This window comes from Pantoea sp. nfd-35 (genome assembly GCF_056892255.1).
In genome coordinates, this window is the sequence record NZ_CP122403.1 from 173,015 (window position 1) to 230,685 (window position 57,671).

The following is a 57,671-nucleotide window of genomic DNA, read 5'->3' on the forward strand; positions in this document are numbered from 1 at the left end:
TGCGGTTGATAAATACTCCACGCCGCTGCTTTATCTGAAAGGCTTTCATGCGCTTCAGGCGCATCGTATCGGGCACTGGCTGTGGAATGAAGGCCGACGCGCTCTGGCCGTTTATCTGCAAAACGAAGTCTCAGTCTCCTTTGCGGTTGATATTCATCCGGCTGCCAAAATTGGTCATGGGATCATGCTGGATCATGCTACCGGGATTGTGATCGGTGAAACCGCCGTTGTGGAAAATGATGTATCAATCCTGCAGTCAGTAACGCTTGGCGGCACCGGAAAAACCAGCGGCGACCGCCATCCGAAAATTCGTGAAGGGGTGATGATTGGCGCGGGTGCGAAAATCCTCGGTAATATCGAGGTAGGCCGTGGTGCCAAGATTGGTGCCGGCTCCGTGGTGTTGCAATCTATCCCTCCACATACCACCGCCGCCGGGGTTCCTGCGCGCATCGTCGGCAAGCCCGGCAGTGAAAAGCCGTCAATGGATATGGATCAACACTTTAACGGTAACGGTGCAGGCTTCCAGTTTGGCGATGGTATTTAAGATTTAATCAGTGCGCCAGCATAGTCGAGTTGGCGCCACGCTTCGTAAACCACTACCGATACCGCGTTGGACAGGTTCATGCTACGGCTTTCCGCCATCATCGGAATGCGGATTTTTTGCGCTGCGGGCAGAGCCTGTAATATCTCTGCGGGTAACCCGCGGCTTTCCGGTCCAAACAGCAAATAATCCCCAGACTGATAGTTGACCGCACTGTGTGCGGGCGTGCCTTTGGTGGTCAGCGCAAACAGGCGCTCAGGCTGCTCGGTAGCGATGAAAGCCTGATAGTCAGCATGAAATTTGATCGCGGTAAATTCGTGATAGTCCAACCCGGCGCGACGCAGGCGCTTATCGTCCCAGGCAAAGCCCAGTGGCTCAATCAGGTGGAGCTGAAAACCGGTATTGGCGCACAGGCGAATAATATTGCCGGTGTTAGGTGGGATTTCTGGTTCAAATAATACGATGTTAAGCATAAGGCCCCCGATAACGAGGGCCGAAGCATAGCAAATTATTGCCTTGCAGAGGAGTAAAGTGGCAGCCAGATAGTGAGGCGCAGTCCACCCAGCGGGCTGTCATCCGCTTTGACCCACCCGCGATGTTGCTGTATTGCCGTTTCCACAATCGCCAGCCCCAGGCCGGTACCGCCGGATTCCCTGTCCCGCGCTTCATCAGTGCGGTAGAAAGGACGAAATATCTGCTCGCGATCCTCCGGGCTGACGCCAGGACCGTCATCATCAACGTGCACGGTAATACCCGAGATATCCACGGAAAAACTGACGCTGATATGCGTGTGCGAGTAGCGCAACGCATTACGGACGATGTTCTCCAGCGCGCTTTCCAGCGCATGTGGATTGCCGTATAGCGGCCAGGGGCCTGGAGGATAAGGAATCTCCAGCGTCTTGCCCATTTGTTCCGCTTCAAACCTGGCGTCTTCCAGCACGTCATTCCAGAGCTGGTTTGCCTTCATGGCTTCGCTGACCAGCGCGTTCTTATGCTGGGTTCTCGACAGCACCAACAGGTCATTAATCATGCCGTCAAGCCGCTGAGCTTCCATCTCAATGCGCTCCAGCTCTTTGCCTTCACCCTGACGGCGACGCAGCAGGGCGGTAGCCAGCTGAAGTCTCGTCAGCGGCGTACGCAATTCGTGGCTGATATCGGAAAGCAGACGTTGCTGACCGTTCATCATGCGCTCCAGCGCACTCACCATTTGATTGAAGCTGGAACCGGCGGCCAGAAACTCCTGCGGGCCCGATTCCAGTTCAGGATGTTGACGCAGGTTGCCGCTGGCCACTTCATCCGCAGCGTATTTGAGTTTACGTGCAGGACGCGCCAGGCTCCACGCCAGCCAGAGCAGAAGCGGTGAGCTAATCAGCATGGTAACGATAAGCAGTAGCAAAGGCCGGTCAAACAGCAGGTTGATAAAGTCCAGTTGAGAACTGCTGGCAGGCCGAATCAGGTAAAGCTGATAGTTATCCTCCCCATCCCGAACGGCGAAAGGGCCCACCATTTCGACGCGACCATACTTTTTCTTCTGTGGATGATCGGCATTGTCTGACTGACCGATGAAGTTACGGATAACCTGCATTTCATTATGCTGCGCGCCAATAACCCGGCCTTCGCTGGTGACTAACAGCAAGCGCTGACCGGGCGGTGCCCATTTCTCAATCGCGCGAAATAAGCGCCGCCACCACATCAAATCGTTAGGGGGATCGCGCATTAACTCCGCTTCAACGTGCTGCTCTATCATCGTCCCCTGACGCTGCTCACTCTCCATCAGCGACGTCATCTGACGTGAATCAAGCTTGGGTACCATGAGCACCAGCATCAATACCAGTGCCAGCGTCAGCCAGAAAATAGCAAAGATGCGGGTAGTCAAACTTCCTATCATGATGCAGAAACCATCAGATATCCGCGGCCACGTAATGTCTTAAACCACGGATGTCCGTCACGGCGGTCAGGGAGCTTACGGCGCAGGTTAGAGATGTGCATGTCAATGGCGCGGTCAAAAGGCGTAAGGCGTTTGCCCAGCACTTCCTGGCTAAGGTGCTCGCGAGAGACAACCTGCCCAAGATGCTGTGCCAGAAGATAAAGCAGGGTGAATTCCGTTCCGGTGAGATCCAGCGTCTCGCTGTCGAAACTGGCTTCCTGACGGCCCGGATTCAGGCGCAGGCAGTCAACTTCCAGCGTGGGTGAACTGTTATCGTGCTGTTGCTGCTGTTCACTCCAGTTTGAACGGCGCAGGATAGCGCGAATACGCGCGACCAGCTCACGATCGTTAAAGGGTTTAGGCAGATAGTCATCGGCACCCAGTTCAAGGCCCAGCACGCGATCCAGTTCGCTTCCGCGTGCGGTAAGCATAATGACGGGCGTCTGATATTGCTGGCGTAATTCTTTCAGGGTGTCGATACCGTTTTTCTTCGGCATCATGACATCCAGTAAAAGCAGATCAATTGAGTTATCAAGCAGGTTCAACGCTTGTTCACCATCGCTGGCGACCACGACTTCAAACCCTTCCATTTCCAACAGCTCTTTCAAAAGCGAAGTTAATTCGCGGTCATCATCTACCAACAGGATTTTATTCATTTTTGTAGCCCTCCGCAGGCAAAATAGCGTGTTCCCATGATACCAATCCATCGATTTACGTACTTTTACACCCCCTGACGGATGTTTGCAGCTATCGCCGTACACTGGCTATCGTTGAATCGCAAAACAGAACGAACTGGAGTAAACGATGCGCAAATTAACCGCCGTCGTTATTGCCTCAGCGATGGTTCTCTGTAACGCCAGCGCAAGAGCAGCAGAGCCGATGGCGCCTGATGATGTGCATCACGGCGAATTTACGACAGGCAGTATGACGCAAAATTCGCAAAGTCACATGTTCGACGGCATTGAGTTGACGGAACATCAACGGCAGCAGATGCGTGACCTTATGCAGCAAGCCCGACACGATCGTCCGGCAACGAATATTGATGATATCGCAGCCATGCATGATTTAGTGACTGCAGATAATTTTAACGAAGCGGCCATCCGCAGTAAGGCAGAAGCCATTGCCAGAGTTCAGGTAGAGCAGCAGGTTGAGATGGCGCGCGTTCGTAATCAGATGTACCACCTGTTAACGCCGGAGCAGCAGGCCGCGTTACAAAAGAATTATGAGCGGCGTATAAATTCATTACGCAAGCTTTCGAATCTGCAGCCAGCATCATCGCTGCAACCCGTGAGTCGTACCAGTAGTAACCAGTAGTAAATAGTATCCCTGTTTTCCTTGCCATAGACACATCCCTGTCTTCCCCCTCATGATGAGGGGGTTTTTTTTATCAGGTACTTATCCAAAAATCCTTTAAAATCAGTGCGTGACTAAAAACACGCTAAGCATTTGCAGACAGGTATAAGCGCCGCTGGTGTAGACAATATGTAGACAACGTTAGCTACACATTGAGGCCACCTTCAAGCGGATTACGCGTAATCGCATCCCTCAAATCGTTAGGTGCAAGATGGGCATAAGCTGCCGTTTGCTCAATCCTCGCATGGCCTAAAATCGCCTGTACCGATATGAGATTTCTGCCGTCTATCATGACCAACGACTGAACGTATGCCGCAAGATATGCATAGCTTGATGCCTGGGTATGTCTGGCTTCGCCAGTTTCATTAATTTGCAGAATTGTTCCTGGCTCACTTTGAACCAAAGATCCCTTTTCATCTCATGATGTTTTTTATCTGCGATTTATCATTTACGATGAATTTACAATTTATCGGATAGTTAAAAAAATAGAAAACACCGTTGGTTTTATTCCTGTTTTTCAGGGTGCTGTTTTTCTTGCGCGTTTTACCATCGAAGATATTTCACTTTTCTTTCATCTTTTAAATACATGATAAGTAAAACTTATTTAACTTCCTGCTTTGTTTTTATTTATATTTCAATCAGCTGCAAATATCCCGCTCCGCTTGCACGCTAATTGCGCAGTTCTACACTTAAGTTGTCTCAGCATGGAAGCCGATGTACTTACGAAATTAACGGAGAGCAGCAACCACATCATGTAGTCCGAATTAACCTATTAACGGAGTAAATTATGGCAGAGCATCGTGGTGGTTCAGGTAATTTCGCAGACAACCCGCAAAAAGCGTCTGAAGCCGGTAAAAAAGGCGGTAAGAGCAGCGGCACTGGCGGCGGCGGTAATTTTAAAAATAACCCCGAAAAAGCCTCCGAAGCGGGCAAGAAAGGCGGCAAAAAGTAACGGCTGCTAAGCACTGAACCAAATCTGCACGTTGATTTGGCGCTTACCCAAGGTAGGCAATTCGCCCCGTCTCTCTATGAGGACGGGGCGAAGTACTTTTTTTCCCTTCAGAAATGCCGTTTCATCCTGTTTCTTCGCCGTTCAGACAGTCAGGCGCGACGCCTTCTGTAGTGTTAAACTTAGCCTTTCTCTCATACTTCGTTACGTTTCAGTAATATGTCTATGGAGTTTGGCATGCAGGCTTCGTACGGAAAGTTAATCCAGTCTGCGGCAGTCGCGGCGACGCTGCTGGCTTCCGTCTTGTTGGTTGTGAAGATTTTTGCCTGGTGGTACACCGGATCGGTTAGCCTGCTGGCCGCGCTGGTCGATTCCCTGGTGGATATTGCCGCCTCGCTGACCAACCTGCTGGTGGTGCGTTATTCCTTACAGCCCGCCGATGACGATCATACATTTGGGCATGGTAAAGCGGAGTCGCTGGCCGCGCTGGCCCAAAGCATGTTCATTTCGGGTTCAGCCCTTTTCCTCTTTCTTACGGGTATTCAACATCTCGCTTCCCCTAACGAACTGCGCTCGCCGGGCATCGGAATTGTTGTCACCGTCGTAGCGCTGGTTTCGACATTAGTACTGGTCACCTTCCAGCGCTGGGTCGTGCGTAAAACCCGGAGTCAGGCCATTCGTGCAGATATGCTGCACTATCAGTCAGATGTGTTTATGAACGGAGCTATCCTGGTGGCGCTGATATTAAGCAGCTACGGTTTCACGCGCGCTGATGCACTGTTTGCGTTAGGGATTGGCGTCTATATTCTTTTTAGTGCGCTGCGGATGGGCCATGAAGCCGTTCAGTCTTTACTGGACAGAGCATTACCCGATGAAGAGCGGCAACAAATTATTGCGATTTCCCTCAACTGGCCGGGTGTACAGGGCGTACACGATGTGCGTACGCGTCAGTCCGGCCCGACAAAGTTTATCCAGCTTCACGTTGAGCTCGAAGATCAGTTACCACTCGTCCAGGCTCATCGTATTGCCGATCAGGTAGAGAAAGCGCTGCGAAAAGCGTTTCCCGGTTCTGACGTCATTATTCATCAGGATCCCTGTTCTGTGGTACCGTTTGAAAAGCAGGATTCTTTTAACTTTTAACTTACATGAATTAAGTTAATAAAATGGAAACGGCACGTTTTTAACATTGCTGCAAAAAATTAGTGAAAAGTTGTCTGACCTGAATCAATTCAGCCGCAGGCCTTTGATATACTATCTGCCATTATATGTTGCGCTCATCACAATCGTGTTTATCAGCGTTGAACAGGCCGGATTAACCCTTAGCTTCGAACAATCCAGAGGTTGTCATGATCAAAAAAATTGGTGTACTGACCAGCGGCGGTGACGCCCCAGGCATGAACGCAGCCATTCGCGGCGTGGTTCGCTCCGCGTTAAGTGAAGGGCTGGAAGTTTTTGGTATCTATGACGGCTATCAGGGTTTGTACGAAGACCGGATGATCAATCTCGATCGTTACAGCGTATCTGACATGATCAATCGCGGCGGCACTTTTTTGGGTTCAGCGCGTTTTCCTGAGTTTCGTAACGATGATGTCCGTCAGGTGGCCATTGAAAACCTGAAAAAGCGCGGTATTGATGCGTTAGTCGTGATCGGCGGGGACGGTTCCTATATGGGCGCCAAGCGACTGACCGAGATGGGGTTCCCCTGTATCGGCCTGCCAGGCACGATCGATAACGATGTTGCCGGCACCGATTACACCATTGGCTACTTTACTGCACTGGAAACGGTGGTGGAGGCGATTGACCGCCTGCGTGATACCTCTTCATCACACCAGCGCATCTCCATCGTTGAAGTGATGGGCCGTTACTGTGGCGATTTGACCCTGGCTGCCGCTATCGCTGGTGGATGCGAGTTTATCGTGTTGCCAGAAATTCCCTATACCCGTGAAGAGCTGGTGGCAGAAATTAAGGCCGGCATCGCGAAAGGTAAAAAGCATGCGATTGTTGCTATCACTGAACATATCTGTGATATCGACGATCTGGCGCGGTTTATCGAGACCGAAACGAAGCGCGAAACGCGCGCGACGGTACTTGGCCACATTCAGCGTGGCGGTGCGCCGTGCGCATATGATCGTATTCTTGCCTCCCGCATGGGTGCGTATTCCATTGAACTGCTCATGCAGGGCTACGGTGGCCGCTGTGTGGGTATCCAGAACGACAAAATGGTGCACCATGACATCATTGATGCGATTGAGAACATGAAGCGTCCATTCAAGCGTGACTGGATGGATACCGCGAAGCAGCTTTACTGATTTCACCGCATTAACGGGCATGCTCTTCCGGCATGCCCTTATACCTTCCGTATATTCCCCAAAGTTATAACCGCTTATTTTTAATTCTTTTAGCTCTGAAAAAGTTTATGTCACGCTTGTCCCATAATGAACTGGGAGAGTGCGCAATGAATAAATGGGCCATCGGTATTAGCTTGTTACTGGCATCAGGCAGTGTTCTGGCGAAGGATATTCAGCTGTTAAACGTTTCTTACGATCCCACCCGTGAGCTGTATGAGCAGTACAACAAGGCCTTCAGTGCGCACTATAAACAGGAAACGGGCGATAATGTGGTGATCCGTCAGTCGCATGGCGGCTCAGGCAAGCAGGCCACATCAGTGATAAACGGCATTCGTGCTGACGTCGTGACGCTGGCGCTGCAGTCTGATATTGATGCGATTGCTGAACGTGGCCGCATTGATAAGAACTGGATTAAGCGTCTGCCGGATAACTCAGCACCTTATACTTCCACGATTGTGTTCCTGGTCCGCAAGGGTAATCCAAAAGGGATCCATGACTGGAACGATCTGATCAAACCTGGCGTTTCCGTCATCACGCCCAATCCAAAAACCTCAGGTGGTGCACGCTGGAATTACCTGGCAGCCTGGGGCTGGGCGTTGGATCACAACAATGGCGATCAGGCAAAAGCGCTAAGCTATGTCAAAGCCCTGTTTAAAAATGTTGAAGTGCAGGATTCCGGTGCGCGCGGTGCGACCAACACCTTCGTTGAGCGCGGCATTGGTGATGTTCTGATCGCCTGGGAAAATGAGGCGTACCTGGCCGTGAATAAGCTGGGCAAAGACAAGTTTGAGATCGTTACCCCAAGCGAGTCTATTCTGGCAGAGCCGACGGTTTCCGTTGTGGATAAAGTGGTTGATGAGAAGGGAACGCGCCCAGTGGCTGAGGCCTATCTGAAGTATCTCTATTCGACCGAGGGACAGACGATTGCAGCCGAGAATTACTATCGTCCGCGCAATGCTGAGGTTGCGAAGAAGTTTGCCAGCACCTTTGCCCCTGTAAAATTGTTTACTGTGGACGAGAAATTCGGCGGTTGGGCTAAGGCACAAAAAACCCACTTCGCGGATGGCGGCACCTATGACCAGGTCATGAAGCCGTAACGATCGCCTGACATAATCTAAACCAGCGGAAACGCTGGTTTTTTTATGCGTGACATTCCGGCGCTGTCAGGCGAGGATGCTGATTGATTCAGTATGGAGAGGGTAACTATGCAGGCAAATCGTCGGGCCTTCATCATCATTGCGTTTCTGCTGGTGCTTGTCGTGGCAGGAATGGGGATAGCTTCCCTTCATGTTAAAGGCAATGCCGATGCGCTTTGGCAGATCGTCAGCGAAAAGTGCGTACCCAATCAGCAGAATAACGGGCAACCTGCGCCTTGCCTGCGAGTTGATCTGCAGCAGCGTTATACACTGCTCAAAGACCGTAACGGTCCCTTGCAATACCTGTTAATTCCCGTTGATAAGATAACCGGCATCGAAAGCCCGCGGTTGCTCAGCACAGCCACACCCAATTTTTTCAGCTTTGCCTGGCATGACAGAGGCGTAGTGGCGCAGAAATTCGGCTCGCCCATTAAAGACACCGTGCTGTCGCTGGCGATCAACTCCGAGTACGGCCGAACTCAGAATCAGCTCCATATTCATATTTCCTGCTTACGGCCCGATGTCCGCCAGCAACTGGATGGACTGGCACCGACTCTCAATGCGCAGTGGAAGGATGTTACCTTTCTGAACCATCACTATATTGTGCGGGTGCTCAGTCAGGCGGAACTGGATCAACAGAGTGTCTTTATCCGGTTAGCGTCTGAAGTCCCTGATGCTAAGAATGCGATGGGGAAATACGGTATGGCACTGGCAAGCTTACCCGATGGCCGTCTGGTGCTGATGGCGGTAGCGCGCAACTGGCTTTTGCTGAATAAGGGATCGGCAGAGGAGGTGCAGGATCACGACTGCGCCCTGCTGCAACCCATAAAAAAAGCGGCCTGATGAGGCCGCTTATGCTGTGCTCAATCGCCGGTTAGCGTTGTTTAGCCGCCGCAGCAGCTTTAACGATCACGGCAAACGCATCGGCTTTCAGCGACGCGCCGCCAACCAGGGCACCGTCGATGTCCGGCTGAGTAAACAGCTCGGCAGCGTTTTTATCGTTAACTGAGCCGCCGTACTGAATAATCACTTGCTCAGCGATAGCCGCATCTTTTTTGGCAATGTGGTCACGAATAAATTTGTGAACTGCCTGCGCCTGAGCAGGTGTGGCTGACTTCCCGGTACCGATCGCCCATACCGGCTCGTAAGCGATGATCGCATCTTTGAACGCTTCTGCACCCTGAGTGGTCAGCACCGCATCAAGCTGGCGTGCACACACTTCTTCGGTTTTGCCCGCTTCGTTTTCCGCTTCAGTTTCACCGATGCACAGAACCGGCACCAGGCCAGCGGTTTTCAACACGGCATATTTTTTCGCAATGAACTCGTCACTCTCTTTGTGATAAGTGCGACGTTCTGAGTGACCAATGATGATGTATTTCGCGCCGATATCTTTCAGCATTTCAGCGGACACTTCGCCGGTAAATGCGCCAGAGAGGTTTACATCAACGTTTTGAGCACCCAGAGCGATGTGGCTACCGGAGATGGCGTGTTTAGCCTGATCAAGATAGAGCGCGGGCGGTGCAATAGCGACGCCACAACCCTCAACGCCCGACAGTTCTTTGCGCAGACCGTCGATCAGTTCGGCTGTCATATGCTTGCTGCCATTCAACTTCCAGTTACCCATAACCAGTGGATGTCGCATTCTATCCTCCGCATAACGCGATACATGAAATGGCGCTGCCCCGGGGCAACGTTGTCTGCCAGACAGTATAGAGATCAAATAACGTCGTGGCTTTGCTTTTCGTCATTTTTGCCCCGTCCATCAGGGCGCAGCCAGCGCAAGTTTTACCGGCTCAATGGCAAAGGTTAATCCTTTATCCCCGTTATCAGACACCACAAAACGCAGTGCGCCTTCAACGTGCTCGTAGTATCGTGAGCCTTTGCCCGCTTTAAGTAATGTTTCCAGCTTTTTACGCCCTTCTTCTGGCGTGAGTCCCGGCACAAAAAAACGTAATATTGCGGTCATATAATCCATGGCTCTGGCCTGGGACGCACTTTGATCCGGGCCCGGAACCGGAAGCCAGGTGACCTGCAGCGTTTTAATTTTACCTGTGCCAGGCTCAAGCGCGGTCGAGGAGTAAAGCGTTTCGTTGATCTTGGTGGCTGCCCGCGTCAGATCGGTTTTCTCATCGCGGGAGTCAATGGCGCGATACTCCAGCAGCGGCAGTTGAGGGTTCGCGAGATTATATTTTTCACGAAACTGGCCGATAGTCATATCCAGCGTGGGCGCGCCTGTTAACAGATAGGGCGCGGTAGGCATATGTTCGGCCTTGTCGAGTGGCGGCGGATCGGCAGCAAATACCGGAACCGTCAGCGCAAGACTCAGCAACAGTGCGCCTGGCAAATTCTTCATTTTGTCGGCCCTGACCAATAAACTCGGAATCAAATTAGAACGGTTTTTACCTCTAAGGTCAAAAGCGTGCAGGTAAAATTTTGTCTGGGGAGCATGCATGATATTACAGCAATGGTTTTTTTCGTTTCGTGGTCGCGTCGGGCGCCGTGATTTCTGGCTCTGGCAGGCAATCTGGTTGCTGTTAACCAGCGTCCTGTTCTTTTTAGCCGGTAACGATCTGGTGGATACGCAAATGGCTGCGTTTGGCATCGTGTGTTTATTGTGGCCGGCCAGCGCCATCGTGGTTAAGCGCCTGCACGATCGTGATCGCCGCGGTTACTGGGCGCTGTTACTCATCGCTGCCTGGTTGCTGATGGCAGGTAACTGGAGCATGACCGGCGCTGTCCTGCAGTGGGTTATTGGCCGCGCGCTGCCATTTATCATTCTGGCAGGACTGATCCTGGACTTAGGCCTGTTTCGTGGCACCGCTGGCGATAACCGCTTTGGTGCCGCACCGGTGCCTTTACGTCTGAAGCGGGCGACTTACCAGTAATTCTCGCTGGTGATATGACCGGGCTTGCGCTTCAGGTGCTTGCGCATGCCGCGTGTCTCTTTCAACAGCTGCTGCGTATCTCGTACCATCTGTGGATTGCCGCAGACCATCACATGGCTGGTTTCTGCATCAATAGTCAATCCGGCCGCCCGCTCCAGCTCGCCACTTTCGATTAATGCCGGAACACGTCCGGTTAATGAGCCCATACTTTCTTCACGACTGACGACCGTGATCACCTGCAGCTTGCCGTTATAGATCTGCTGGAGCTGCTGCATTAGCGGTAAAAAGCTGAGGTCGGCTGCGTAACGTGCGGCATGCACCAGTACGATATGTTTAAAGCGATCCAGGCCTTCACCCTGCTGCAAAATGGACAAATAAGGCCCCACTGCCGTACCGGTTGCCAGCATCCATAAGGTCTGACATTCCGGGACTTCATCCAGAATAAAAAAGCCTGCAGCATCTTTGGTAATCATGACCTGCTCACCGGGGCGCAGCGCCTGTAAGTGTGGACTCAATTTGCCGTCGGGTACGGTGACTAAGTAAAACTCAAGCAGGTCGTCATTGGGCGCATTGACGTAAGAGTAAGCACGTTGCACTCGTTCACCTTCGATCTCCAGTGCCAGCTTGGCGTACTGCCCGGCACTAAACGGGGCGATAGGGGCCTTAACCCGCAAGCTAAACAGCGCGTCAGTCCAGTTTTTTACTTCCTTTACTTGAGCATTGATCCACTCGGCCATGGTTACTCCTTCAGCGTTGAATCGTCTGGCGAATAAACATCTTCTCTACTGCACTGGCAGATTACCAGTCCGTCAGGCTGCAAAGGCTCTAATCGACAAACTGTAATATTTAGTTTACATCCTGGTTGCAATTATTGACGTGAATTGCCCCGCCACTTTTTATGAATCACTCGCTTTGTCATGAAATCCTGATATTTTCCTGCCACAACGGGTTTCAGCCGTTATTTGTGCTGTTTAATCGTCCCTGTTCATACAGACCTTTCGTTAAAAGATGATGAAGAAAATAGAAAATCGTCCGTTGCTGATCATGCTCATTGCACTGGTCGCAGTCGGGCAGATGGCTCAGACCATCTATGTGCCCGCCATGGCGGCAATGGCGGATGCACTTCAGGTGCGAAATGGCATGATGCAGCATGTCATGGCGGCCTATTTAATCACCTACGGCGGATCGCAGCTGATCTACGGTCCGCTCTCTGACAGCGTGGGGCGCCGTCCGGTGATCCTGGCGGGGATGGCGATCTTTATGATCGGCGCGATTGCCGCCATGATGGCCTCGTCGCTGGATATGCTGGTCACGGGCAGTGCGATTCAGGGCGCGGGCACCGGCGTGGCCGGTGTCATGGCGCGAACCATGCCGCGCGATCTTTATAACGGTCATGCCCTACGTCAGGCGAACAGCTGGCTTAATATGGGCGTGCTCGCCAGCCCTTTAGTGGCACCGGTGATTGGCGCACTGTTAACGCAGCTGTTTGGCTGGCATGCCTGCTTTGCTTTTTTGCTGTTGCTGTGTCTGATGGTGACGGTCGCCATGGCGCGCTGGCTACCGGAGACGCGCCCAAACGGTGCCGAAGTCACGCCCTTCTTAAAACGCTATATCCGGCTGTTACGTGATGCGAATTTCGTCCGTTATCTGGTGCTGCTGATTGGCGCACTGGCCGGCATTGCCGTCTTTGAGGCCAGCTGTGGCGTGCTGCTCGGTGGCGTTCTGGGCCTGAACAGTTTCACCGTCAGTATTTTGTTTATCTTACCTATTCCTGCGGCCTTCTTTGGTGCCTGGTTCGCCGGACGTGAACAGCGCTCCTGGCATAGCCTGATGTGGTTTGGCGTCAACAGTTGCCTGCTGGCGGCGGTGTTGATGTGGATACCTGCCTGGTTTGGCATCATGACAATCTGGACGTTATTGATACCGGCGTCGCTGTTTTTCTTTGGCGCGGGAATGCTGTTTCCCCTGGCCACATCCGGTGCGATGGAGCCCTATGCCTGGCTCGCAGGAAGTGCGGGCGCACTGATTGGGGGGTTACAGAATTTGGGTTCCGGGCTGGTGGCGTCCCTGTCGGCGTTAATGCCTCAGCGCGATCAGTTCAGCCTTGGCCTGCTGATGGTTATCACGGCTCTGGTGATGTTGCTGTGCTGGCTGCCGCTTTCGCGACAGCCAGCAGGCGAGAATCAGGCTGTTACAGGATAAAGGGATGCAAAACCGGATCTTTGCGGTCCAGGTAATGCACAGACTGGATGCGGCGAATCGTGCGTGATTTGCCGCGAATTAACAGGGTTTCACTGGTGGCCATATTGCCCTGACGGGTGATGCCTTTCAGCAGATCACCACTGGTGATACCGGTGGCGGCAAAGATCACGTTATCGTTTCGCGCCATCGCCTGCAGGGGCAGGACTTTTCCTGCCTCAATCCCCATGCCAGCGCAGCGTTTCAGCTCATATTCCCCAATCCTGCGGTTCTCTTCGCTGTCACCTTTTACGTGATGTCGTGCCAGTAATCTGCCCTGCATATCACCATCCAACGCACGAATCACAGCGGCCGATACCACGCCTTCAGGCGCGCCGCCAATACCGTACATCACGTCAACTTCGCTGTCGGGCATACAGGTCAGAATGGAGGCCGCCACATCACCATCAGGGAACGCGAATAGTCTTACGCCCAGCTGTTTAAGCTGCTCGATAACGGCGTCATGGCGCGGCTTTGACAGAATGGACACGGTGAGTTGTGACAACGGCTTATTCATGGCGATGGCGATATTACGCAGGTTAATCTCAAGCGGGAGATCCAGATTGATATGGCCCCGCGCCGCCGGACCGACGATAAGCTTCTCCATATACATGTCAGGCGCATGAAGAAAACTGCCTTTGTCACCGACGGCCATCACGGCAAGCGCATTGGCCTGTCCCATGGCCGTCATGCGGGTACCTTCAATAGGATCGACGGCAATATCCACCGCGTCGCCCTGACCCGTGCCCACTTTTTCGCCGATGTAGAGCATAGGGGCTTCGTCAATTTCCCCTTCGCCGATCACTATCTGTCCATCGATCTGAATGGTATTTAAGACATGACGCATGGCATGAACGGCGGCACCGTCCGCCGCGTTTTTATCGCCGCGCCCTAACCACTTATAACCAGCCAGTGCGGCAGCCTCAGTTACGCGGGAAAATTCAATGGCAAGTTCTCGTTTCATTGCATGTACCTGACAAAAAACAGGCTGGCAGTGTAGCGGAGGGAGAAGGCGGGGAAAAGGCCCGTGACGGAGGAGGTCACGGGCGCAGTGCGGATTACTCTTGTTCTTCCCACGCTTGCGCGCGCGCGACAGCTTTCTTCCAGCCGGCATAACGGACGTTACGCTCTGTGGTTTCAAGTGTTGGACGGAATTCGCGCTCAATCACGGCTTTGGCACGGACTTCTTCCAGATCCTGCCAGAAACCTACCGCCAGACCTGCCAGGTACGCGGCACCCAGCGCAGTGACTTCACGCACTTCAGGTCGCTCAACGCGTGTGCCAAGAATGTCTGACTGGAACTGCATCAGGAAGTTGTTAGCCACTGCTCCTCCGTCCACACGCAGAGCCTGCAGGCGCGTGTTGGCATCATTCTGCATGGCTTCCAGGACATCACGTGTTTGATAAGCGATGGACTCCAGCGTTGCACGGATGATGTGGTTCGCATTCGCACCACGTGTCAGGCCGAACAGCGCGCCACGTGCATAGGGATCCCAGTAAGGTGCACCCAGGCCAGTAAAGGCAGGAACCATATATACACCGTTTGAATCTTTCACTTTCATCGCGAAGTATTCTGAGTCAGCCGAATCGCTGATCAGCTTCATCTCATCGCGTAACCACTGAATGGCCGCGCCGCCGATAAAGACCGCCCCTTCCAGTGCATAGTTGACTTCACCACGTGGCCCACAGGCGATAGTGGTCAGCAGGCCGTGCGTTGAGGTGACAGCTTCGGTACCGGTGTTCATCAGCATAAAGCAGCCGGTGCCGTAGGTGTTTTTCGCCATACCCGGCTGAACGCACAGCTGACCATACAGCGCAGCCTGCTGGTCGCCTGCGATACCCGCGATAGGAATACGCGTACCGCCTTTACCACCAATGTTTGTCTGACCATACACTTCAGACGAAGATTTCACTTCTGGCAGCATCGCACGCGGGATATCCAGGATTTCCAGCATGCGCTCATCCCACTCAAGCTTGTGGATGTTGAACAGCATGGTACGTGAGGCGTTGGTGTAATCGGTGATGTGCACGCGCCCCTGGGTCATTTTCCACACCAGCCAGGTGTCGACTGTACCAAACAGCAGTTCGCCACGTTTTGCACGCTCGCGCGCGCCTTCTACGTTATCCAGGATCCACTTAACTTTGGTGCCAGAAAAGTAAGGGTTAATCACCAGACCGGTGGTGTGCTGGATATACTCTTCCAGTCCCTCTTTCTTCAGCTTATTACAGTAGTCAGCAGTACGGGGATCCTGCCAGACGATGGCATTATAGACTGGCTTACCGGTTTCTTTATCCCAGACGATCGCGGTTTCACGCTGGTTAGTAATCCCAATCGCCGCGATTTCATCTGAGCGAATATCAGCATGTGCCAGCACTTCAACCAGCGTAGAACTCTGTGATGCCCAGATATCCATTGGGTCATGCTCTACCCAGCCCGCTTTCGGATAGATTTGGGTAAATTCGCGTTGCGATACCGCCACAATGTTAGCGTCGTGATCCAGCACCACAGCACGTGAACTGGTTGTGCCCTGATCGAGAGCGACGATGTATTTTTTATCGGTGGTAGTCATAAATTCATTCCTGATGATAAAAAGTGGAACTTACGCTTTACGTTCATGCGCGGACGCAATCGGTTTGTCACTGGTCGGTGGGGAAATCACCGCACCGGGTAAATGGCGGCCAATCAGGGCGCGATAACCAAAGGCTCCCAGGCAAGCACCAACCAGTGGGCCAAAAATTGGCACAAGGAAATACGGAATCTGATGACCGCCAGTGAAGGCAACGGTGCCCCAGCCAGCCAGCCACTCGAAGACTTTCGGTCCGAAGTCACGTGCCGGGTTCAGGGCAAAGCCGGTCAATGGGCCCATAGAGCCACCAATAACGGCAACCAGCAGGCCAATCAGCAGCGGTGCCATCGGGCCACGCGGGACGCCATTGCCATCGTCGGTCAGTGCCATAATCACGGACATCAGGACTGCAGTGATCACCATTTCAACCAGGAAGGCCTGACCTACGCTAATTTGCGGATTCGGATAGGTAGAAAAAATGCCCGCCAGGCTCAGGCTTTCAACTGAACCCCGCACCATGTTATGACTTTGTTCGAAATTGATAAACAAGCTGTAGTAAAGTCCGTAGACCAGCGCCGCGCCACAGAAAGCACCGGCCACCTGAGACAGAATATAAGGAAGGACTTTACGGCCTTCGAAATTGGCGAACAGGCAGAGTGCGACAGTCACTGCCGGGTTGAGATGGGCACCTGACACACCTGCGCTGAGGTAGACCGCCATAGAAACGGCCAGCCCCCAGACGATACAGATTTCCCATTGGCCAAAAGTGGCACCAGCCAGCTTAAGCGCGGCAACGCAACCCGCGCCAAAAAACAGGATCAAACCGGTACCCAGAAATTCGGCAATACACTGACCTTTGAGTGTGGTTGTAGTCTGACTCATGATAGTTGTTCCTGAAGCGAGGTTAAATTTTATCAGTTTTTGTTCTCATTCCGTGAGTCACCCATCTTTGATGTAGGGCTGTTGTTAATTTATCGTTAACGAGCATAAACGAGAAATAGCGAAATCGATTTTTGTGTAGTGTGTCAAAAAAATGCGCGTTTTCGCGTGTTTTGATTTTCCTTAAGCGCCATTCGGGCCGTTTTCCTCCGCGTGATACCGGCTTCGCTATGCAAACAGGTGGGAAAGGAACATTTTAGGGATAGGCTGAAAAATGTTACTGACGGCGGTCTGCAGGCCCGCGTTGCTGGACTTGCGTGATGAGGCTACATACAATCGGGACAACGTTGCTGGTAAACGCCTTGTGTGCGAAAGCTGGCATCATCAACGCCTTGCAAGATTTTAGGAGAGGTCAGAAAGATGTCATTTGAAGTGTTTGAGAAACTGGAAGCAAAAGTACAGCAGGCGATTGATACTATCACCCTGCTGCAAATGGAAATTGAAGAGCTGAAAGAGCAGAACAACAACCTGCGTCACGACGCGCAGAATGCTGCTGGCAACCATGAAGCACTGATGCGCGAAAATCAGCATCTGAAAGAGGAGCAGCATGTCTGGCAAGAACGCCTGCGTGCGCTGTTGGGAAAAATGGAAGAGGTATAAGCCTCAACTAATGCGAAAAACGGGTGCCTGGCACCCGTTTTCGTTCGCTGACATTATTCAATGTCGAGCGGATCTTCCGATAAAATCATCCCGGTGTTATCCGCATAGAGATGGTCGCCAGAGAAGAAGGTGACGCCGCCGAAATTCACGCGCACATCGCTTTCGCCAATGCCTTCACCGGCCGCGCCTGCCGGAATAGCGGCGATAGCCTGAATGCCGATTTCCAGTTCTTCCAGTTCGTCTACCTGACGTACCGAACCGTAAACCACGATGCCTTCCCACTCATTCTGCGCTGCCAGTCGGGCAAGCTGCGCATCAACTAAAGCGCGGCGTACTGAGCCACCGCCATCAATCAGCAACACGCGGCCACGACCGTTCTCTTCCAGCAGATCGTAAAGCAGCCCGTTGTCTTCAAAACATTTCACTGTGGTTATCTGACCGCCGAATGAGGTCCGCCCACCGAAATTTGAGAAAAGCGGTTCAACAACGTTCACTTCTTCGTGGTAGATGTCGCAGAGTTCAGAAGTATCGTATTTCATAAGGGTTTCGTCTGTTTGCCACAGGAGCGCTAAGTATATCGCTTTATGCCAATTGTTGGCAAAATCATCAGCGGTAAAAAACCGGTACCGCATCAAGCGCATGCAGAAAAAAGCCCAGCCAAACTGGCCGGGCTTTGATACAGCACATAGACAGGTGAACGTTACAGGATGAAGCGGCTCAGGTCTTCGTCTGCAACCAGCTCATCCAGATGTTTACCCACATATTCGGCATCAATGGTGACGGATTCACCGCTCCGATCGCTGGCATCATAGGAAATATCTTCCATCAGACGTTCCAGCACGGTATGCAAGCGACGCGCACCGATGTTTTCTGTGGTTTCGTTGACCTGCCATGCGGCTTCCGCGATTCGACGAATACCATCGTCAGTAAAGTGAATGTTCACGCCTTCGGTATTCATCAGCGCTTTGTACTGCACTGTGACTGAAGCATTAGGTTCGGTCAGGATGCGCTCGAAATCATTCACCGTCAGGGCCTGGAGTTCAACACGGATCGGTAAACGACCCTGTAGCTCAGGAATCAAATCGGACGGGCTGGCAACCTGGAACGCACCTGAGGCGATAAACAGAATATGGTCAGTCTTGACCATGCCGTGCTTGGTCGACACGGTGCAGCCTTCTACCAGTGGCAGCAGGTCGCGCTGAACGCCTTCGCGTGAGACGTCCGGGCCGCCCGCGTTTTGTCCGCCGCGCTTACAGATTTTGTCTATCTCATCGATGAACACGATGCCGTGCTGTTCTACCGCATCAATGGCATCCTGCTTCAGCTCTTCCGGATTCACCAGCTTAGCGGCTTCTTCTTCAATCAACAGCTTAAAGGCTTCTTTGATTTTCAGCTTGCGCGGTTTCTGTTTCTGCCCGCCCAGGTTCTGGAACATGGACTGCAGCTGGCTGGTCATCTCTTCCATGCCCGGCGGTGCCATGATTTCAACGCCAGGGCCTGTTGCGGCTAAATCGATCTCAATTTCTTTATCGTCGAGCTGGCCTTCACGCAGCTTCTTGCGGAAAGACTGACGTGCAGATGAAGGCTCGCTGGTTTGTTCAGCCTGTCCCCAGTTATTTTTCGCCGGTGGGATAAGCACATCAAGAATGCGCTCTTCCGCCATTTCTTCTGCGCGATATTTGTTCTTCTCAATGGCCTGGCTGCGCACCATTTTGATCGCGGAGTCCGTCAGGTCACGAATAATGGAGTCGACTTCTTTGCCGACATAGCCCACTTCGGTAAACTTGGTGGCTTCAACTTTGATGAACGGCGCGTTGGCCAGTTTTGCCAGACGGCGAGCAATTTCTGTTTTACCCACACCGGTTGGGCCGATCATGAGAATATTTTTAGGGGTCACTTCGTGACGCAGCTCTTCGTCAAGCTGCATACGGCGCCAGCGGTTACGCAGGGCAATAGCCACGGCGCGCTTAGCGCTGTCCTGGCCAATAATAAAGCGGTTCAGCTCGCTGACGATTTCGCGTGGAGTCATCTCAGACATGTTTAGATCCTTACGACTTGGACGTTAATTCTTCGAAATTAACGTTGTGGTTGGTGTAGATGCAAATATCGCCAGCGATATTCAGCGATTTCTCAACGATGTCGCGCGCACCTAATTCAGAATTTTCTAACAGGGCACGGGCAGCGGCCTGGGCATAGGGACCGCCAGAACCGATAGCAATAAGGTCGTTTTCAGGCTGGATGACGTCACCATTACCGCTGATGATCAGCGATGCCGATTCGTCCGCCACCGCCAGTAGCGCTTCCAGGCGGCGTAACATTCTGTCGGTGCGCCAGTCTTTCGCCAGCTCAACGGCCGCTTTCACCAAATGGCCCTGATGCATTTCAAGTTTGCGTTCGAAGAGTTCAAACAGGGTAAAGGCATCTGCAGTGCCGCCAGCAAAGCCAGCAATCACTTTATCGTTGTAAAGACGACGCACTTTTTTGACGTTGCCTTTCATTACGGTATTACCGAGCGTAGCCTGGCCATCGCCGCCAATCACTACCTGGCCGTTGCGTCGAACACTTACTATTGTTGTCACGGGCAGACCCCTTTTACTGTCGGAAAAAAGCTCCGCGCCCAGGGCGCGGAGGATCATGCAGACAGATATGGGGCAGATTTGACGGGTTTCAACCCCCAACGGCGAGCGGGATGCAGCCGGAATGTCCTGAAGCGCGCAGACGTTTCAGCGTGCTGTCTGCGCTGGCGCGGTCTTTGAAGGGCCCTACCACGACACGATTCCATCCGCCGCCGGAGGTCAGACGGCTTTCAAACCCTTCAAACGCCAGCGCGGCGCGCACTGATTCAGCCTGCTCTGTTCCCTTAAACGAACCACACTGAACCATCCAGCGTTGCGAGGCTGCTTTTTCAGCCGGTTTCGCTTTGGCGGTGTCCTGTGTTTTAGGCTGAGCAGTAGGTTCACGCGTAACAGGCGCGGGTTGTGTCTGCTGCACACTCTGCTGTTGCTGAGTATGCTGCTCCTGACGCTGCTGCTGTATTTGTTGCTGACGTTGCTGCTGCTGTTGTGCCTGCTGCTGACGTTGCTGCGACTGCAATTGCTGTTGCTGTTGCTGGAGCTGTTGCTGTCGCTGAAGTTGCTGTACCTGCTGCTGATGCTGCAGCGTTTGCTGGCGTTGAGCTGGCGTCTGCTCGTTCCACGGCACTTCATTTAATTGGGTGGGTTGCTGACGCATATCCGCCTGCATTTGCTCAAGCAGCTGGCGTTGCTCATCGGTCAGTTGCGTATGTGACTGCACTTCGCCACCGGAGGTAGGCTCGCTTGGGGTCGGCACAGTGACCTGACGGTTTTCCAGCTCTTTGATGTATTTCCAGCGTTCTTCAGGCTTTGGCGGTAAGCCATTCCCGTTGGCTTTATGATCCGTAATAACCGGCACGTCTTCTTTCTTGTGGTGCGCCAGGAACCATAAACCACCGGCAAAGGTCACCAATACAGCAACCGCCAGTACAATCATTAATTTAGAGGTGCCTGAACCGCTTTTTGTTTTTTTGCCACGGCTTGGGCTTTTCTTGCGACGCGTCCCTGTTGAACGCCCGCGGCCTACATAATCTTTTTGTGCCACTCTCGTCCTGATACCCTTGAAAATATGATGCCACGTAGGCGAATCCGTTGTTACCACACGCCCGGCAAGGAGCCCGCCATGTTACTTAAGGGCCGGAACTTTGACCAGCAATGATAGCCCTAAGAATCCCCTGAAAATAGCGGAACTTTTCGCTTATCTCTCATCCTTTTTTGCCAAAGTTGTGCTACCACGCACCACCAGTTCGGCATCCAGCAGCGTTGAACCGTTATGAATGCTATTACCCTGTAATTCATTCAGTAACAGCCGCACGGCTTCGCAACCTATCTCAAAACAGGGCTGTTTCACCGTGGTGAGCGGTGGCTCGCAGTAACGCGAGAGTTCAATATCGTCGAACCCCACGACCGACAGGTCTTCCGGTATGCGCAGGCCCAACCGTTTTGCCTGGCTGATAGCGCCGATGGCCATGATATCGCTATGACAAAACAGGGCTCGTGGCGGCTGTGGTAAAGCCAATAGCTGATTTATGGCATCAACGCCGGATTCAAAGGTGAAGTCACCCCGAACGATATAAGTGGGATCCACGCTGATGCCGCTGCGACGTAAGGCCTGCACATAACCCTGCAGGCGGTACTGGCACAGTGCAACGTCTTCCGGTCCGGTCAGGCAGGCAATGCGTTTATGACCCAACTGCAGCAGGTGATTGACCGCGACAAACGAGGCCGTCAGGTTATCGATATTGACGGTGGGTAACGACATTTCTGGCGAGAACTCAATCGCCATCACCATCGGCGGAAGATTGCGCTGCTCTTCAGGACTCACATCAAAGGGTAACTGCGCGCCCAGCAGCACGATGCCATCGATCTGCCGGGTCAGCATCAGGTTTAAAAACGTCCACTCCTGCGGTTTTTGGTGTGCGCAGTCGCCGATAAGCACCAGATAACCAGCCTTTGAGGCGGCGACTTCAACGCCGCGGATAATTTCACTGAAGAAGGGATCGCAAATATTGGGGACGATCAGCAGCAGCGTCTGCGTGTCATTGCGTCTGGCATGGCGGGACATGCTCTGGGCGGCATAGCCGACGTCAGCCACGGCCTGTTCGACTTTCTGACGCGTGGCCGAAGAGACTTTTTCCGGGTTCATGAGTGCACGCGACACGGTAGCGGTCGAGACGCCGGCTTTTTCTGCGACGTCTTTCATCGTGGCGGCAGCCGACGGTTGATTCTGATCCAACACATGCTCCTGATGCGTAATCGCGCATTCAACGTTCGTATTGTCTGAGGTAAAAACAGGCCAGGCACCATTGTTATCGATTGCGATGCCGGGCCGTTACTTAATTTGCATAAAAATTGTGACTTATGCGACGTTTTTCGATCCCTCTCACAACCTGCCCGGGCCTAGCTTTCGGTAGGATCCACGTCCAGCGTCCACTTTACCTTGCGCGAGGCCGGTAAAGTGCCAGTCAGCGGTAACGAACTACTCAGCAGTTGTTGCAGACGTTTGCGTGACGGATGCTGCACCAGCAACTGCCAGCGCCAGCGACCGCTCCGCTTTGGCTGCAGAGCAGGCAGTGGCCCCATGAACCACATTGCCGTGTCGTTAAGCGGGCTGGCTTCCAGCATATTACGCAGCTGTTGCAGAAATTCTGCAGCCTGATGGTTGTCCATGTCCTCCGCACGAAACAGCGCATGATGTGTCCACGGAGGGAGAAAAACCGACTGGCGCTCCAACAGCGTTTGATGGGCAAAAGCGAAGTAGCCCTGGTGGAGCAGCGTTTGCAGAAGCGGATGCTCAGGATGGTGTGTTTGCAGCAAGACTTCGCCTTGCTTACCGGCCCGACCGGCGCGGCCGGCAACCTGAGTATAAAGCTGAGCGAAGCGTTCTGCGGCACGGAAGTCAGCGGAAAACAAGGCACCGTCGACGTCCAGCAGTGACACCAGCGTCACATCAGGAAAATGATGCCCTTTTGCCAGCATCTGGGTTCCCACAAGAATACGCGCGCCGCCGCGATGGACATCCGCCAGATGCTGCTCCAGCGCGCCTTTGCGGCTAGTGGTATCCCGGTCGATGCGCGAGACCGGCACACCGGGAAATAACGTGCCTAGCTGCTGCTCAAGCTGTTCCGTCCCTACGCCCACCGGTAACAGGTGAGTTGAACCACATTGTGGACACTGGTTGGGCAGCGGCCGCTGGCTGTCACAATGGTGGCAGCGCAACTGACGATGATGTTGATGCAGAGTGTAATAGCGATCGCAGCGCTGGCATTCGGCAATCCAGCCGCAGTCGTGGCAGAGCAGCGCAGGTGAAAAACCACGGCGGTTCAGGAACAGCAACACCTGGTTATCTGCTTTCAGATGCTGGCGCATTTTGAAGATCAGGGCAGGCGCCAGGCCGCCTGTCAGCTGTACGCCTTTCAAATCGATTAGCTGCTGCAGAGCGGGTTTAGCGTTACCCGCTCGTTTCATCAGGTCGAGCTGACGGTATTTGCCGTTACGCACGTTGTGCAGGCTTTCCAGCGCCGGGGTCGCGGAACCCATGATGACAGGAATATTCTCTTCATGGGCGCGAAACACGGCCAGATCGCGAGCCTGATAGCGCCAGCCTTCCTGCTGCTTATAAGAACTGTCGTGCTCTTCGTCGATAATAATGACGCCCGGACGCGCCATAGGGGTAAACAGGGCCGAGCGAGTGCCGATGATGATGGCATTCTCTCCTCTGCGCGCCCGTAGCCAGACAGAAAGGCGTTCGCTGTCATTCAGCGCTGAGTGCAGCACATCAACCGGCGCATCAAAACGTTCGCGGAAACGGGCAATGGTTTGTGGCGTCAGGCCGATTTCGGGCACCAGCACCAGGGCCTGTTTTCCTCTGGCCAGGACGTTTTCCAGCACGCTGAGATAAACTTCAGTCTTGCCTGATCCGGTAATTCCCGCCAGTAGCCAGGCCGCATAATGCTCATCTTCACTGCGCATCGCCCCGACTGCCGTCGCCTGATCGGTATTGAGGCGCAGGCGTTCACCTTTGACCGCGAAGCTGCTGCGCCAGTCATGCCTGTGTGGCTGATGCTCATGTAATTCGCATAACCCTTTGGCACGCAGCGCCTGCATGGCGGCATCGGTGAGATCGTGCTCAGTGACTTCATGACGATAAAGCGGCCGCTGTCGCAGCGTTGCAAGCCCTTGCTGCTGTTTGGGGGCCCGCTTCAGGCTCTCGGGGGCAGTAGCCCGGCCCTGCTCGGTAATTTCCCAACGCCATAAGGGATTATCCTGGGCAGGTTTACCTTGTCTGAGCAGCACCGGTAGCGCATGGCTCAGTACCTCGCCGAGAGGTGAATGATAGTAGTTCGCCGCCCAGTGGAGAATGCGCCACAGAGACGGGGGAAAGAGCGACTCGCTGTCCAGTACCGATATCACCTGTTTGAGCTGGGTCGCGGGCAGGTCGCTGGTGTCAGGTAATGCCACCACGATACCGGTCATTTTTCGGTTACCAAAAGGCACGATCACCCGACCGCCAATGACCGGCTGCACGCCGACAGGAGGCAGGTAGTCAAACAGGCGAGGAAGGGGAACGGGCAGGGCAACCTGAACAACGGGCATAACAGTCTCTTTCCGGTTCATCTAGCAGGGCGGTTAGTGTACACGCTGACGCACACGGCGTGTATCTCAGGCGACATTTGCAGCATTAAACATTAGCCTGTATAATATGCCGCCTTCGGTAAGAAAGACCTTGCCGGAGTTCACCATTAATGTTCAATCGCGTGTGGTGCTGCGCAGGTTCACGTCCTGGCGCGGAGAGCGACACGGCCTTATATGAGGTTTCCCATGAAACAAGGTATTCACCCAAAATACGAAGCAGTTACCATCAACTGTACTTGCGGTAACGTGATTCACACTCGCTCTACGCTGACTCACGAACTGAACCTGGACGTTTGTGGTAAGTGCCACCCGTTCTACACCGGTAAGCAGCGTGAAGTTGCAACTGGTGGCCGCGTTGACCGCTTCAACAAGCGTTTCAGCGTGCCAGGCACCAAAAAATAAGAAACGGCATTCGAACATCTGTTCGGCGGCAAGAAAAACCCAGCTCAGGCTGGGTTTTTTTATGTCTGAAAATCAGTATTCCCAGGTATCCGGGTCGATGCCCATGTCACGCATAATTTTTTTCGCGGCTTCCGGTATTTCGTCGTTACGTTCTTTACGCAGGTCGACATCATTAGGTAACGGTTGTCCGGTAAAAGCATGCAAGAAGGCTTCGCACAGGAGTTCACTGTTTGTCGCGTGGCGCAGGTTGTTAACCTGACGACGTGTCCGTTCGTCTGTCAGAATTTTCAGCACGCTTAACGGAATTGATACCGTGATTTTTTTAACCTGTTCGCTCTTTTTGCCGTGCTCAGCGTACGGGCTGATATATTCGCCGTTCCATTCAGCCATGGGATACCTTAATCAATAAAAGTTAAAAGTTACGAAATCAGCCGATTATGCCTGATTTTCTTCTACCTGACCCCTTCTCTGGCGGGTTTCTTCGTTCAACGCACAGTGCTAATGGAGTTGAACGCCAGGTATGGGCGCATAATTTTAGCGGTTATTGCGACGATGCTCAATCTATACGCAAAGACATTTGGATGTCCAGATGTATTGACGTCTAAAAGCAAGATGATATCCTGTTGGCAAATTATTTCATACTTCAGGAACAGTTAGCCCTATGACGCGTAAACAGGCAACCATCGCAGTGCGCAGCGGTTTGAATGACGACGAGCAATACGGCTGCGTTGTCCCGCCCATCCACCTTTCCAGCACCTATAACTTCCATGATTTCAATGAGCCCCGTGCGCATGACTATTCCCGTCGTGGTAACCCCACGCGTGATGTGGTGCAGCGTGCCCTGGCAGAGCTGGAAGGCGGAGCGGGAGCGGTGCTAACCAATACCGGCATGTCCGCGATTCATCTGGTGACAACCGTGTTCCTGAAGCCTGGCGATCTGCTGGTTGCGCCGCACGACTGTTATGGCGGCAGCTATCGGCTGTTCGACAGTCTGAGTAAGCGGGGCGCTTACCGGGTGAAGTTTGTCGATCAGGGTGATAAAGCTGCGCTGCAGGCGGCACTGGATGAGAAGCCTAAACTGGTGCTGGTTGAAAGCCCCAGTAACCCGCTATTGCGCGTGGTGGATATCGCCGCCATTTGCGCAGCGGCGCGTGCGGCGGGCGCCGTGAGCGTCGTGGACAACACCTTTATGAGTCCGGCACTGCAAAATCCTCTGGCACTGGGTGCGGATCTGGTCATTCACTCCTGTACCAAATACCTGAATGGCCACTCTGACGTGGTAGCCGGTGCCGTGATTGCTAAAGATCCGCAGGCGGCGACCGATTTAGCCTGGTGGGCCAATAATATTGGGGTCACCGGCTCCGCTTTTGACAGCTATCTGCTGCTGCGCGGAATGCGCACGCTGGGCCCACGTATGGCCGCTGCGCAACGTAATGCGTTAGCCATTGTTGATTATCTCAAGCAACAGCCGCTGGTGAAAACGTTGTATCATCCTTCACTGCCGGAAAACGCGGGACATGAATTCGCTGCACGCCAGCAGCGTGGATTCGGTGCCATGCTCAGTTTTGAGCTGGACGGCGATGAAGCCCGGTTGCGCCGTTTCCTCAAAGCGCTTGAGTTGTTCACGTTGGCGGAATCGTTGGGCGGCGTTGAAAGCTTGATTTCACACACGGCGACCATGACCCATGCAGGTATGTCTGCAGAGGCCCGGGCCGCAGCAGGCATCTCTGAAACATTGCTACGTATTTCAGTAGGTATTGAAGACCACGAAGATTTAATTGCCGATTTGGATAATGCATTCCGGATCGCAGCCGAGGATTGATGATGACGAGTTCAGCTGGCGCAGGAACGCCAAACAACAGACAGCTCCACAAGTTTGGTGGCAGCAGCCTTGCAGATGCACGCTGCTACCAGCGTGTCGCCAGCATTATGGCGGATTACAGCCAGCCAGGTGACATGATGGTCGTATCGGCCGCGGGCTCGACGACCAATCAGCTGATTAGCTGGCTGAAGCTGAGCCAGAGCGACCGACTGTCCGCACATCAGGTGCAGCAGACATTACGTCGCTATCAGAGTGAGCTCATCAGTGCACTGTTACCTGCCGAAATAGCCGAACCCTTAATTACTGCCTTTATTCGCGACCTCGAAAAACTGGCGGCGTTACTGGATGGTGACGTCACAGAAGCGGTCTATGCGGAAGTGGTGGGCCATGGTGAGATCTGGTCTGCACGTTTAATGTCAGCGGTGCTGAACCAGCAGGATCTTCATGCCTGCTGGCTGGATGCACGCGATTTTCTGCGCGCGGAACGGGCCGCCCAGCCGCAGGTAGATGAAGGCAAATCCTGGCCGTTGTTACAAACGCTGCTGGCCCAGCATCCGCATAAACGCATCGTGGTAACCGGCTTTATCTGCGGCAATGACGCGGGCGAAACGGTACTGCTGGGGCGTAACGGTTCTGACTACTCTGCCACGCAGATTGGTGCGCTGGCAGGTGTGGGACGTGTGACGATCTGGAGCGATGTGGCGGGCGTTTACAGTGCCGATCCCCGCAAAGTCTCTGATGCCTGTCTGCTGCCCTTGCTGCGCCTGGATGAGGCCAGTGAGCTGGCGCGTCTGGCAGCCCCGGTACTGCATACCCGCACCTTACAGCCGGTCTCGGGCAGCGATATTGATTTGCAGTTACGCTGCAGCTATCAGCCGGAACAGGGCTCTACCCGTATCGAGCGCGTCCTCGCGTCCGGTACGGGCGCCCGCATCGTCACCAGCCACGACGACGTGTGCCTGGTAGAGATCCAACTTCCTGAGCAGCACGATTTTACGCTGTTTCAAAAAGAGATCGACCAGCTGCTGACGCGCGCGCAGATGCGTCCGCTGGCGATGGGCATTCATCCCGATCGTCAGCTGCTGCAACTGTGCTACACCTCTGAAGTGGTGAACAGTGCCTTTACTTTATTGCAGGACGCCGGCTTACCTGGACATTTGCAGTTACGTGAAGGTTTAGCGCTGGTCGCGCTGGTTGGCGCTGGCGTCACGCGCAACCCGTTGCACACGCACCGTTTCTGGCAGCAGCTAAAAGATCAGCCGGTCGAATTTATCAGCCAGTCGCCAGAGCACATTAGCGTGGTTGCGGTGCTGCGCGTTGGCCCTACTCAGCATCTCATTCAGGGGTTGCACAGTTCCCTGTTTCGGGCAGAAAAGCGCATTGGCCTGATGTTGTTTGGCAAGGGCAACATCGGTTCTCGCTGGCTGGAGTTGTTTGCCCGCGAGCAGGAAACGTTGTCGGCGCGCACCGGTTTCGAGTTTGTGCTAGCGGGCGTGGTGGACAGCCAACGCAGCCTGCTGAGCTATGAAGGTCTGGACGCCAGTCGCGCACTGGCATTCTTTGACGATGAAGCGGAAGCGCGCGATGAAGAGTCGCTGTTTCTGTGGATGCGTGCGCACCCTTACGATGATCTGGTTGTGCTGGATGTGACGGCCAGTAAGCCGCTGGCACAGCAATATCTTGATTTTGCCAGCCATGGGTTTCATGTCATCAGCGCCAATAAAGTGGCGGGAGCATCGGATACGCAAACCTGGCGCGAGATTCGGGATGCCTTTGAAAAAACCGGCCGCCACTGGTTGTATAACGCCACCGTGGGCGCAGGTCTGCCGATAAACCATACGGTGCGCGATTTACGGGAAAGCGGCGACACGATTTTGTCGATCAGCGGTATTTTCTCCGGAACGCTGTCCTGGCTGTTTCTGCAATTTGATGGCACGGTGCCCTTTACCGAGCTGGTGGATCAGGCGTGGCAGCAGGGATTGACGGAACCGGATCCTCGCGTCGATCTGTCGGGTCAGGACGTGATGCGCAAACTGGTGATTCTGGCACGTGAAGCAGGCTATAACATCGAGCCGGATCAGGTGCGCGTCGAGTCGCTGGTGCCGCAGAGCTGCGAAGATGAATCAATAGATCACTTTTTCGAGAATGGCGACGAGCTTAATGAGCAGATGCTGCAACGGCTTGAAGCCGCGCAGGAGATGGGGCTGGTGCTGCGCTATGTTGCGCGCTTCGATGCTAACGGCAAAGCACGTGTTGGCGTCGAAGCGGTACGTCCGGAGCATCCTCTGGCCGCCTTACTGCCTTGTGACAACGTGTTTGCCATCGACAGCCGTTGGTATCGCGATAATCCGCTGGTGATCCGCGGACCTGGTGCAGGCCGGGACGTTACCGCCGGCGCTATCCAGTCTGATATTAATCGCCTTGCCCGACTCCTCTGACGTTGCTTTTCTCCAGGCGCTTCGGCGCCTGTCCTGCCCTAACATCCTCATATAAAAAGCCCTTTCACATCGACTGAATATTTGTCACTTCCTGGGATGATTTATCAGTTGACGCTTGCGGGAAAATGGTTCACTTTGAGTGTCTGGACGTCTAAACGTATAGGTGTTTACAGGTTAACAGATAACCGATGTGGGCGGAGGTAGCAGGATGAGTTTCTTTCATGCCAATCAGCGCGAGGCGCTCAATCAGAGCCTGGCAGAGCTAAACGGGCGAATTAGTGTCTCTTTTGAGTTTTTCCCGCCGCGCACCAGTGAAATGGAAGAAACGCTGTGGAACTCCATCCATCGTCTGAGCAGCCTGAAGCCCAGTTTTGTCTCTGTAACCTACGGGGCGAACTCGGGTGAGCGTGACCGCACACACAGCATCATTAAAGGCATTAAAGAACGTACGGGGCTCGAAGCTGCGCCGCATCTGACCTGTATTGACGCTACCCGGGATGAGCTGCAAGCCATTGCACAGGATTACTGGAATAACGGTATTCGCCATATCGTGGCGCTGCGTGGCGATCTGCCACCCAATAGCGGTAAGCCGGAAATGTACGGCAGCGATCTCGTTTCGCTGCTTAAAGAGGTCGGTGACTTCGATATCTCCGTCGCGGCCTATCCGGAAGTCCACCCCGAAGCAAAAAGTGCCCAGGCTGACCTGATTAACCTGAAACGTAAAATTGATGCTGGCGCTAACCGTGCCATTACCCAGTTCTTCTTTGATGTTGAAAGCTATCTGCGTTTTCGTGATCGCTGCGTTTCCACCGGCATTGATGTTGAGATCGTGCCGGGCATTTTGCCGGTATCAAATTTCAAACAGCTGCAGCGTTTTGCCGCCCTGACCAATGTACGCGTTCCGGGCTGGATGAATGCCATGTTTGCAGGGCTGGATGAGGATCCTGAAACGCGCAAAATGGTGGGGGCGAACATCGCCATGGACATGGTGAAAATCCTGTCGCGTGAGGGCGTAAAAGATTTTCATTTCTATACTCTGAACCGGGCAGAAATGAGCTATGCCATTTGTCATACCTTAGGTGTGCGTCCGGGAATTGCCGCCTGAAGATGGCCATAAAAAAACCGACGTGTCCGCGTCGGTTCTGAATGTCTCATCCATTGCATATACAGGGCTGACAGCAGCCTGATGTGCCACGCATTAAAAATGTGTCCAGCCTTCATGGGTCAAGGGTTGAGCCGGTTTCACTCGCGAGGGGTTTTTGAGCGTCGGTACGCTATGCACCTGCTGTGTCGTGTTATTAAAGCGAAAGACTGAGACCGCCTGCAGCAGCTGTCGTGCCTGTTCCCGGAGGCTGTTCGCGGCCGAGGCGGATTCTTCCACTAATGCGGCGTTTTGCTGTGTGGCGCTGTCCATCTCGGTTACCGCGATGCCCACCTGTTCTACGCCTCTGGCCTGCTCGGCGCTGGCTGAGGTAATTTCCTCAACGGTATCACTCAGGTGACCTACAGCCGTGACGATGCTCTGCATCGTCGCGGTGGCATGTGCAACCAGTTCGTCACCTTGCCCCACGCTGCGGGCGTTGGCGTCAATTAACTGGCGAATTTCACCTGCGGCCGTGCTGCTACGTTGCGCCAGGGTTCTGACCTCGCTGGCAACCACCGCAAAACCTTTACCGTGTTCGCCCGCGCGCGCGGCTTCTACTGCTGCGTTCAGCGCGAGAATATTGGTCTGGAAGGCAATACTGTCAATAACGGCGGTGATGTCGGCGATTTTCCCTGAGCTGTCTTTAATGGTGCGCATCGTGCTGGTAATCGCTGCCGTGGCATCATTGCCTTCGTTGGCGACATTACGCACATTGACCGCAAGCTGACTGGCCTGCTGCGCATTGCTGGCGTTATTTTTCACCGTCATGCCAAGCTGCGTCATGGTGGCTGCCGTCTGCTCCAGCGCGCTGGCCTGCTCTTCGGTTCTCTGTGACAGGTCGGCATTTCCCTGCGCTATCTGACTACTGGCAGAGGCGACGCTTTCCGCATTGGATCTCACCAGGCTGACCGTTTGAACCAGTGCCTCCTGCATCTCCCGGATTGCCACCAGCAGTTTGCCGGTTTCATCGGTGTGAGTGACCTGCACAGGCTCGCTGAGGTCACCTTTTGCCACGCGCTGTGCGGCAATCAGGGCCTGATTAAGGGGCCGGGTGATGCTGCGCGTAATAAGCCAGGCAGACAATCCCGCCAGAAATAGCGCAACGGCACCGGCGCCCGCCAGTAAACGCAACGCATTGGTTCGATCGCTATGGGAAGTTTGCTCTGCAACCTGCATCCGCGCTTCCTGGTGATCTTTTAATGCCTGAAGGGAGGCTATATAGCCCGTTTGAATGTTGTCTCCCGAGGCCTGTAACAGCTGGTCGGCCTCCTCTTTTTTACCTTGCTGAGCAAGTGCAACGACCTTATCCATTAGCGGCAGAAAAAGCGCCGCGTGAGACTGGATGTTGGAAAAAAGTTGTCTGCCAGTGACGGAGGCAACCTCTTTATCCAGCACCTGCATCAGGCTGTCGGCCTGGCTTCTGACCTGCTGATAGCTGTTAAGCGCTTTTTCTGTTTTTGCCGGATCCGGCTGGAGTACGGCAATGCGCGCCAGACGACTCATATCTTGCGCATAAAATGACAGCATGGCCGATTCGGATGCCTTGGCGTAAAGGCCCCCGGCGATCTCACTGTTAGCGTCGGCCAGAGAACGTGTTTTGGTAATACCGATCAGGACCATGAAAATGACAAGCATACCCATGAAGCCAAAAGCCGCCACGAGCCGTATTCCTATTCTGATGTTATTCATACTGTTACCCTGATGTTAATGATAAGCACGAAGGCCTCACTGCCTTCTGTCAGTGTGGTTTGTGAATCAGTGTGTGGCTTTTTAACGATCAATCCGGGTGATTTTTGACCCGTATAAAGAGTAACGACCACAAAGGCATAAGGTTTATAGGCTAACTGTAATCAAACTGTAATAATTTCTGAGGTAATGCACTTGACCAGATGAAATGGTCTTAAGGACGCTGTGGGTGAAGGGGTAAAACATTAGATAAAACAGCAGGCAATCATCAGAGGGTGCGTATTTGAGACGGGCAAACTCACCCGAGCGCGGGTGGGTTAAGGACGGCCGCACAGGCTGAGCGGACCGTCCTGACGAGAATGGACTTAACCCGTGTTACGCATGCCAGCAGCGACACCGGCAATCGTCACCATCAGCGCCTGTTCGACGCGCGCATCCGGTTCGTCACCGCGGGCTTCTTGAGCACGTGAACGGTGAAGCAGTTCAGCCTGCAGTACGTTCAGGGGATCGGTATACACGTTGCGCAGGGCAATGGATTCGGCAATCCACGGCTGATCCGCCATCAGGTGTGAATCGTTGGCGATGGTCAGCACGGCTTTGATATCGGCATCCAGCTGGTCACGCAGCTGTTGACCTAATGGCCACAAGGATTTATCCACTAGCCGTTGGTCGTAATATTCCGCCAGCCACAGGTCTGCTTTAGAGAACACCATCTCCAGCATACCGAGGCGGGTTGAGAAAAACGGCCAGTCGCGACACATCGCTTCGAGCTGATCCTGATGGCCTGCCAGCATCGCCTGCTGCAGCGCCGCACCTGCACCCAGCCATGCCGGGAGCATCAGACGGTTTTGGGTCCAGGCGAAGATCCAGGGAATGGCGCGCAGGGATTCCACACCGCCGGTAGGACGGCGTTTGGCCGGGCGTGAACCCAGTGGCAGCTTGCCCAGTTCCTGCTCTGGGGTGGCTGAACGGAAGTAGGGCACAAAGTCGGCGTTTTCGCGCACGTAGCCCCGGTACATCGCACAGGAATCCGCAGAAAGCTGATTCATAATACTGCGCCATTCCGGTTTAGGTTCCGGCGGTGGCATCAGGTTAGCTTCCAGTATCGCACCGGTATAGAGCGACAGGCTGGCGATAGTCACTTCCGGTAAACCGTATTTAAAGCGGATCATTTCGCCCTGCTCGGTAACGCGCAGGCCGCCCTTCAGGCTGCCTGGCGGCTGAGACAGCAGCGCAGCATGTGCCGGCGCGCCGCCGCGACCGATAGTACCGCCACGTCCGTGGAACAAGGTCAGTGACACTCCGGCTTTTTCGCAGGTTTTAATCAGCGCATCCTGCGCCTGATACTGCGCCCAACTGGCCGCCATGACGCCGGCATCTTTCGCCGAGTCGGAATAGCCAATCATGACCATCTGTTTGCCCTGAATAAAGCCGCGATACCAGTCAATGTTGAGCAACTTGCTCATCACATCGTTGGCATTGTTGAGGTCATCAAGCGTTTCAAACAGCGGTGCAACCGGCATCGCAAAAGGTATACCGGCTTCTTTCAGTAACAGGTGGACGGCCAGCACATCCGACGGCGTTTTTGCCATCGAAATCACATAGGCGGCGATAGAGCCCTGAGGCGCTTCCGCTACCACTTTGCAGGTTTCCAGCACTTCGCGGGTTTCATCGCTCGGTTCCCAGCTGCGCGGCAGTAAAGGGCGCTTAGAGTTCAGCTCGCGGATGAGGAACGCTTGCTTGTCGGCTTCTGACCAGCTCTCATAATCGCCCAGCCCAAGGTAGCGGGTAATCTCTGCAATGGCTTCGGTGTGACGGGTGCTTTCCTGACGAACATCAATGCGGACCAGCGGCACGCCGAAGCATTTGACGCGGCGCAGCGTATCCAGCAGTTGGCCGTTGGCAATGATGCTCATGCCACACTGCTGCAGGGATTGATAGATCGCATACAGCGGGTCCCAAAGCTGAGCGTTAGAGACCAGTAGGTCAGCCGGACGTGGTAAACGTTCGCCTTTGAGGCGACGTTCCAGATAAGCCTGCGTGCTCATTAGCTGGCTGCGCAGACGCTTCAAAATCACGCGATAAGGTTCGAGCGCTTCAGGATCGCCACTGAGATCGGCCACTTCCTGACTGCATTCAGACATCGACAGTTCTGAAATCAGTACGCCAATGTCACGCAGGAACAGGTCGGTGGCTTTCCAGCGGCTGAGCTGCATGACGTGGCGGGTGATGGAGGCCGTGACATTGGGGTTGCCGTCACGGTCACCGCCCATCCAGGAGGTAAACTGCACCGGAACGAAATCGACCGGCAGCTTAATGCCAAACGTCTCTTCTACCTGTTCATTCAGCTCACGCAGAAACGCAGGTACGCCTTCCCACAGGCTGTTTTCAACGACGGCAAAGCCCCATTTGGCTTCATCCACGGGCGTAGGACGGTATTTACGGATCTCATCCGTATGCCAGGCCTGAGCGACCAGTTGGCGCAGGCGGCGCATAATCTGGTTACGCTCGTAGTCAGAAATATCGCTGTGATCGAGCTGTTCAAGACAGCTGTTAACTTCGCCCAGTTTATGAATCAGCGTACGACGCGTAATTTCTGTGGGATGGGCGGTCAACACCAGTTCCAGCGACAGGGATTCAATCGCCGCGTGAATAGCACTTTCACTAAGATTGTTTTGTTTGAGCGTTTCGAAGGTCTTTTTTAACAACTCGGGATGATTCGCGCCATCGCCGCTACGGGAAATGGTTTGATACTGTTCAGCCACGTTAGTGAGGTTCAGGAACTGACTGAAAGCACGTGCGACGGGCAACAACTCGTCATTTGACAGGTTCTGCAGCGTATTCAGCAACGCCTTACGATGCGTGTCATTGCCAGCACGGGATGATTTAGACAGCTTACGGATGGTTTCCACCTGGTCCAGGATGTTCTCTCCCAGCGCATCCTTAATCGTATCCCCGAGCAGTTTGCCGAGCATACTGACATTACTTCGCATTGCGGAATATTGTTCGTTCATGTGACCCTGACACCCTTATCGTCTTGATAAACCTCTATACCCGGTCTTTTCAGGCAGCACAAAAGCCAGCAACGTTGTCCTCTCGGTACTGCCCGAGGTTCTTCAGTTGCTGCCTGTCGCAAGCTGAATAAAGTGGGATGATTGCCCCGTAGGTATAACATCGTCTTTTATCTAGCCACGTAATCATCCGTTCGTCAATTGACTTAAAGTGAAGGAAACATGCAGCTAACTGCTGGAAATTCATGGAATTTGATAGGGGAGAAGCGGGATAAGTTATTCTTATTATCAAATCCCGCAGAATGGCGGGGCATTTTGCTGTTAATTCAGTGAAATGCCCCGATTAATGATAATTAGTGACAGAAATGCTGCACAACCTGGCTTATCAGCGCACGGGTAGGCTTAATAAATGCGGTATCGATAAACTCGTCTGGCTGGTGCGCCTGATTGATCGATCCTGGGCCCAGTACCAGGGTTGGGCAGAGTTGCTGAATAAAAGGTGCTTCAGTGCAGTAATTCACCACTTCCGTCTGAATCCCCAGCAGCGTTTCTACCACTTTAACCAGTTCATGATCAGCGGGGCACTCGTAGCCGGGAATCGGTGGATGCAGTTCTTCAATGGTGATCCGTCCCGGCCAGCGTTCGCTTACCGGTGCCAGTGCTTCATTTAGCAGCCCGTCGAGATCGCTCAGCGTAAGGCCCGGCAGGGGCCGGATATCCATATGCAATTCGCAGCAGGCACAGATACGGTTTGCCGCATCGCCGCCGTGAATATGACCAAAGTTCATGGTCGGATAGGGGATGGCAAAGCCATCGTGGTGGTAACGTGATTTGAGTGTGTTACGCAACTGCATGAGTTCGGTAATCGACTCATGCATTAGCTCAATGGCATTGACGCCGCGTCCGGGATCGCTGGAGTGGCCCGATTGTCCCTGAATGCGAATCGCATTAGATATATGGCCTTTGTGCGCCCGCACCGGCTTTAGCGAGGTCGGTTCGCCAATAATGGCGCAGTCGGGGCGAAGCTGGGTGGACTCTGCAAAATATTTCGCACCTGCCATCGTGGTTTCTTCATCGGCGGTCGCCAAAATGTACAGCGGCTTACTCAGGGTTGTCACATCCACATCACGTAGCGTGTCCAGAATAAACGCAAAGAAGCCTTTCATATCGGCGGTGCCCAGACCGTACAGCTTGTTGTCATGTTCGGTCAGGGTAAAGGGATCGCGAGTCCAGCGACCATCATCGAACGGAACGGTATCGGTATGCCCGGCAAGCAGCAGGCCGCCCGCGCCGTTTCCGGTGCGCGCCAGCATATTAAATTTATGACGTGTTCCGGGTACGGGCTGTACTTCCACAGCAAAACCCAGGTCGCGGAACCAGCCAGCCAGTAAATTGATTAAAGTTTCATTGCTCTGATCGAGTGCGGCATCGGTTGCGCTGATTGACGGCGTAGCGATCAACTGGCGGTATAGTTCGATAAAAGGCGGTAATTTTGTCTTCACTGTTGACGGTCCTTGAGTTAGGATGTATCAATATTCATGCATTAATAGTGAATAAAAATACATTAACGTCGTGTGCATGTGAACCTTAAATCGCTGCAAACGACATCGTGGGCAACGGGGCAAGGCCGCGACCCGGAACGTGTGACTGTAATAAAGGTATACAGCCTGATGTTGAATACGCTGATCGTTGGTGCCAGTGGTTACGCTGGCGTAGAGCTTGCCACCTTCCTTAATCGCCATCCACATATCAACATAACCGCTTTGGCGGTATCTGCGCAAAGTCCCGATGCGGGCAAGCGCCTGTCCGATCTTCATCCACAGCTGAAAGGCGTGGTGGATTTGCCGCTGCAGCCGTTGAGTGATGCCGCCGAATGGGCAGACAAAGTGGATGTGGTGTTTCTGGCGACCGCCCACGAAGTCAGCCATGACCTGGCCCCTGAATTTCTAAAAGCCGGTTGTGTGGTGTTCGATCTGTCAGGCGCGTTTCGCGTCAACGATGGCGATTTTTACACCCAGTTTTATGGCTTTACGCATCAGCACGGTGACTGGCTGGATAAAGCCGTTTACGGTCTTGCTGAGTTCCAGCAGGAAAAAATTAAAGAAGCACAGCTGGTGGCCGTACCGGGCTGCTATCCCACTGCCTCCCAGCTGGCGTTGAAGCCCGTGTTAGATGCGGGTTTGCTGAATGACGCGCAGTGGCCGGTAATTAACGCCACCAGCGGCGTGAGTGGGGCGGGGCGCAAAGCGAATGTCGGCACCAGCTTCTGCGAAGTCAGCCTGCAACCTTACGGTATTTTTAATCATCGTCATCATCCTGAGATTGTGGCGCACCTGGGAACGCCGGTGATTTTCACCCCGCACCTGGGCAGTTTTCCGCGTGGGATTCTGGCGACCGTTACCTGCCGCCTGAAGGCCGGCGTAAGCCGTGATGATGTTGCTGAAGCTTTTCATAACGCCTACCACGATAAGCCGCTGGTACGCGTGTACGAACAGGGCGTGCCGGCTCTGAAAGCGGTTGTCGGGCTACCCTACTGCGATATCGGGTTCGCCGTTCAGGGCGAACACCTGATTGTGGTGGCTGCAGAAGATAACCTGCTCAAAGGCGCGGCCTCCCAGGCGGTGCAGTGCCTTAATATTCGTTTCGGTTTCCCTGAAACGCAGTCACTGATTTAACGGACGAGTAAACCATGACCAATCCATTGATTATCAAGCTGGGCGGTGTGCTGTTAGACAGCGAAGAAGCGCTGGCCCGTTTATTTGACGCGCTGCTGGCCTATCGCTCCGCGCATCAGCGCCCGTTGATCGTCGTTCACGGCGGCGGCTGTCTGGTCGATGAACTGATGAAAAAACTGGCGCTGCCGGTGCAGAAAAAGAACGGCTTACGCGTTACGCCTGCCGACCAGATCGACATTATTACCGGCGCACTGGCGGGTACCGCGAACAAAACCCTGCTGGCCTGGGCGAAAAAATATGGCATTCACGCGGTAGGCCTTTGCCTGGGCGATGCAGGCCTGGTTAATGTCACGCAGCTGGATGAAGCACTCGGTCATGTGGGCCACGCCACGCCGGGTAATCCCGCGTTGGTCAATACATTGCTTGCGGCGGGTTATATGCCTGTTGTCAGCTCAATTGGCATTACCGATGACGGCCAGTTAATGAACGTCAATGCGGATCAGGCCGCCACGGCGCTGGCATCAACGCTGGGTGCTGATTTAGTCTTGTTATCGGATGTCAGTGGCATTCTCGATGGCAAAGGCCAGCGCATTGCAGAGATGACGGCTGACAAAGCTGAACAGTTGATTGCGCAGGGCATCATCACCGATGGCATGATTGTGAAAGTGAACGCAGCGCTGGATGCTGCGCGCACGCTGGGCCGCCCGGTTGATATCGCCAGCTGGCGTCATGCCGAGCAACTGCCCGACCTTTTTAACGGTGTGTCCATTGGCACCCGGATTCTCGCTTAACGTCTCAGATTCAAGGATTACGAAATGCAAACGCAAAACATCAAAAAAATCGTTCTGGCTTACTCTGGTGGTCTGGATACTTCCGCCATTATTCCCTGGCTGAAAGAAAACTATGGCGGCTGTGAAGTGGTCGCGTTTGTGGCTGATATCGGCCAGGAACGTAGCGATCTGGAAGGCGTTGAGAAGAAAGCGCTGCAGTCGGGTGCATCAGAATGCCACGTGGTTGATCTGCGTGAAGAGTTTATCAGCGACTACGTTTATCCGGTGCTGCAGACCGGTGCGCTGTATGAAGGAACTTACCTACTGGGCACCTCCATGGCGCGTCCTATCATCGCTAAAGCGCAGGTTGAGCTGGCGCTGAAAGTCGGTGCTGATGCCCTGTGCCACGGTGCGACCGGTAAAGGGAATGACCAGGTACGTTTTGAAACCACTTACACCGCGCTGGCACCCCAGCTGAAAGTGGTTGCGCCATGGCGCGAATGGAACCTGCGTTCACGTGAAGCGCTGCTGGATTATCTGAAAGAGCGCAATATCCCGACCACCGCTTCGCTGGAAAAAATCTACAGCCGTGATGAAAACGCCTGGCATATTTCTACCGAAGGCGGCGTGCTGGAGAGCCCGTCTAATGCGCCGAATAAAGATTGCTGGGTCTGGACCGTTGATCCGCTGGAAGCCCCGGATCAGCCTGAAGACGTGACGGTAACCGTTGAAAAAGGGCGCGTTGTCGCGGTGAACGGCGAGAAACTGAGCCCGTTCCAGTGTCTGGAAAAGTTGAACGTGCTGGGTGCTAAACACGGCGTAGGTCGTATCGATATCGTTGAAAACCGTCTGGTGGGCATTAAATCACGCGGCTGTTACGAAACTCCCGGCGGCACCATCATGGTTAACGCACTGCGTGCGGTTGAGCAACTGGTTCTGGATCGCGACAGCTTCAAATGGCGTGAGCAGCTGGGCCATGAAATGTCCTATGTGGTTTACGATGGTCGCTGGTTTGCACCGCTGCGTAAGTCTATCCAGGCGGCGGCAGAGTCGCTGGCAGAAGAAGTCAACGGTGAAGTGGTCCTGCAACTCTACAAAGGCCAGGCCACGGCGACGCAGAAGCGTTCAGCCAACAGCCTGTATTCCGAAGAGTTTGCAACCTTCGGCGAAGACGAAGTTTACGATCATCGTCATGCCGGCGGCTTTATCCGTCTGTTCTCACTCTCTTCACGTATTCGTGCATTGAACGAGCAGAAGAAGTAATCGCAGGCGAGGATCGCCTCGCCTCTCAGTATGACCTCAGGGGCGGCTTTCAGGCCGCCCCTGGTTTAACGACTTGAAGGAGATTCACATGGCACTTTGGGGTGGACGCTTTACCCAGGCAGCAGATCAACGTTTCAAACAGTTCAACGACTCGCTGCGTTTTGATTACCGCCTGGCTGAGCAGGACATCATTGGCTCAGTGGCCTGGTCCAAAGCGCTGGTGACGGTAAATGTTCTGACCGGTGATGAGCAGCAGCAGCTGGAAGCCGCATTGAATGCATTGCTGGAAGAGGTTCGTGCCAATCCTGAGCAAATTCTGCAAAGTGATGCCGAAGATATTCACAGCTGGGTTGAAGGCCAGTTGATCGAGAAAGTCGGCGCGCTGGGCAAAAAACTGCACACCGGCCGTAGCCGTAATGACCAGGTAGCCACCGACCTGAAGCTGTGGTGTAAGGAGCAGGTCGCCGCACTGCTGGGGGCCACACGTGAGCTGCAGCAGGCGCTGGTCGCCACCGCCGAAGTGAACCAGGACGCGGTGATGCCGGGCTATACGCATTTGCAGCGGGCGCAGCCGGTGACCTTTGCGCATTGGTGCCTCGCCTATGTTGAAATGCTGGCGCGCGATGAAAGCCGTTTGCAGGATACGTTGAAGCGTCTTGATGTTAGCCCACTGGGTTGTGGCGCGCTGGCAGGAACGGCGTATGACATCGATCGTGAGCAGCTGGCTGGCTGGTTAGGTTTTGCTTCTGCCACGCGTAACAGCCTGGACACCGTGTCCGATCGTGACCATGTTCTGGAACTGCTCTCGGATGCGTCAATCGGTATGGTACATCTGTCGCGCTTTGCTGAAGACATGATTTTCTTTAACACAGGCGAAGCCGGCTTTATCGAACTCTCAGATAAAGTCACCTCGGGTTCATCCCTGATGCCACAGAAGAAAAACCCGGATGCGCTGGAGCTGATTCGCGGCAAGTGTGGCCGTGTACAGGGCGCGTTAACCGGAATGATGATGACGCTGAAAGGTCTGCCGCTCGCCTACAACAAAGACATGCAGGAAGACAAAGAAGGGCTGTTCGACGCGCTGGATACCTGGCTGGACTGCCTGCACATGTCGGTTCTTGTCCTGGATGGCCTGCAGGTGAAACGTCCTCGCTGCCAGGAAGCGGCAGAGCAGGGCTACGCTAACTCAACCGAGCTGGCTGACTACCTCGTTGCCAAAGGCGTGCCGTTCCGTGAGGCTCACCACATTGTCGGTGAAACGGTCGTTGAAGCGATAAAACAGGGCGTTGCGCTGGAAGCGCTGACGCTGGCGCAGTTAAAGCAGTTTAGTAGCGTGATAGAGGACGATGTCTATCCTGTTCTGGCCCTAAAATCCTGTCTGGATAAGCGTAATGCGCAGGGTGGGGTTTCGCCCGGTCAGGTTGCCCGTGCTATCGCGGATGCCAAAACACGCTTAGCGTAAACGGCAGGCAAAAAAAAGCGGGCATCAGATGCCCGCCAACCTCTAGCTTCAGAAACTACTTTTATTTTAGGCACATCATCAGAGCCGCGGCGCTCCCGGCCGATGCTCAGATTCGTAACGTTTACCCTCTACGCGTTTTAGGGAAGCCTGACAGCGCTTCTCGTCTTTTTTTTGGCGAAGGGCTCACGACTGTTGAAAACAGGGAGAACACCGTTTTCAACGTTCAGAAAACATTTCCCTGGGTGGCAATGAATCTGAATTGATGTGGGCATTATTCCCATCCGCTCTTGATAGGGCCAATCGTTGGTTGCTATTCTATCTATCGCCACGAGCTATCGTGGAATGGAGGGTAATAATGAATATCCGTGATCTTGAATATCTGGTTTCGCTTGCTGAACATCGTCATTTCCGACGTGCAGCGGATGCCTGCCATGTCAGTCAGCCCACGTTGAGCGGACAGATCCGTAAATTAGAAGACGAATTAGGTGTCATGCTGCTGGAGCGTACCAGCCGCAAAGTGCTGTTTACTCAGGCCGGCCTGTTGCTGGTCGACCAGGCGCGTACCGTTCTGCGTGAAGTCAAAGTGCTGAAAGAGATGGCCAGTCAGCAAGGCGAAGCGATGTCAGGGCCACTGCATATTGGGCTTATCCCCACGACCGGCCCTTATTTGCTGCCGCAGATCATTCCAATGCTGCATCAGACCTTTCCAAAGCTGGAAATGTATCTGCATGAAGCGCAGACGCAGCAACTGCTGGCGCAGCTCGACAGCGGCAAACTGGACTGTGCGATTCTGGCGTTGGTGAAAGAAAGCGAAGCCTTTATCGAGGTCCCGCTGTTTGATGAGCCGATGAAGCTGGCCGTCTATGAAGATCACCCATGGCGCGATCGTGACCGCGTGCCGATGTCCGATCTGGCGGGCGAGAAGCTGCTAATGCTGGAAGACGGTCATTGCCTGCGCGATCAGGCGATGGGCTTTTGCTTTGAAGCAGGTGCAGACGAAGATACGCATTTCCGCGCGACCAGCCTGGAAACCTTGCGCAATATGGTTGCGGCGGGAAGCGGGATCACGTTACTGCCTGCACTGGCCGTACCGGATCAGCGTATTCGTGACGGCGTTTGTTATCTCCCGTGCTACAAACCGGTCCCCCAACGCACTATCGCACTGGTATACCGTCCCGGTTCACCCCTGCGCAGTCGTTATGAACAACTGGCAGAGGCAATCCGAACGCACATGCAAGGCTATTTCGATACGACGTTAAAACAGGCGGTTTAAGCCGTTTAACGCCGCAACACGATAGGCTTCGGCCATGGTGGGATAGTTAAAGGTGGTATTCACAAAGTACTCGATTGTGTTGCCACCATTTTTTTGCTCCATAATCGCCTGACCGATATGGATGATCTCCGCCGCGCGCTCGCCAAAACAATGAATGCCTAAAATTTCTTTGGTTTCGCGATGGAACAGGATCTTCAGGCTACCCACATTCATTCCAACGATTTGCGCACGCGCCAGATGTTTGAACTGAGCACGACCCACTTCGTATGGCACTTTCATTGCCGTCAGTTGCTGCTCGGTTTTCCCCACAGAACTGATTTCCGGAATGGTATAGATCCCGGTTGGGATGTCTTCTATCAGATGCGCTGAGGCTTCACCTTTCATAATGGCCTGCGCGGCAATACGGCCCTGATCGTAAGCAGCGGATGCCAGACTTGGATAACCAATCACGTCGCCCACCGCATAAATGTGCGGCTGAGCTGTCTGATACATGCTGTTCACTTTCAGCAGGCCACGTCCGTCTGCTTCCAGACCAACATTTTCCAGCGACAGCGAATCAGTGTTACCGGTACGACCATTCGCATACAGAAGGCAATCCGCTTTTACTTTCTTGCCGGATTTAAGGTGCATGATCACGCCGTCATCTACGCCTTCAATTTTCTCGAACTCTTCATTGTGACGAATCACCACGCCGCTGTTCCAGAAGTGATAGGACAGCGAGTCGGACATCTCCTGGTCAAGAAATGCCAGCAGCCGGTCACGGGTGTTAATCAAATCAACTTTGACGTTAAGTCCACGGAAAATAGAAGCATATTCACAGCCAATGACACCGGCGCCGTAAATGATCACGTGGCCAGGTTCATGGTGCAGGTTGAGAATAGAATCGGAGTCGTAAATGCGTGGATGGGTAAAGTCGACATCGTGGGGATGATAAGGGCGTGAACCGCAGGCGATGATAAACTTCTCGGCGGTTAGTTTTTCGCGCGTACCGTCATGATGCTCTACCTCGACCGTGTTGGCATCAACAAAATGGGCATCGCCCTGAAAGAGTTCGCAGCGGTTACGCTCGTAAAAACCCTGACGCATCGCCGTTTGCTGGTTGATCACGCTTTCCGTGTGATTAAGGATATCGGCAAAGGATGAACGAAGCAGTCGGGTGTGGTCGCTGTAAAGGGGATTTTGATTGAACTCGATGATGCGGCTAACAGCGTGACGGAGGGCTTTTGAAGGGATGGTTCCCCAGTGAGTACAGCCGCCGCCGATGTTGTGATAGCGTTCGATAACCGCGATGCGTGCGCCTTGCTTGACCAGTCCCATCGCCGCACCTTCGCCGCCGGGTCCTGAACCAATCACTATAACATCGTAATCGTAAGACTTTTGCATACCGATACGTCCTATTATTTATACATTTTTACAACGAGATTCTAACATCTCACCGCGCACTTCTGAATTCTAACAGCGATTTTCATCACGTTTTGCCTTTCAGTGATGTTTAACAAGCCGTCACAAAGTTTGCCCGACTGTACGCTGAATATTTTGTTATAGTGCTGTTTCAGAACCTCACAAGGCAGAGAGAATGGGTGTCAGAGCGCAACAAAAAGAACGTACACGGCGTACACTCATCGAAGCTGCATTCAGTCAGCTCAGCGCCGAACGCAGTTTTGCCAGCCTGAGCCTGCGTGAAGTTGCCAGGGAAGCCGGCATTGCGCCCACGTCTTTTTATCGGCATTTCAAAGATGTTGATGAGTTAGGTCTGACGATGGTTGACGAAAGTGGACTGATGTTGCGCCAGCTGATGCGCCAGGCACGCCAGCGTATCGCAAAAGGTGGCAGCATTATTAAAACCTCTATCGCCACATTCATGGAGTTCATCGAGAATAACCCCAATGCGTTTCGCTTGTTATTGCGCGAACGTTCAGGGACTTCTGCGGCCTTTCGCGCTGCTGTTGCACGTGAAATTCAACATTTTATTGCTGAACTGGCTGACTATCTTGAGGTCGAAAATCGCATGCCGCGCAGCTTCACCGAAGCGCAGGCTGAAGCGATGGTGACGATTGTTTTTAGCGCGGGTGCTGAAGCGCTGGACATTGATATCGAGCAGCGACGTAAGCTGGAAGATCGTCTGGTATTACAGTTACGCATGATCGCCAAAGGCGCTTATTACTGGTATCGCCGGGAACAAGAACGCCTGGCGGTAACCCTGGATAAACCTGAAGAGATATGAATAAGGACCCTGCCATGACCCACCCAAGCTCCCGTGATAAAGGCACGATGTTGCTGGCTTTTATTACCGGCCTTGCTATGAACGGCTCATTCTCCGTGCTGTTTAGTGCTTTTGTTCCTTTTTCTATTTTTCCACTGATTGCGTTGGGGCTGTCGGCCTGGTGCCTGCATCAGCGTTATCTGAACAAAAACATGCCGGATGGCGTTCCCGGCCTTGCTGCCGCCTTTTTCCTGCTGGGCATTTTGGTTTACAGCGCGCTGGTCAGGGCAGAGTACCCGGATATTGGCTCTAATTTCATCCCGACCATTTTGATGGTTGGGCTGGTGTTCTGGATTGCCCTGCGTTACAAGCGAAACCGCAATCGGTAATTAAAAACGGGAACCTTCAGGTTCCCGTTTTTTTACGCTTTACGCGTCAGCAGCACGCCGCATTCCATATGGTGGGTGTACGGGAACTGGTCAAACAGCGCCAGCCGCGTGACGTCGTGGGTTTGCGCCAGTATCCGCAGATTGTCGCACAGGGTTTGCGGATTGCAGGAAATATAGAGAATGGCAGGATAAGCCTGCACCATCTTAACGGTTTCCTCATCCAGCCCGCTGCGCGGCGGATCGACAAAGATCGTCTCGCAGTCATAACTCTTCAGATCGATCCCTTCCAGCCGGTTAAAGCTGCGCACGCCATTCATCGCCTGCGTAAACTCTTCGGCCGCCATGCGAATAATCTGCACGTTATCAACCTGGTTGGCGGCAATATTGTACTGCGCTGACGCTACGGAAGGTTTGGCGATTTCTGTTGCCAGTACCCGGCGGAAATTTCGGGCCAGCGCCAGCGAGAAGTTGCCATTACCACAGTAGAGCTCCAGCAGATCGCCGCGAGAACCCGTGGTGACGTCCAGTGCCCATTCCAGCATTTGAATGTTCATGGCGGCGTTAGGCTGCGTAAAGCTGTTTTCTACCTGACGGTAAATCATCTCTTTACCGGCCACCGGCAAACGCTCATCGACATAATCCCGATCAAGGCAGATTTTGGTCTTGGTCGCTCGGCCAATCAGCTGGACATCAATACCTTCGGCCCGCAATTGATCGCGTAACGTGCTGGCGGCCTGCTGCCATTCCTCATCCAGTTTGCGGTGGTAGAGCAGCGAAATCACGATCTGATGACTCATCGTGGACAGGTAGTCGATCTGAAACAGCTTGTGGCGCAGCAGACGATTGTCCCGAATGGCCGCCATCATTTTTGGCATGACCTGATTGATTAACTCACTGGCCGCAGGAAACTGATCGACGCGTATGCGCTGTTTCGTCTCCTGATCGAAGATAATGTGGTAGAGGTCATCACCCTCGTGCCAGATGCGGAATTCTGCTCGCATGCGGTAGTGACTGACGGGTGAACGAAACACCTCCACGGCGGGCGCAGCGAATGGCGTCATCATCGTTTCTAACCGACTGACTTTTTCCGCCAGCTGCGCGTCATACTGTTCAACAGGGAGATGTTCGGGTGTCATGTTTAATCCTGGTTAAGAGCTTACTTGCCGGGCGATTGTAGGCATTCACCTGCCGATGTCCAGTCTTGTACGCTGGCGCAGAAAGACGACGTGCGGAAGTCTGGACTTGCTCATGCGCTCTTCGTAGACTGCTGGCACCGGCCTCAGCCTTGAGTTAATAGGGAATCCAGTGTGAATCTGGAGCTGACGCGCAGCGGTAAGGAATGTCAGGGTGATTGCAATTGCAGACACTGTCCTGCGGGATGGGAAGTCATCACCTGCTATGATTCCCAGCCCGAAGACCTGCCGGTGTGACGTCGCCACTCTTACAGTCATCGCGTGCTATCGATTGTATGCCTGCGGCATCCTTTTTCTTTTGGATGCGATAAAAATGAGTAAAACAAAAGCCTCGCTGTTTGCCTTCAGCGCAACGGCGATTTCCCTCTGGGCGCAAAATGGCTTTGCGCAGGGTAATGATGATACGCAAATCGTGACCGCCAATCGTTTTCAACAGCCAGTGTCGTCGGTGCTGGCCCCGACGACCGTGGTTACGCGTGAAGAGATTGATCGCTGGCAGTCCAAAAGCCTCATTGATGTCATGCGGCGTTTGCCGGGGGTGGATATTGCTCAAAACGGTGGGCTGGGTCAATTAAGCTCCATGTTTATTCGTGGAACCAATTCCAGCCATGTTCTTGTACTGATCGACGGTATTCGTCTTAACCAGGCTGGGATTTCGGGTTCTTCCGATCTCAGCCAGATCCCGCTGTCGCTGGTGCAACGAATCGAATACATCCGGGGTGCACGTTCGGCGGTTTATGGTTCAGATGCCATCGGCGGCGTCGTGAATATTATTACGGGCCGCGATAAGCCCGGCACCACGCTGACCGCAGGTGTGGGTTCTAACGGCTATCAGGCATACGATGGGTCCACCCAGCAGCGGCTGGGTGAGGCGACCACAGCCACTCTGGCGGGGAATTATACCTATACCAAAGGGTATGATGTGGTGGCTAACCTGCCTGATGCCTTTAGCGCGGCCCAGCCCGACCGTGATGGTTTTATGAGTAAAACCCTCTTTGGCACGGTGGAGCACCGATTTAACGATCAATTTAGTGGTTTTGTCCGTGGCTATGGTTTTGACAACCGCACTGCCTACGATGGACAGCAGGTATCTTTCGATCCCAATGCGTTTGTTGATACTCGCCAACTCTACAGTCAAAGCTGGGATAGCGGCTTGCGCTTCAATCAGGGCATCTATTCAACGCAGTTGGTGGCCAGTTACAGCCATACCAAAGACATTAACTACAGCCCTCAACTGGGGCGATATGACAGTACCGCGACCTTTGATGACATTGAGCAGTATAACGTGCAATGGGGCAACACATTGCAAGCAGAGCACGGCACCTTCAGCGGCGGCGTCGACTGGCAAAAAGAGGCGACTCAGCCTGGTACAAACTTCCTGAGTGAGGGCTACGAACAGCGCAACACCGGCCTTTACGCGACGACCCAACAAAAATTTGGCGATGTGACGTTGGAAGGCGCACTTCGTGGGGATGACAATAGCCAGTTTGGCTGGCATACCACATGGCAGACAGCCGCAGCCTGGGAATTTGTAGAAGGTTATCGTGTCTTTGCCAACTATGGCACGGCATTTAACGCCCCTAATTTTGGACAGCTATACAGTGGCTTTGGCGGTAACCCGGATCTCAACCCAGAGAAAAGCAAACAATGGGAAGGGGGTTTTGAAGGCCTGACAGGCCCGGTTAACTGGCGAGTGTCGGGATACCGCAATGATATTGATGATTTGATCTCCTATACCAATAATCGCTATTACAATGTCAACCAGGCCCGGATAAAAGGCGTTGAAACAACGGCATCTTTTGATACTGGCGTGCTCTCTCATTCATTATCTTTTGACTATCTTGATGCTCGCGATGCGACGACAAATCAATGGCTGGCTCGTCGGGCAAAAGAACAGTTTAAATATCAGCTGGATTTAACGCTGTATGATTTCGACTGGTCAGTGAGTTATCAGTATCTTGGCCAGCGTTACGACACCAATTTCAACACGCTTGAAACGGTAAAGCTGGGCGGTGTCAGCCTGTGGGATCTCGCCGTATCGTATCCGGTCACATCACATCTGACCGTTCGTGGTAGAATCGCCAACCTGTTCGATAAAGATTACGAGACAGCGTATGGCTATCAGACTCCAGGAAGAGAGTATTACCTCAGCGGAAGCTACAGCTTCTGACCTGCGCCCGACTGTGCTGGTGTTTGACTCCGGCGTAGGAGGGCTTTCTGTCTATGATGAGGTTCGGCAACTTCTGCCGGACCTGCACTATCTTTATGCGTTCGACAACGCGGGCTTTCCCTACGGAGAGAAAACCGAGACCTTTATTGTCGAGCGCGTCGTGGCGATTGTTGATGCCATTACCCGCCGTCATCCCATTTCCCTGGTCATCATCGCCTGCAATACCGCCAGCACCGTGACACTGCCCGCATTACGTGAGCGATTTGCCTTTCCTGTCGTCGGCGTAGTGCCTGCGATTAAACCTGCTGCGCGTCTAACGCGTAACGGTGTGGTCGGGCTGCTTGCAACGCGCGCGACGGTTCGTCGCTCGTATACGCATGAGCTGGTGTCGCAGTTTGCCAAAACCTGCAAGATTGAAATGTTGGGTTCAGCCGAACTGGTTGAGCTGGCTGAGGCCAAACTCCATGGCAAAGAGGTGTCGATAGATGAAATCAGGCGCATTGTACAACCCTGGTTACGTATGGCGGAGCCGCCGGACACAGTGGTGTTAGGCTGTACGCACTTTCCTTTACTGCGCGATGAGCTGCAGCAGATCCTGCCGGAAGGGACGCGTTTAATTGATTCTGGGGCAGCCATAGCCAGACGAACGGCCTGGCTACTGGAAAATGAAGCCCCTGAAGTCCGATCGTCACTGCAAAACGTGGCGTTTTGTACCGAGCTGGATGGCGAAGCGGTGCAATTGTCACCGGTTTTGCAGCGTTATGGCTTCCCATTGCTTGAAAAACTGGCGCTTTAGAAGGTTTTCGTTGAAAAAAACAGCACTCGGAAAATTTATTGAAATTAGCCCTTGTCAGCCGAAAAGAACTCCCTATAATGCGCCTCCACTGACACGGCACAACGGAATACGAAGCGCCGGGTTAAGTAAGGTTCAGAACGATTCGAACCGGTCAGTTAAGCAAAAATAAGTGCTTGACTGATAAAGCGGAAAGCGTAATATATGCAGCCCGCGCCACAGAGAAGTGTGGCACTGCTCTTTAACAATTTATCAGACAATCTGTGTGGGCACTCGCAGGATTGATATCAGCGTCTCCGGACGTAAAAAATATCAAAGCCTCACGAGTGAACACATAATGAAATTCATTATGACGTTTTACAGATGAGCACCGCTTAACTTGTTTAAGCAAATCAAACTTTAAATTGAAGAGTTTGATCATGGCTCAGATTGAACGCTGGCGGCAGGCCTAACACATGCAAGTCGGACGGTAGCACAGAGGAGCTTGCTCCTCGGGTGACGAGTGGCGGACGGGTGAGTAATGTCTGGGGATCTGCCCGATAGAGGGGGATAACCACTGGAAACGGTGGCTAATACCGCATAACGTCGCAAGACCAAAGAGGGGGACCTTCGGGCCTCTCACTATCGGATGAACCCAGATGGGATTAGCTAGTAGGCGGGGTAACGGCCCACCTAGGCGACGATCCCTAGCTGGTCTGAGAGGATGACCAGCCACACTGGAACTGAGACACGGTCCAGACTCCTACGGGAGGCAGCAGTGGGGAATATTGCACAATGGGCGCAAGCCTGATGCAGCCATGCCGCGTGTATGAAGAAGGCCTTCGGGTTGTAAAGTACTTTCAGCGGGGAGGAAGGCGATGTGGTTAATAACCGCATTGATTGACGTTACCCGCAGAAGAAGCACCGGCTAACTCCGTGCCAGCAGCCGCGGTAATACGGAGGGTGCAAGCGTTAATCGGAATTACTGGGCGTAAAGCGCACGCAGGCGGTCTGTTAAGTCAGATGTGAAATCCCCGGGCTTAACCTGGGAACTGCATTTGAAACTGGCAGGCTTGAGTCTCGTAGAGGGGGGTAGAATTCCAGGTGTAGCGGTGAAATGCGTAGAGATCTGGAGGAATACCGGTGGCGAAGGCGGCCCCCTGGACGAAGACTGACGCTCAGGTGCGAAAGCGTGGGGAGCAAACAGGATTAGATACCCTGGTAGTCCACGCCGTAAACGATGTCGACTTGGAGGTTGTTCCCTTGAGGAGTGGCTTCCGGAGCTAACGCGTTAAGTCGACCGCCTGGGGAGTACGGCCGCAAGGTTAAAACTCAAATGAATTGACGGGGGCCCGCACAAGCGGTGGAGCATGTGGTTTAATTCGATGCAACGCGAAGAACCTTACCTACTCTTGACATCCACGGAATTTGGCAGAGATGCCTTAGTGCCTTCGGGAACCGTGAGACAGGTGCTGCATGGCTGTCGTCAGCTCGTGTTGTGAAATGTTGGGTTAAGTCCCGCAACGAGCGCAACCCTTATCCTTTGTTGCCAGCGATTCGGTCGGGAACTCAAAGGAGACTGCCGGTGATAAACCGGAGGAAGGTGGGGATGACGTCAAGTCATCATGGCCCTTACGAGTAGGGCTACACACGTGCTACAATGGCGCATACAAAGAGAAGCGACCTCGCGAGAGCAAGCGGACCTCATAAAGTGCGTCGTAGTCCGGATCGGAGTCTGCAACTCGACTCCGTGAAGTCGGAATCGCTAGTAATCGTGGATCAGAATGCCACGGTGAATACGTTCCCGGGCCTTGTACACACCGCCCGTCACACCATGGGAGTGGGTTGCAAAAGAAGTAGGTAGCTTAACCTTCGGGAGGGCGCTTACCACTTTGTGATTCATGACTGGGGTGAAGTCGTAACAAGGTAACCGTAGGGGAACCTGCGGTTGGATCACCTCCTTACCTGAAGATACCTTCCCGCGAAGTGCTCACACAGATTGTCTGATAGAAAGTCACGAGCAGAAAAAACCTCTACAGGCTTGTAGCTCAGGTGGTTAGAGCGCACCCCTGATAAGGGTGAGGTCGGTGGTTCAAGTCCACTCAGGCCTACCAACTTCGCACTCATGCTGCGTTATGTCTCCGGCTCGCATAGTTCACTATGCTTCGCGGACACACGCCTTGCCTGAGCACGAAGTGCACTTCTCACGAAGTGTACTCGGTTGAGTGGTAGTAGTGGTCTCTGCAGTAACTGTATGGGGCTATAGCTCAGCTGGGAGAGCGCCTGCCTTGCACGCAGGAGGTCAGCGGTTCGATCCCGCTTAGCTCCACCATACTCACTACTGTATTTTTTCTGAAAATACTTCAGAGCGTACCGGCAACGGTGTGCTGCGAAGTATTCTGCTCTTTAACAATCCGGAACAAGCTGAAAATTTGAAACGACGCATTGTCGTGTTCCTCCGTAATAAGGAACACAGCACAATGTGTTCGAGTCTCTCAAAAGCTCACGACACGCAGCGTAAAACGCCTGTGGGTTGTGAGGTTAAGCGACTAAGCGTACACGGTGGATGCCCTGGCAGTCAGAGGCGATGAAGGGCGTGCTAATCTGCGATAAGCGCCGGTAAGGTGATATGAACCGCTACAACCGGCGATACCCGAATGGGGAAACCCAGTGTGACTCGTCACACTATCATGCAGTGAATACATAGCTGTATGAGGCGAACCGGGGGAACTGAAACATCTAAGTACCCCGAGGAAAAGAAATCAACCGAGATTCCCCCAGTAGCGGCGAGCGAACGGGGAGGAGCCCAGAACCATCATCAGCTTGTGCATCAGTGGAAGCGTCTGGAAAGTCGCAGGGTACAGGGTGATACTCCCGTACACAAAGGTGCACAGGTTGTGAGTTCGATGAGTAAGGCGGGACACGTGGTATCCTGTCTGAATATGGGGGGACCATCCTCCAAGGCTAAATACTCCTGACTGACCGATAGTGAACCAGTACCGTGAGGGAAAGGCGAAAAGAACCCCGGCGAGGGGAGTGAAACAGAACCTGAAACCGTGTACGTACAAGCAGTGGGAGCCTCTTTATGGGGTGACTGCGTACCTTTTGTATAATGGGTCAGCGACTTATATTCTGTAGCAAGGTTAACCGCATAGGGGAGCCGCAGGGAAACCGAGTCTTAACTGGGCGTTAAGTTGCAGGGTATAGACCCGAAACCCGGTGATCTAGCCATGGGCAGGTTGAAGGTTGGGTAACACTAACTGGAGGACCGAACCGACTAATGTTGAAAAATTAGCGGATGACCTGTGGCTGGGGGTGAAAGGCCAATCAAACCGGGAGATAGCTGGTTCTCCCCGAAAGCTATTTAGGTAGCGCCTCGTGAACTCATCTCCGGGGGTAGAGCACTGTTTCGGCTAGGGGGCCATCCCGGCTTACCAACCCGATGCAAACTGCGAATACCGGAGAATGTTATCACGGGAGACACACGGCGGGTGCTAACGTCCGTCGTGAAGAGGGAAACAACCCAGACCGCCAGCTAAGGTCCCAAAGTCATGGTTAAGTGGGAAACGATGTGGGAAGGCCCAGACAGCCAGGATGTTGGCTTAGAAGCAGCCATCATTTAAAGAAAGCGTAATAGCTCACTGGTCGAGTCGGCCTGCGCGGAAGATGTAACGGGGCTAAACCATGCACCGAAGCTGCGGCAGCGACGCTTATGCGTTGTTGGGTAGGGGAGCGTTCTGTAAGCCGTCGAAGGTGTGCTGTGAGGCATGCTGGAGGTATCAGAAGTGCGAATGCTGACATAAGTAACGATAAACAAGGTGAAAAACCTTGTCGCCGGAAGACCAAGGGTTCCTGTTCAACGTTAATCGGAGCAGGGTGAGTCGACCCCTAAGGCGAGGCCGAAAGGCGTAGTCGATGGGAAACAGGTTAATATTCCTGTACTTGGTGTTACTGCGAAGGGGGGACGGAGAAGGCTATATCGGCCGGGCGACGGTTGTCCCGGTTTAAGCGTGTAGGTGTGTGTTCCAGGCAAATCCGGTTCACTTTACACTGAGGCGTGACGACGAGGCACTACGGTGCTGAAGTGATAAATGCCCTGCTTCCAGGAAAAGCCTCTAAGCATCAGGTAACACAAAATCGTACCCCAAACCGACACAGGTGGTCAGGTAGAGAATACCAAGGCGCTTGAGAGAACTCGGGTGAAGGAACTAGGCAAAATGGTGCCGTAACTTCGGGAGAAGGCACGCTGGCGCGTAGGTGAAGGGACTTGCTCCCGGAGCCGAAGCCAGTCGAAGATACCAGCTGGCTGCAACTGTTTATTAAAAACACAGCACTGTGCAAACACGAAAGTGGACGTATACGGTGTGACGCCTGCCCGGTGCCGGAAGGTTAATTGATGGGGTTATCCGCAAGGAGAAGCTCTTGATCGAAGCCCCGGTAAACGGCGGCCGTAACTATAACGGTCCTAAGGTAGCGAAATTCCTTGTCGGGTAAGTTCCGACCTGCACGAATGGCGTAATGATGGCCAGGCTGTCTCCACCCGAGACTCAGTGAAATTGAAATCGCTGTGAAGATGCAGTGTACCCGCGGCAAGACGGAAAGACCCCGTGAACCTTTACTACAGCTTGACACTGAACACTGAGCCTTGATGTGTAGGATAGGTGGGAGGCTTTGAAGCGTGGACGCCAGTCTGCGTGGAGCCGGCCTTGAAATACCACCCTTTAATGTTTGGTGTTCTAACGTAGGCCCGTAATCCGGGCTGCGGACAGTGTCTGGTGGGTAGTTTGACTGGGGCGGTCTCCTCCCAAAGCGTAACGGAGGAGCACGAAGGTTGGCTAATCCTGGTCGGACATCAGGAGGTTAGTGCAATGGCATAAGCCAGCTTGACTGCGAGAGTGACGGCTCGAGCAGGTGCGAAAGCAGGTCATAGTGATCCGGTGGTTCTGAATGGAAGGGCCATCGCTCAACGGATAAAAGGTACTCCGGGGATAACAGGCTGATACCGCCCAAGAGTTCATATCGACGGCGGTGTTTGGCACCTCGATGTCGGCTCATCACATCCTGGGGCTGAAGTAGGTCCCAAGGGTACGGCTGTTCGCCGTTTAAAGTGGTACGCGAGCTGGGTTTAGAACGTCGTGAGACAGTTCGGTCCCTATCTGCCGTGGGCGCTGGAGAATTGAGGGGGGTTGCTCCTAGTACGAGAGGACCGGAGTGAACGCACCGCTGGTGTCCGGGTTGTCACGCCAGTGGCACTGCCCGGTAGCTAAGTGCGGAAAAGATAAGTGCTGAAAGCATCTAAGCACGAAACTTGCCCCGAGATGAGTTCTCCCTGAGCCTTTAAGGCTCCTGAAGGGACGTTGAAGACGACGACGTTGATAGGCCGGGTGTGTAAGCGCAGCGATGCGTTGAGCTTACCGGTACTAATGACCCGTGAGGCTTAACCTTACAACGCCAGAGGCGTTTTGGTTGAGAGACGATTGAATTTTCAGCATTGTTTACCGGATAAAGAATTTAGTTCTGTTCTGCGGACGTGAGTCCGAAGGATTTTGCGCTGAGTGCAAGGCGGCAACCGAGACGGGGTGAAGGAGCATACTGAGGTATGTGACTGAGCGGCGCGAGGGAAGCCAGCGCGGCAGCAGCGTGAAAGACGCAGGACGGAGCACAAAGAATTTGCCTGGCGGCTGTAGCGCGGTGGTCCCACCTGACCCCATGCCGAACTCAGAAGTGAAACGCCGTAGCGCCGATGGTAGTGTGGGGTCTCCCCATGCGAGAGTAGGGAACTGCCAGGCATCAAATTGAAGGACCTGCACGTAACCTCGGGCAGTTCACTACTCAGTAGAGTAGGACAAAAGCGAACGCTTTTGAACGCTGCGAAGCAGCGGCCCGAAGGGTGAATCACAGCGTGATTCATAAACTGCCAGGCATCAAATTAAGACCAGTACGCTGGTCATGACCTTACCGGTGACGCGGAAGGGCGATATACCTGATATCAGAACGTTTTTCTGACGTCAGTACAGAATCGGTGGAGCGGTAGTTCAGTTGGTTAGAATACCTGCCTGTCACGCAGGGGGTCGCGGGTTCGAGCCCCGTCCGTTCCGCCACCCTTTTTAGGGGCGTAGTTCAATTGGTAGAGCACCGGTCTCCAAAACCGGGTGTTGGGGGTTCGAGTCCCTCCGCCCCTGCCAGAAAGAGAAAAATCCTTTGCTTCGGCGAAGGATTTTTTTTTGCCTGCAGAAAAGTGAAAAAGAAAACCAGCCAGCAGATACTGGCCCAATCCTCTTTGACTTCCCCCTGTTTTTAATTAGGTACTACAGGAAACTTTAACAGCTGACGGATGTACGTTTGCTGATCGCTGTTTTGTAACCACACCGCATAAAGAGGGCGAACGGCTACAGAAGTATCAGGCATTACCATCAGATCGCTGTAAAGGCTTTGCCAGAAATCAGGTAGAAACGCACATGCACCTGTCGTGTGAAGCAACTCACGCGTCACCTGGGCGGATGTGGTTGTTAACACGGGCACATCGTCACCGCCAGAGAGATAGCTTTGATGCTGATGAAAGTCGGCTCCCCATTCCAGTTTTATATAATCATATTTTTCACGCTTGTCTGTCTGTCGTGAGCGAAACAGCGCCAGTGAAATATGACCGATCTGCTGACTGGTTAACTCATCCATCTTCGGCGCTTCAGTGGTGATTAATAAATCCAGCTGACGTTCGTGAAGCTGCTTAACCAGTAAATGGCGTTGTGCCACACGCGCTTCCAGATGGAGGCTCTCACGGTTCTCATAGAGCGTCTGAAGCCAGGGTGTTAAATACGCCTCCCATAACGAGGCACTGGCACCAATGGAGAGCTCGTGGTGCTGCTGCGTATGCGACACTTCTTTCTTGGCCATCAGCCACGTATTCATCAGGCTTTCCGCATAGGGCAGCAGCCGCTCACCTGCGGAGGTCAGACGGATATTGTTACGATGTCGGGTAAAAAGATTAACACCAAGCTGATTTTCTAACTGGCGGATGCGAAAACTGACAGCAGACTGCGTTAAGTAAAGTGCTTCTGCAGCGCGCCCGAAATGGCGAGTTCTGCTCACTTCCAGGAAAGTTTTCAGTAATTCCGTATCCACAGCGTTCTCCCAAAATTTGTTTGTCGTATAGATTTAAATGTTTTGTTTTACACTCTGTCAAGCCTATCTAATACTCCGCGCCATAAATAGCACGGCCATAAGAGAAACAGGAGCGTGTAACATGGCGGAAAGCTTCTCAACGGAAAATCGTTTCTTTGACAACAAACATTACCCACGCGGTTTTTCGCGACATGGTGACTTTACGATTAAAGAAGCACAGCTACTTGAACGTCACGGCGTAGCGTTTAATGAGCTGGACCTCGCCAAGCGTGAGCCAGCGACAGAAGAAGAGCGTCTGTTCATTGAGGTTTGTCGTGGCGTGCGTGAGCCACAAACGGAAGCAGAACGTGTATGGTCCAAATACATGACACGTATTAAGCGTCCTAAGCGTTTTCACACGCTGTCAGGCGGTAAACCACAGATGGATACCGTTGAAGACTACACCGAAAGCGACGATTAACGAGAAGGGGTGAAAGCCCCTTTTTACTGCAAGCTTTTGTGCAAATAGATCATCAGTCGGTCAATGCTTCGATAGCTTACGGCCTCCTGAAGATGATGACGTCCAATCACCTCTTCCCCCGCTAAATCGGCCACCGTGCGCGCCACTTTCAGGATACGTTGCCACGCCCTCACCGATAAGCCCAGCTGATTTAAAACAGACTCAAGCCACCGTGCATCCGACGGCGAAATCTGACACCACTGTAGTACATCTGAATTAGCCAACTGCGCATTAATCTTCCCTGAGCGCGCCATCTGTACCTGACGCGCGGCAAAAACGCGCTCACGCACTTCTGCAGAACTTTCCCCTGCCTGCCGTTGCTGACTCAGCATTCCCGCAGGAAGCAGCGGAACTTCCAGTGACAGATCAAAGCGATCCAGGAAAGGACCAGAAAGTTTACTGAGATAGCGTAAAACCTGCTGTGGCGACGTACGGTTATGTTGTCCCTGATAGTGTCCGGTTGGGCTGGGATTCATTGCTGCGATTAACTGAAAGCGTGCGGGATAAACGACGTTGGCCCTGGCCCGCGAAATGGCCACTTCGCCGGACTCAATGGGTTCACGTAACGCGTCCAGCACGCTGCGCTGAAACTCAGGCAGTTCGTCCAGAAACAGCACGCCGTTATGTGCCAGCGAGATTTCTCCGGGTCGTGGTAACGCACCGCCCCCGATAAGGGCATACAGCGA

The 57,671-nt window shown here is 53.5% G+C and carries 47 protein-coding genes, 4 tRNA genes, 3 rRNA genes and 1 riboswitch (2 of these 55 running past the window's edge); of the genes, 31 read left to right on the forward strand and 23 right to left on the reverse strand.

Annotation, left to right across the window (positions count from 1 at the left end; all coding sequences use genetic code 11):
• Positions 1-544: the 3' portion of a serine O-acetyltransferase gene (gene cysE, locus P9J57_RS00800; RefSeq protein WP_013027713.1), read on the forward strand. The gene continues 278 nt to the left of window position 1, outside the view; 544 of the gene's 822 nt are visible here — the last part of the coding sequence; its start codon lies off the left edge, out of view; the stop codon is at positions 542-544.
• Here cysE and trmL read toward each other — a convergent pair.
• The 3 genes from trmL to cpxR are packed head-to-tail and all read right to left on the reverse strand — an operon-like array spanning position 541 to position 3,124.
• A complete protein-coding gene (gene trmL / locus P9J57_RS00805) occupies positions 541-1,014 on the reverse strand; it encodes a tRNA (uridine(34)/cytosine(34)/5-carboxymethylaminomethyluridine(34)-2'-O)-methyltransferase TrmL (protein ID WP_013027712.1) in 474 nt (157 codons plus the stop codon). The genes cysE and trmL overlap by 4 nt on opposite strands.
• 35 nt (positions 1,015-1,049) lie before the next feature.
• Positions 1,050-2,429: an envelope stress sensor histidine kinase CpxA gene (gene cpxA / locus P9J57_RS00810; RefSeq protein ID WP_013027711.1), complete on the reverse strand. Its 1,380-nt coding sequence runs from the start codon at positions 2,427-2,429 to the stop codon at positions 1,050-1,052.
• Positions 2,426-3,124, reverse strand: a complete 699-nt coding sequence (gene cpxR / locus P9J57_RS00815) for an envelope stress response regulator transcription factor CpxR (RefSeq protein WP_014604760.1) — start codon at positions 3,122-3,124, stop codon at positions 2,426-2,428. Before cpxR ends, cpxA begins: the two co-directional genes overlap by 4 nt.
• 148 nt (positions 3,125-3,272) lie before the next feature.
• Here cpxR and cpxP point away from each other — a divergent pair, with 148 nt between their 5' ends.
• From cpxP to P9J57_RS00845, 6 genes are all read left to right on the forward strand, one after another.
• Positions 3,273-3,782 carry a cell-envelope stress modulator CpxP gene (cpxP, locus tag P9J57_RS00820; RefSeq protein WP_013027709.1) on the forward strand — a complete coding sequence of 170 codons (510 nt, stop codon included), beginning with the start codon at positions 3,273-3,275 and terminating at the stop codon, positions 3,780-3,782.
• An 826-nt stretch (positions 3,783-4,608) separates the two neighbouring features.
• A complete protein-coding gene (locus P9J57_RS00825; RefSeq protein ID WP_013027707.1) occupies positions 4,609-4,773 on the forward strand; it encodes a KGG domain-containing protein in 165 nt (54 codons plus the stop codon).
• A gap of 234 nt (positions 4,774-5,007) precedes the next feature.
• Positions 5,008-5,910 carry a CDF family cation-efflux transporter FieF gene (fieF, locus tag P9J57_RS00830; RefSeq protein ID WP_014604761.1) on the forward strand — a complete coding sequence of 301 codons (903 nt, stop codon included), beginning with the start codon at positions 5,008-5,010 and terminating at the stop codon, positions 5,908-5,910.
• 206 nt (positions 5,911-6,116) lie between these two features.
• Positions 6,117-7,079 (forward strand): 6-phosphofructokinase, encoded by a 963-nt coding sequence (gene pfkA, locus P9J57_RS00835; protein WP_006121288.1) that lies wholly within the window; start codon positions 6,117-6,119, stop codon positions 7,077-7,079.
• Positions 7,080-7,225: 146 nt separating this feature from the next.
• Complete coding sequence (locus P9J57_RS00840) at positions 7,226-8,215, forward strand: sulfate ABC transporter substrate-binding protein (protein WP_015699313.1); 990 nt, start codon at positions 7,226-7,228, stop codon at positions 8,213-8,215.
• A 108-nt stretch (positions 8,216-8,323) separates the two neighbouring features.
• Entirely contained in the window at positions 8,324-9,097 is a 774-nt protein-coding gene (locus P9J57_RS00845; RefSeq protein ID WP_041458036.1) for a CDP-diacylglycerol diphosphatase, read from the forward strand.
• A 31-nt stretch (positions 9,098-9,128) separates the two neighbouring features.
• On the opposite strand, the gene tpiA is transcribed toward P9J57_RS00845, so the two are convergent.
• Together tpiA and P9J57_RS00855 are read right to left on the reverse strand one after the other, a co-directional pair.
• The gene (gene tpiA, locus P9J57_RS00850; protein WP_041457862.1) at positions 9,129-9,896 is read right to left on the reverse strand and encodes a triose-phosphate isomerase; all 768 of its coding nucleotides are present in this window, start codon (positions 9,894-9,896) and stop codon (positions 9,129-9,131) included.
• Between the two features lie 120 nt (positions 9,897-10,016).
• Positions 10,017-10,607 carry a DUF1454 family protein gene (locus P9J57_RS00855; protein ID WP_014604764.1) on the reverse strand — a complete coding sequence of 197 codons (591 nt, stop codon included), beginning with the start codon at positions 10,605-10,607 and terminating at the stop codon, positions 10,017-10,019.
• 97 nt (positions 10,608-10,704) lie between these two features.
• On the opposite strand from P9J57_RS00855, the gene P9J57_RS00860 reads away from it, so the two are divergent.
• A complete protein-coding gene (locus tag P9J57_RS00860; RefSeq protein WP_013027700.1) occupies positions 10,705-11,139 on the forward strand; it encodes a DUF805 domain-containing protein in 435 nt (144 codons plus the stop codon).
• On the opposite strand, the gene fpr is transcribed toward P9J57_RS00860, so the two are convergent.
• Complete coding sequence (gene fpr / locus P9J57_RS00865) at positions 11,130-11,876, reverse strand: ferredoxin--NADP(+) reductase (protein WP_013027699.1); 747 nt, start codon at positions 11,874-11,876, stop codon at positions 11,130-11,132. The two genes, P9J57_RS00860 and fpr, sit on opposite strands and share 10 nt — an antisense overlap.
• Before the next feature lie 271 nt (positions 11,877-12,147).
• Between fpr and emrD the strand changes: the two genes are divergently transcribed.
• Complete coding sequence (emrD, locus tag P9J57_RS00870; protein WP_013027698.1) at positions 12,148-13,341, forward strand: multidrug efflux MFS transporter EmrD; 1,194 nt, start codon at positions 12,148-12,150, stop codon at positions 13,339-13,341.
• On the opposite strand, the gene glpX is transcribed toward emrD, so the two are convergent.
• The 3 genes from glpX to P9J57_RS00885 all read right to left on the reverse strand — a co-directional run bounded on the left by glpX (position 13,331) and on the right by P9J57_RS00885 (position 16,826).
• Positions 13,331-14,341 carry a class II fructose-bisphosphatase gene (gene glpX, locus P9J57_RS00875; protein WP_014604766.1) on the reverse strand — a complete coding sequence of 337 codons (1,011 nt, stop codon included), beginning with the start codon at positions 14,339-14,341 and terminating at the stop codon, positions 13,331-13,333. The two genes, emrD and glpX, sit on opposite strands and share 11 nt — an antisense overlap.
• Before the next feature lie 94 nt (positions 14,342-14,435).
• Entirely contained in the window at positions 14,436-15,947 is a 1,512-nt protein-coding gene (gene glpK / locus P9J57_RS00880; RefSeq protein ID WP_014594886.1) for a glycerol kinase GlpK, read from the reverse strand.
• A 30-nt stretch (positions 15,948-15,977) separates the two neighbouring features.
• Positions 15,978-16,826, reverse strand: a complete 849-nt coding sequence (locus tag P9J57_RS00885; RefSeq protein WP_013027695.1) for an MIP/aquaporin family protein — start codon at positions 16,824-16,826, stop codon at positions 15,978-15,980.
• A 417-nt stretch (positions 16,827-17,243) separates the two neighbouring features.
• On the opposite strand from P9J57_RS00885, the gene zapB reads away from it, so the two are divergent.
• Positions 17,244-17,483 (forward strand): cell division protein ZapB, encoded by a 240-nt coding sequence (gene zapB / locus P9J57_RS00890; protein WP_014594885.1) that lies wholly within the window; start codon positions 17,244-17,246, stop codon positions 17,481-17,483.
• A gap of 53 nt (positions 17,484-17,536) precedes the next feature.
• Here zapB and rraA read toward each other — a convergent pair whose 3' ends face one another.
• From rraA to priA, 6 genes are all read right to left on the reverse strand, one after another.
• Positions 17,537-18,022, reverse strand: a complete 486-nt coding sequence (gene rraA / locus P9J57_RS00895; RefSeq protein WP_013027693.1) for a ribonuclease E activity regulator RraA — start codon at positions 18,020-18,022, stop codon at positions 17,537-17,539.
• Between the two features lie 161 nt (positions 18,023-18,183).
• Positions 18,184-19,521 (reverse strand): HslU--HslV peptidase ATPase subunit, encoded by a 1,338-nt coding sequence (gene hslU, locus P9J57_RS00900; RefSeq protein WP_013027692.1) that lies wholly within the window; start codon positions 19,519-19,521, stop codon positions 18,184-18,186.
• 10 nt (positions 19,522-19,531) lie between these two features.
• Complete coding sequence (hslV, locus tag P9J57_RS00905) at positions 19,532-20,062, reverse strand: ATP-dependent protease subunit HslV (RefSeq protein ID WP_024471414.1); 531 nt, start codon at positions 20,060-20,062, stop codon at positions 19,532-19,534.
• 88 nt (positions 20,063-20,150) lie between these two features.
• The gene (gene ftsN, locus P9J57_RS00910; protein WP_105077799.1) at positions 20,151-21,101 is read right to left on the reverse strand and encodes a cell division protein FtsN; all 951 of its coding nucleotides are present in this window, start codon (positions 21,099-21,101) and stop codon (positions 20,151-20,153) included.
• A gap of 153 nt (positions 21,102-21,254) precedes the next feature.
• Positions 21,255-22,292 (reverse strand): DNA-binding transcriptional regulator CytR, encoded by a 1,038-nt coding sequence (gene cytR / locus P9J57_RS00915; RefSeq protein WP_014604768.1) that lies wholly within the window; start codon positions 22,290-22,292, stop codon positions 21,255-21,257.
• A 164-nt stretch (positions 22,293-22,456) separates the two neighbouring features.
• Positions 22,457-24,652, reverse strand: a complete 2,196-nt coding sequence (gene priA / locus P9J57_RS00920) for a primosomal protein N' (RefSeq protein WP_483279367.1) — start codon at positions 24,650-24,652, stop codon at positions 22,457-22,459.
• Positions 24,653-24,877: 225 nt separating this feature from the next.
• On the opposite strand from priA, the gene rpmE reads away from it, so the two are divergent.
• A complete protein-coding gene (gene rpmE, locus P9J57_RS00925; protein ID WP_006121308.1) occupies positions 24,878-25,093 on the forward strand; it encodes a 50S ribosomal protein L31 in 216 nt (71 codons plus the stop codon).
• Positions 25,094-25,165: 72 nt separating this feature from the next.
• Here the strand turns inward: rpmE and metJ are convergent, their stop codons facing one another.
• A complete protein-coding gene (metJ, locus tag P9J57_RS00930; protein ID WP_013027687.1) occupies positions 25,166-25,483 on the reverse strand; it encodes a met regulon transcriptional regulator MetJ in 318 nt (105 codons plus the stop codon).
• A 271-nt stretch (positions 25,484-25,754) separates the two neighbouring features.
• On the opposite strand from metJ, the gene metB reads away from it, so the two are divergent.
• From metB to metF, 3 genes are all read left to right on the forward strand, one after another.
• Positions 25,755-26,915, forward strand: coding sequence for a cystathionine gamma-synthase (metB, locus tag P9J57_RS00935; RefSeq protein WP_013027686.1), 1,161 nt, complete (start codon positions 25,755-25,757; stop codon positions 26,913-26,915).
• 2 nt (positions 26,916-26,917) lie between these two features.
• Positions 26,918-29,353, forward strand: a complete 2,436-nt coding sequence (locus P9J57_RS00940) for a bifunctional aspartate kinase/homoserine dehydrogenase II (protein WP_015699320.1) — start codon at positions 26,918-26,920, stop codon at positions 29,351-29,353.
• A gap of 208 nt (positions 29,354-29,561) precedes the next feature.
• On the forward strand, positions 29,562-30,458 hold the full coding sequence (metF, locus tag P9J57_RS00945) for a methylenetetrahydrofolate reductase (RefSeq protein ID WP_014604771.1): 897 nt from the start codon (positions 29,562-29,564) through the stop codon (positions 30,456-30,458).
• A 93-nt stretch (positions 30,459-30,551) separates the two neighbouring features.
• Here metF and P9J57_RS00950 read toward each other — a convergent pair whose 3' ends face one another.
• The 3 genes from P9J57_RS00950 to argE form a co-directional block, all read right to left on the reverse strand.
• On the reverse strand, positions 30,552-32,186 hold the full coding sequence (locus tag P9J57_RS00950; protein ID WP_014594876.1) for a methyl-accepting chemotaxis protein: 1,635 nt from the start codon (positions 32,184-32,186) through the stop codon (positions 30,552-30,554).
• Positions 32,187-32,548: 362 nt separating this feature from the next.
• The gene (ppc, locus tag P9J57_RS00955) at positions 32,549-35,197 is read right to left on the reverse strand and encodes a phosphoenolpyruvate carboxylase (RefSeq protein ID WP_013027682.1); all 2,649 of its coding nucleotides are present in this window, start codon (positions 35,195-35,197) and stop codon (positions 32,549-32,551) included.
• Positions 35,198-35,547: 350 nt separating this feature from the next.
• A complete protein-coding gene (argE, locus tag P9J57_RS00960) occupies positions 35,548-36,696 on the reverse strand; it encodes an acetylornithine deacetylase (RefSeq protein WP_013027681.1) in 1,149 nt (382 codons plus the stop codon).
• 168 nt (positions 36,697-36,864) lie between these two features.
• Here argE and argC point away from each other — a divergent pair, with 168 nt between their 5' ends.
• The 5 genes from argC (at position 36,865) to oxyR (ending at position 42,637) form a co-directional block, all read left to right on the forward strand.
• Positions 36,865-37,869, forward strand: coding sequence for an N-acetyl-gamma-glutamyl-phosphate reductase (gene argC, locus P9J57_RS00965; protein ID WP_014594874.1), 1,005 nt, complete (start codon positions 36,865-36,867; stop codon positions 37,867-37,869).
• A gap of 14 nt (positions 37,870-37,883) precedes the next feature.
• Positions 37,884-38,660 carry an acetylglutamate kinase gene (gene argB / locus P9J57_RS00970; protein WP_013027679.1) on the forward strand — a complete coding sequence of 259 codons (777 nt, stop codon included), beginning with the start codon at positions 37,884-37,886 and terminating at the stop codon, positions 38,658-38,660.
• 24 nt (positions 38,661-38,684) lie between these two features.
• Complete coding sequence (locus tag P9J57_RS00975; RefSeq protein WP_013027678.1) at positions 38,685-39,902, forward strand: argininosuccinate synthase; 1,218 nt, start codon at positions 38,685-38,687, stop codon at positions 39,900-39,902.
• An 88-nt stretch (positions 39,903-39,990) separates the two neighbouring features.
• Complete coding sequence (argH, locus tag P9J57_RS00980) at positions 39,991-41,364, forward strand: argininosuccinate lyase (protein WP_014594873.1); 1,374 nt, start codon at positions 39,991-39,993, stop codon at positions 41,362-41,364.
• A 355-nt stretch (positions 41,365-41,719) separates the two neighbouring features.
• On the forward strand, positions 41,720-42,637 hold the full coding sequence (oxyR, locus tag P9J57_RS00985; protein ID WP_015699323.1) for a DNA-binding transcriptional regulator OxyR: 918 nt from the start codon (positions 41,720-41,722) through the stop codon (positions 42,635-42,637).
• Here the strand turns inward: oxyR and sthA are convergent.
• Entirely contained in the window at positions 42,620-44,020 is a 1,401-nt protein-coding gene (gene sthA / locus P9J57_RS00990) for a Si-specific NAD(P)(+) transhydrogenase (RefSeq protein WP_013027675.1), read from the reverse strand. The genes oxyR and sthA overlap by 18 nt on opposite strands.
• A 193-nt stretch (positions 44,021-44,213) precedes the next feature.
• Between sthA and fabR the strand changes: the two genes are divergently transcribed.
• Both fabR and P9J57_RS01000 read left to right on the forward strand, forming a co-directional pair.
• Positions 44,214-44,861, forward strand: coding sequence for an HTH-type transcriptional repressor FabR (fabR, locus tag P9J57_RS00995; RefSeq protein ID WP_013027674.1), 648 nt, complete (start codon positions 44,214-44,216; stop codon positions 44,859-44,861).
• Between the two features lie 14 nt (positions 44,862-44,875).
• Complete coding sequence (locus P9J57_RS01000; protein WP_014604773.1) at positions 44,876-45,229, forward strand: YijD family membrane protein; 354 nt, start codon at positions 44,876-44,878, stop codon at positions 45,227-45,229.
• A 32-nt stretch (positions 45,230-45,261) separates the two neighbouring features.
• On the opposite strand, the gene trmA is transcribed toward P9J57_RS01000, so the two are convergent.
• Positions 45,262-46,365, reverse strand: coding sequence for a tRNA (uridine(54)-C5)-methyltransferase TrmA (trmA, locus tag P9J57_RS01005; RefSeq protein ID WP_013027672.1), 1,104 nt, complete (start codon positions 46,363-46,365; stop codon positions 45,262-45,264).
• A 121-nt stretch (positions 46,366-46,486) separates the two neighbouring features.
• Positions 46,487-46,669: riboswitch (cobalamin riboswitch) on the forward strand.
• A gap of 66 nt (positions 46,670-46,735) precedes the next feature.
• Here trmA and btuB point away from each other — a divergent pair.
• From btuB to P9J57_RS01050, 9 genes are all read left to right on the forward strand, one after another.
• Entirely contained in the window at positions 46,736-48,592 is a 1,857-nt protein-coding gene (gene btuB / locus P9J57_RS01010) for a TonB-dependent vitamin B12 receptor BtuB (RefSeq protein WP_072139123.1), read from the forward strand.
• On the forward strand, positions 48,537-49,388 hold the full coding sequence (gene murI / locus P9J57_RS01015) for a glutamate racemase (RefSeq protein ID WP_072139122.1): 852 nt from the start codon (positions 48,537-48,539) through the stop codon (positions 49,386-49,388). The genes btuB and murI overlap by 56 nt, the downstream gene beginning before the upstream one ends.
• 398 nt (positions 49,389-49,786) lie before the next feature.
• A 16S ribosomal RNA gene (locus tag P9J57_RS01020) occupies positions 49,787-51,328 on the forward strand.
• 73 nt (positions 51,329-51,401) lie between these two features.
• A tRNA-Ile gene (locus P9J57_RS01025) sits at positions 51,402-51,478 on the forward strand.
• Positions 51,479-51,620: 142 nt separating this feature from the next.
• A tRNA-Ala gene (locus tag P9J57_RS01030) sits at positions 51,621-51,696 on the forward strand.
• Positions 51,697-51,903: 207 nt separating this feature from the next.
• Positions 51,904-54,809, forward strand: a 23S ribosomal RNA gene (locus P9J57_RS01035).
• A 228-nt stretch (positions 54,810-55,037) separates the two neighbouring features.
• Positions 55,038-55,153 (forward strand): 5S ribosomal RNA (rrf, locus tag P9J57_RS01040).
• Together the 16S, 23S and 5S rRNA genes with 4 tRNA genes alongside form the textbook arrangement of a ribosomal RNA operon.
• A 235-nt stretch (positions 55,154-55,388) precedes the next feature.
• Positions 55,389-55,465: transfer RNA gene (locus P9J57_RS01045), tRNA-Asp, on the forward strand.
• Positions 55,466-55,473: 8 nt separating this feature from the next.
• Positions 55,474-55,549 (forward strand) — tRNA-Trp (locus tag P9J57_RS01050).
• 112 nt (positions 55,550-55,661) lie between these two features.
• Here the strand turns inward: P9J57_RS01050 and hdfR are convergent.
• Entirely contained in the window at positions 55,662-56,486 is an 825-nt protein-coding gene (gene hdfR, locus P9J57_RS01055; protein WP_013027669.1) for an HTH-type transcriptional regulator HdfR, read from the reverse strand.
• 121 nt (positions 56,487-56,607) lie between these two features.
• Between hdfR and P9J57_RS01060 the strand changes: the two genes are divergently transcribed.
• Complete coding sequence (locus P9J57_RS01060) at positions 56,608-56,946, forward strand: MaoP family protein (protein WP_006121163.1); 339 nt, start codon at positions 56,608-56,610, stop codon at positions 56,944-56,946.
• 23 nt (positions 56,947-56,969) lie between these two features.
• Here the strand turns inward: P9J57_RS01060 and P9J57_RS01065 are convergent, their stop codons facing one another.
• A protein-coding gene (locus P9J57_RS01065; RefSeq protein WP_483279368.1) for a YifB family Mg chelatase-like AAA ATPase crosses the window boundary here: on the reverse strand, positions 56,970-57,671 show its 3' end. It continues 819 nt past the right edge of the window; the window shows 702 of its 1,521 coding nt (coding positions 820-1,521); the start codon falls outside the window, past its right edge; the stop codon is at positions 56,970-56,972.

Excerpts from the sequence above, each read along its gene's own strand:
- trmL (WP_013027712.1), bottom strand. The coding sequence starts at position 1,014 with ATGCTTAACATCGTATTATTTGAACCAGAAATCCCACCTAACACCGGC.
- cpxA (WP_013027711.1), bottom strand. The coding sequence starts at position 2,429 with ATGATAGGAAGTTTGACTACCCGCATCTTTGCTATTTTCTGGCTGACG.
- cpxR (WP_014604760.1), bottom strand. The coding sequence starts at position 3,124 with ATGAATAAAATCCTGTTGGTAGATGATGACCGCGAATTAACTTCGCTT.
- cpxP (WP_013027709.1), top strand. The coding sequence starts at position 3,273 with ATGCGCAAATTAACCGCCGTCGTTATTGCCTCAGCGATGGTTCTCTGT.
- P9J57_RS00825 (WP_013027707.1), top strand. The coding sequence starts at position 4,609 with ATGGCAGAGCATCGTGGTGGTTCAGGTAATTTCGCAGACAACCCGCAA.
- fieF (WP_014604761.1), top strand. The coding sequence starts at position 5,008 with ATGCAGGCTTCGTACGGAAAGTTAATCCAGTCTGCGGCAGTCGCGGCG.
- pfkA (WP_006121288.1), top strand. The coding sequence starts at position 6,117 with ATGATCAAAAAAATTGGTGTACTGACCAGCGGCGGTGACGCCCCAGGC.
- P9J57_RS00840 (WP_015699313.1), top strand. The coding sequence starts at position 7,226 with ATGAATAAATGGGCCATCGGTATTAGCTTGTTACTGGCATCAGGCAGT.
- P9J57_RS00845 (WP_041458036.1), top strand. The coding sequence starts at position 8,324 with ATGCAGGCAAATCGTCGGGCCTTCATCATCATTGCGTTTCTGCTGGTG.
- tpiA (WP_041457862.1), bottom strand. The coding sequence starts at position 9,896 with ATGCGACATCCACTGGTTATGGGTAACTGGAAGTTGAATGGCAGCAAG.
- P9J57_RS00855 (WP_014604764.1), bottom strand. The coding sequence starts at position 10,607 with ATGAAGAATTTGCCAGGCGCACTGTTGCTGAGTCTTGCGCTGACGGTT.
- P9J57_RS00860 (WP_013027700.1), top strand. The coding sequence starts at position 10,705 with ATGATATTACAGCAATGGTTTTTTTCGTTTCGTGGTCGCGTCGGGCGC.
- fpr (WP_013027699.1), bottom strand. The coding sequence starts at position 11,876 with ATGGCCGAGTGGATCAATGCTCAAGTAAAGGAAGTAAAAAACTGGACT.
- emrD (WP_013027698.1), top strand. The coding sequence starts at position 12,148 with ATGATGAAGAAAATAGAAAATCGTCCGTTGCTGATCATGCTCATTGCA.
- glpX (WP_014604766.1), bottom strand. The coding sequence starts at position 14,341 with ATGAAACGAGAACTTGCCATTGAATTTTCCCGCGTAACTGAGGCTGCC.
- glpK (WP_014594886.1), bottom strand. The coding sequence starts at position 15,947 with ATGACTACCACCGATAAAAAATACATCGTCGCTCTCGATCAGGGCACA.
- P9J57_RS00885 (WP_013027695.1), bottom strand. The coding sequence starts at position 16,826 with ATGAGTCAGACTACAACCACACTCAAAGGTCAGTGTATTGCCGAATTT.
- zapB (WP_014594885.1), top strand. The coding sequence starts at position 17,244 with ATGTCATTTGAAGTGTTTGAGAAACTGGAAGCAAAAGTACAGCAGGCG.
- rraA (WP_013027693.1), bottom strand. The coding sequence starts at position 18,022 with ATGAAATACGATACTTCTGAACTCTGCGACATCTACCACGAAGAAGTG.
- hslU (WP_013027692.1), bottom strand. The coding sequence starts at position 19,521 with ATGTCTGAGATGACTCCACGCGAAATCGTCAGCGAGCTGAACCGCTTT.
- priA (WP_483279367.1), bottom strand. The coding sequence starts at position 24,652 with ATGCCCGTTGTTCAGGTTGCCCTGCCCGTTCCCCTTCCTCGCCTGTTT.
- rpmE (WP_006121308.1), top strand. The coding sequence starts at position 24,878 with ATGAAACAAGGTATTCACCCAAAATACGAAGCAGTTACCATCAACTGT.
- metJ (WP_013027687.1), bottom strand. The coding sequence starts at position 25,483 with ATGGCTGAATGGAACGGCGAATATATCAGCCCGTACGCTGAGCACGGC.
- metB (WP_013027686.1), top strand. The coding sequence starts at position 25,755 with ATGACGCGTAAACAGGCAACCATCGCAGTGCGCAGCGGTTTGAATGAC.
- P9J57_RS00940 (WP_015699320.1), top strand. The coding sequence starts at position 26,918 with ATGACGAGTTCAGCTGGCGCAGGAACGCCAAACAACAGACAGCTCCAC.
- metF (WP_014604771.1), top strand. The coding sequence starts at position 29,562 with ATGAGTTTCTTTCATGCCAATCAGCGCGAGGCGCTCAATCAGAGCCTG.
- P9J57_RS00950 (WP_014594876.1), bottom strand. The coding sequence starts at position 32,186 with ATGAATAACATCAGAATAGGAATACGGCTCGTGGCGGCTTTTGGCTTC.
- ppc (WP_013027682.1), bottom strand. The coding sequence starts at position 35,197 with ATGAACGAACAATATTCCGCAATGCGAAGTAATGTCAGTATGCTCGGC.
- argC (WP_014594874.1), top strand. The coding sequence starts at position 36,865 with ATGTTGAATACGCTGATCGTTGGTGCCAGTGGTTACGCTGGCGTAGAG.
- argB (WP_013027679.1), top strand. The coding sequence starts at position 37,884 with ATGACCAATCCATTGATTATCAAGCTGGGCGGTGTGCTGTTAGACAGC.
- P9J57_RS00975 (WP_013027678.1), top strand. The coding sequence starts at position 38,685 with ATGCAAACGCAAAACATCAAAAAAATCGTTCTGGCTTACTCTGGTGGT.
- argH (WP_014594873.1), top strand. The coding sequence starts at position 39,991 with ATGGCACTTTGGGGTGGACGCTTTACCCAGGCAGCAGATCAACGTTTC.
- oxyR (WP_015699323.1), top strand. The coding sequence starts at position 41,720 with ATGAATATCCGTGATCTTGAATATCTGGTTTCGCTTGCTGAACATCGT.
- sthA (WP_013027675.1), bottom strand. The coding sequence starts at position 44,020 with ATGCAAAAGTCTTACGATTACGATGTTATAGTGATTGGTTCAGGACCC.
- fabR (WP_013027674.1), top strand. The coding sequence starts at position 44,214 with ATGGGTGTCAGAGCGCAACAAAAAGAACGTACACGGCGTACACTCATC.
- P9J57_RS01000 (WP_014604773.1), top strand. The coding sequence starts at position 44,876 with ATGACCCACCCAAGCTCCCGTGATAAAGGCACGATGTTGCTGGCTTTT.
- trmA (WP_013027672.1), bottom strand. The coding sequence starts at position 46,365 with ATGACACCCGAACATCTCCCTGTTGAACAGTATGACGCGCAGCTGGCG.
- btuB (WP_072139123.1), top strand. The coding sequence starts at position 46,736 with ATGAGTAAAACAAAAGCCTCGCTGTTTGCCTTCAGCGCAACGGCGATT.
- murI (WP_072139122.1), top strand. The coding sequence starts at position 48,537 with ATGGCTATCAGACTCCAGGAAGAGAGTATTACCTCAGCGGAAGCTACA.
- P9J57_RS01060 (WP_006121163.1), top strand. The coding sequence starts at position 56,608 with ATGGCGGAAAGCTTCTCAACGGAAAATCGTTTCTTTGACAACAAACAT.